Annotated in this window: 64 protein-coding genes and 4 pseudogenes (1 of these 68 running past the window's edge); 33 read left to right on the forward strand and 35 right to left on the reverse strand. The window is 34.0% G+C overall.

Annotated elements, in window-relative coordinates; translation table 11 throughout:
• Positions 1-28: 28 nt before the first annotated feature.
• From FGL31_RS09670 to FGL31_RS09685, 6 genes are all read right to left on the reverse strand, one after another.
• The gene (locus FGL31_RS09670; RefSeq protein WP_138090985.1) at positions 29-868 is read right to left on the reverse strand and encodes a DNA topoisomerase IB; all 840 of its coding nucleotides are present in this window, start codon (positions 866-868) and stop codon (positions 29-31) included.
• Complete coding sequence (locus tag FGL31_RS29820) at positions 810-1,061, reverse strand: DNA topoisomerase IB-related protein (RefSeq protein ID WP_394366139.1); 252 nt, start codon at positions 1,059-1,061, stop codon at positions 810-812. Before FGL31_RS29820 ends, FGL31_RS09670 begins: the two co-directional genes overlap by 59 nt.
• On the reverse strand, positions 1,061-1,177 hold the full coding sequence (locus tag FGL31_RS09675) for a Rho termination factor N-terminal domain-containing protein (RefSeq protein ID WP_232046544.1): 117 nt from the start codon (positions 1,175-1,177) through the stop codon (positions 1,061-1,063). Before FGL31_RS09675 ends, FGL31_RS29820 begins: the two co-directional genes overlap by 1 nt.
• Positions 1,143-1,271 (reverse strand): hypothetical protein, encoded by a 129-nt coding sequence (locus FGL31_RS27760; RefSeq protein WP_262709271.1) that lies wholly within the window; start codon positions 1,269-1,271, stop codon positions 1,143-1,145. Before FGL31_RS27760 ends, FGL31_RS09675 begins: the two co-directional genes overlap by 35 nt.
• A gap of 85 nt (positions 1,272-1,356) precedes the next feature.
• A complete protein-coding gene (locus tag FGL31_RS09680) occupies positions 1,357-2,430 on the reverse strand; it encodes a hypothetical protein (protein ID WP_138090988.1) in 1,074 nt (357 codons plus the stop codon).
• A 17-nt stretch (positions 2,431-2,447) separates the two neighbouring features.
• Positions 2,448-3,650, reverse strand: coding sequence for a glycosyltransferase family 4 protein (locus tag FGL31_RS09685; RefSeq protein ID WP_138090990.1), 1,203 nt, complete (start codon positions 3,648-3,650; stop codon positions 2,448-2,450).
• A gap of 171 nt (positions 3,651-3,821) precedes the next feature.
• Between FGL31_RS09685 and FGL31_RS25245 the strand changes: the two genes are divergently transcribed.
• The 3 genes from FGL31_RS25245 to FGL31_RS27770 are packed head-to-tail and all read left to right on the forward strand — an operon-like array spanning position 3,822 to position 5,299.
• The gene (locus FGL31_RS25245) at positions 3,822-4,205 is read left to right on the forward strand and encodes a hypothetical protein (RefSeq protein ID WP_232046546.1); all 384 of its coding nucleotides are present in this window, start codon (positions 3,822-3,824) and stop codon (positions 4,203-4,205) included.
• A 49-nt stretch (positions 4,206-4,254) separates the two neighbouring features.
• On the forward strand, positions 4,255-5,133 hold the full coding sequence (locus FGL31_RS27765) for a glycoside hydrolase family 130 protein (RefSeq protein ID WP_262709081.1): 879 nt from the start codon (positions 4,255-4,257) through the stop codon (positions 5,131-5,133).
• On the forward strand, positions 5,096-5,299 hold the full coding sequence (locus tag FGL31_RS27770) for a hypothetical protein (protein WP_262709082.1): 204 nt from the start codon (positions 5,096-5,098) through the stop codon (positions 5,297-5,299). The genes FGL31_RS27765 and FGL31_RS27770 overlap by 38 nt, the downstream gene beginning before the upstream one ends.
• Before the next feature lies 1 nt (position 5,300).
• On the opposite strand, the gene FGL31_RS09695 is transcribed toward FGL31_RS27770, so the two are convergent.
• The 8 genes from FGL31_RS09695 to FGL31_RS25275 form a co-directional block, all read right to left on the reverse strand.
• Positions 5,301-5,900: a hypothetical protein gene (locus tag FGL31_RS09695; protein ID WP_138090993.1), complete on the reverse strand. Its 600-nt coding sequence runs from the start codon at positions 5,898-5,900 to the stop codon at positions 5,301-5,303.
• Positions 5,901-5,982: 82 nt separating this feature from the next.
• Positions 5,983-6,552 carry an efflux RND transporter periplasmic adaptor subunit gene (locus FGL31_RS23405; RefSeq protein ID WP_197734175.1) on the reverse strand — a complete coding sequence of 190 codons (570 nt, stop codon included), beginning with the start codon at positions 6,550-6,552 and terminating at the stop codon, positions 5,983-5,985.
• 170 nt (positions 6,553-6,722) lie between these two features.
• A complete protein-coding gene (locus FGL31_RS23415) occupies positions 6,723-7,316 on the reverse strand; it encodes an efflux RND transporter periplasmic adaptor subunit (protein ID WP_197734177.1) in 594 nt (197 codons plus the stop codon).
• 1 nt (position 7,317) lies between these two features.
• On the reverse strand, positions 7,318-8,160 hold the full coding sequence (locus FGL31_RS25255; protein ID WP_232046548.1) for a TolC family protein: 843 nt from the start codon (positions 8,158-8,160) through the stop codon (positions 7,318-7,320).
• A 44-nt stretch (positions 8,161-8,204) separates the two neighbouring features.
• Positions 8,205-8,363 (reverse strand): hypothetical protein, encoded by a 159-nt coding sequence (locus FGL31_RS25260; RefSeq protein WP_232046549.1) that lies wholly within the window; start codon positions 8,361-8,363, stop codon positions 8,205-8,207.
• A gap of 197 nt (positions 8,364-8,560) precedes the next feature.
• On the reverse strand, positions 8,561-9,355 hold the full coding sequence (locus FGL31_RS25265) for an efflux RND transporter permease subunit (RefSeq protein ID WP_232046551.1): 795 nt from the start codon (positions 9,353-9,355) through the stop codon (positions 8,561-8,563).
• Positions 9,307-9,795 carry an efflux RND transporter permease subunit gene (locus FGL31_RS25270; RefSeq protein WP_232046552.1) on the reverse strand — a complete coding sequence of 163 codons (489 nt, stop codon included), beginning with the start codon at positions 9,793-9,795 and terminating at the stop codon, positions 9,307-9,309. The genes FGL31_RS25265 and FGL31_RS25270 overlap by 49 nt, the downstream gene beginning before the upstream one ends.
• A gap of 10 nt (positions 9,796-9,805) precedes the next feature.
• Positions 9,806-11,671 carry an efflux RND transporter permease subunit gene (locus FGL31_RS25275; protein ID WP_232046554.1) on the reverse strand — a complete coding sequence of 622 codons (1,866 nt, stop codon included), beginning with the start codon at positions 11,669-11,671 and terminating at the stop codon, positions 9,806-9,808.
• Between the two features lie 529 nt (positions 11,672-12,200).
• Here FGL31_RS25275 and FGL31_RS09710 point away from each other — a divergent pair.
• Positions 12,201-12,989: a methyltransferase domain-containing protein gene (locus FGL31_RS09710; RefSeq protein ID WP_138090995.1), complete on the forward strand. Its 789-nt coding sequence runs from the start codon at positions 12,201-12,203 to the stop codon at positions 12,987-12,989.
• 35 nt (positions 12,990-13,024) lie between these two features.
• Here FGL31_RS09710 and FGL31_RS09715 read toward each other — a convergent pair whose 3' ends face one another.
• The 3 genes from FGL31_RS09715 to FGL31_RS09725 are packed head-to-tail and all read right to left on the reverse strand — an operon-like array spanning position 13,025 to position 14,943.
• Positions 13,025-13,432 (reverse strand): response regulator, encoded by a 408-nt coding sequence (locus FGL31_RS09715; protein WP_138090998.1) that lies wholly within the window; start codon positions 13,430-13,432, stop codon positions 13,025-13,027.
• Between the two features lie 7 nt (positions 13,433-13,439).
• A complete protein-coding gene (locus FGL31_RS09720; RefSeq protein WP_171017605.1) occupies positions 13,440-14,369 on the reverse strand; it encodes a hypothetical protein in 930 nt (309 codons plus the stop codon).
• Complete coding sequence (locus tag FGL31_RS09725) at positions 14,332-14,943, reverse strand: PAS domain-containing protein (RefSeq protein ID WP_138091004.1); 612 nt, start codon at positions 14,941-14,943, stop codon at positions 14,332-14,334. Before FGL31_RS09725 ends, FGL31_RS09720 begins: the two co-directional genes overlap by 38 nt.
• Positions 14,944-15,694: 751 nt before the next feature.
• Between FGL31_RS09725 and FGL31_RS09730 the strand changes: the two genes are divergently transcribed.
• The 5 genes from FGL31_RS09730 to FGL31_RS09750 all read left to right on the forward strand — a co-directional run bounded on the left by FGL31_RS09730 (position 15,695) and on the right by FGL31_RS09750 (position 20,938).
• The gene (locus FGL31_RS09730) at positions 15,695-16,501 is read left to right on the forward strand and encodes a hypothetical protein (protein ID WP_138091007.1); all 807 of its coding nucleotides are present in this window, start codon (positions 15,695-15,697) and stop codon (positions 16,499-16,501) included.
• An 11-nt stretch (positions 16,502-16,512) separates the two neighbouring features.
• The gene (locus FGL31_RS09735) at positions 16,513-16,725 is read left to right on the forward strand and encodes a hypothetical protein (RefSeq protein ID WP_138091010.1); all 213 of its coding nucleotides are present in this window, start codon (positions 16,513-16,515) and stop codon (positions 16,723-16,725) included.
• Positions 16,726-16,747: 22 nt separating this feature from the next.
• Complete coding sequence (locus FGL31_RS09740; protein WP_138091013.1) at positions 16,748-17,599, forward strand: ThiF family adenylyltransferase; 852 nt, start codon at positions 16,748-16,750, stop codon at positions 17,597-17,599.
• A 143-nt stretch (positions 17,600-17,742) separates the two neighbouring features.
• The gene (locus FGL31_RS09745) at positions 17,743-19,791 is read left to right on the forward strand and encodes a sensor histidine kinase (protein ID WP_232046555.1); all 2,049 of its coding nucleotides are present in this window, start codon (positions 17,743-17,745) and stop codon (positions 19,789-19,791) included.
• 61 nt (positions 19,792-19,852) lie between these two features.
• The gene (locus FGL31_RS09750; RefSeq protein ID WP_138091019.1) at positions 19,853-20,938 is read left to right on the forward strand and encodes a hybrid sensor histidine kinase/response regulator; all 1,086 of its coding nucleotides are present in this window, start codon (positions 19,853-19,855) and stop codon (positions 20,936-20,938) included.
• Between the two features lie 16 nt (positions 20,939-20,954).
• Here FGL31_RS09750 and FGL31_RS09755 read toward each other — a convergent pair whose 3' ends face one another.
• Positions 20,955-21,422 carry a response regulator gene (locus tag FGL31_RS09755; protein WP_138091022.1) on the reverse strand — a complete coding sequence of 156 codons (468 nt, stop codon included), beginning with the start codon at positions 21,420-21,422 and terminating at the stop codon, positions 20,955-20,957.
• Between the two features lie 285 nt (positions 21,423-21,707).
• On the opposite strand from FGL31_RS09755, the gene FGL31_RS09760 reads away from it, so the two are divergent.
• The 3 genes from FGL31_RS09760 (at position 21,708) to FGL31_RS25285 (ending at position 24,261) form a co-directional block, all read left to right on the forward strand.
• Positions 21,708-22,577 (forward strand): helix-turn-helix domain-containing protein, encoded by an 870-nt coding sequence (locus FGL31_RS09760; protein WP_138091025.1) that lies wholly within the window; start codon positions 21,708-21,710, stop codon positions 22,575-22,577.
• A gap of 180 nt (positions 22,578-22,757) precedes the next feature.
• On the forward strand, positions 22,758-23,594 hold the full coding sequence (locus FGL31_RS25280; RefSeq protein ID WP_232046562.1) for an acyl-CoA dehydrogenase family protein: 837 nt from the start codon (positions 22,758-22,760) through the stop codon (positions 23,592-23,594).
• A 43-nt stretch (positions 23,595-23,637) separates the two neighbouring features.
• Entirely contained in the window at positions 23,638-24,261 is a 624-nt protein-coding gene (locus FGL31_RS25285) for an acyl-CoA dehydrogenase family protein (RefSeq protein ID WP_232047148.1), read from the forward strand.
• Between the two features lie 58 nt (positions 24,262-24,319).
• Here FGL31_RS25285 and FGL31_RS09770 read toward each other — a convergent pair whose 3' ends face one another.
• Positions 24,320-24,979, reverse strand: coding sequence for a helix-turn-helix domain-containing protein (locus tag FGL31_RS09770; RefSeq protein ID WP_138091028.1), 660 nt, complete (start codon positions 24,977-24,979; stop codon positions 24,320-24,322).
• 105 nt (positions 24,980-25,084) lie between these two features.
• Between FGL31_RS09770 and FGL31_RS29830 the strand changes: the two are divergent.
• The 19 genes and pseudogenes from FGL31_RS29830 to FGL31_RS27780 all read left to right on the forward strand — a co-directional run bounded on the left by FGL31_RS29830 (position 25,085) and on the right by FGL31_RS27780 (position 46,829).
• Positions 25,085-25,476: pseudogene (locus FGL31_RS29830) on the forward strand (type III secretion system chaperone family protein).
• A 2-nt stretch (positions 25,477-25,478) separates the two neighbouring features.
• A complete protein-coding gene (locus tag FGL31_RS29835; RefSeq protein WP_394366140.1) occupies positions 25,479-25,586 on the forward strand; it encodes a PspA/IM30 family protein in 108 nt (35 codons plus the stop codon).
• On the forward strand, positions 25,583-26,170 hold the full coding sequence (locus FGL31_RS09780) for a PspA/IM30 family protein (RefSeq protein WP_138091031.1): 588 nt from the start codon (positions 25,583-25,585) through the stop codon (positions 26,168-26,170). The genes FGL31_RS29835 and FGL31_RS09780 overlap by 4 nt, the downstream gene beginning before the upstream one ends.
• 34 nt (positions 26,171-26,204) lie before the next feature.
• Positions 26,205-26,891 carry an OB-fold-containig protein gene (locus tag FGL31_RS09785; protein WP_138091034.1) on the forward strand — a complete coding sequence of 229 codons (687 nt, stop codon included), beginning with the start codon at positions 26,205-26,207 and terminating at the stop codon, positions 26,889-26,891.
• A 23-nt stretch (positions 26,892-26,914) separates the two neighbouring features.
• Positions 26,915-29,032 carry a flotillin family protein gene (locus FGL31_RS09790; protein ID WP_099371229.1) on the forward strand — a complete coding sequence of 706 codons (2,118 nt, stop codon included), beginning with the start codon at positions 26,915-26,917 and terminating at the stop codon, positions 29,030-29,032.
• Between the two features lie 16 nt (positions 29,033-29,048).
• Complete coding sequence (locus FGL31_RS09795) at positions 29,049-33,878, forward strand: DNA repair ATPase (protein ID WP_138091037.1); 4,830 nt, start codon at positions 29,049-29,051, stop codon at positions 33,876-33,878.
• Between the two features lie 151 nt (positions 33,879-34,029).
• A complete protein-coding gene (locus tag FGL31_RS09800; RefSeq protein ID WP_138091040.1) occupies positions 34,030-35,166 on the forward strand; it encodes an NAD(P)-binding domain-containing protein in 1,137 nt (378 codons plus the stop codon).
• 140 nt (positions 35,167-35,306) lie between these two features.
• A complete protein-coding gene (locus FGL31_RS09805) occupies positions 35,307-37,085 on the forward strand; it encodes a ThuA domain-containing protein (RefSeq protein ID WP_197734178.1) in 1,779 nt (592 codons plus the stop codon).
• A gap of 275 nt (positions 37,086-37,360) precedes the next feature.
• Complete coding sequence (locus FGL31_RS23420) at positions 37,361-37,765, forward strand: c-type cytochrome (protein ID WP_197734179.1); 405 nt, start codon at positions 37,361-37,363, stop codon at positions 37,763-37,765.
• A 330-nt stretch (positions 37,766-38,095) separates the two neighbouring features.
• The gene (locus FGL31_RS09810; RefSeq protein ID WP_171017606.1) at positions 38,096-39,916 is read left to right on the forward strand and encodes a GAF and PAS domain-containing protein; all 1,821 of its coding nucleotides are present in this window, start codon (positions 38,096-38,098) and stop codon (positions 39,914-39,916) included.
• Positions 39,917-39,928: 12 nt separating this feature from the next.
• On the forward strand, positions 39,929-40,315 hold the full coding sequence (locus tag FGL31_RS09815; protein ID WP_138091046.1) for a histidine kinase dimerization/phospho-acceptor domain-containing protein: 387 nt from the start codon (positions 39,929-39,931) through the stop codon (positions 40,313-40,315).
• Positions 40,316-40,559: 244 nt separating this feature from the next.
• On the forward strand, positions 40,560-40,790 hold the full coding sequence (locus FGL31_RS09820) for an ATP-binding protein (protein WP_138091049.1): 231 nt from the start codon (positions 40,560-40,562) through the stop codon (positions 40,788-40,790).
• A gap of 53 nt (positions 40,791-40,843) precedes the next feature.
• Complete coding sequence (locus FGL31_RS09825) at positions 40,844-41,533, forward strand: response regulator (protein ID WP_138091052.1); 690 nt, start codon at positions 40,844-40,846, stop codon at positions 41,531-41,533.
• A gap of 158 nt (positions 41,534-41,691) precedes the next feature.
• Positions 41,692-41,898, forward strand: a complete 207-nt coding sequence (locus FGL31_RS09830) for an Hpt domain-containing protein (protein WP_138091055.1) — start codon at positions 41,692-41,694, stop codon at positions 41,896-41,898.
• A gap of 207 nt (positions 41,899-42,105) precedes the next feature.
• A complete protein-coding gene (locus tag FGL31_RS09835; protein ID WP_197734180.1) occupies positions 42,106-42,354 on the forward strand; it encodes a response regulator transcription factor in 249 nt (82 codons plus the stop codon).
• 3 nt (positions 42,355-42,357) lie between these two features.
• Positions 42,358-43,425, forward strand: a complete 1,068-nt coding sequence (locus tag FGL31_RS09840; RefSeq protein WP_232046566.1) for a hypothetical protein — start codon at positions 42,358-42,360, stop codon at positions 43,423-43,425.
• Positions 43,422-45,464 (forward strand): glycosyltransferase family 2 protein, encoded by a 2,043-nt coding sequence (locus tag FGL31_RS09845; protein WP_138091061.1) that lies wholly within the window; start codon positions 43,422-43,424, stop codon positions 45,462-45,464. The genes FGL31_RS09840 and FGL31_RS09845 overlap by 4 nt, the downstream gene beginning before the upstream one ends.
• Before the next feature lies 1 nt (position 45,465).
• Positions 45,466-46,236, forward strand: a complete 771-nt coding sequence (locus tag FGL31_RS27775) for an LTA synthase family protein (RefSeq protein ID WP_138091064.1) — start codon at positions 45,466-45,468, stop codon at positions 46,234-46,236.
• 32 nt (positions 46,237-46,268) lie between these two features.
• Complete coding sequence (locus FGL31_RS27780; protein ID WP_138091067.1) at positions 46,269-46,829, forward strand: sulfatase-like hydrolase/transferase; 561 nt, start codon at positions 46,269-46,271, stop codon at positions 46,827-46,829.
• On the opposite strand, the gene FGL31_RS09860 is transcribed toward FGL31_RS27780, so the two are convergent.
• From FGL31_RS09860 to FGL31_RS09890, 14 genes and pseudogenes are all read right to left on the reverse strand, one after another.
• On the reverse strand, positions 46,826-47,755 hold the full coding sequence (locus tag FGL31_RS09860; RefSeq protein WP_394366187.1) for a YaiO family outer membrane beta-barrel protein: 930 nt from the start codon (positions 47,753-47,755) through the stop codon (positions 46,826-46,828). The genes FGL31_RS27780 and FGL31_RS09860 overlap by 4 nt on opposite strands.
• A gap of 27 nt (positions 47,756-47,782) precedes the next feature.
• Positions 47,783-47,944 (reverse strand): annotated as a pseudogene (locus FGL31_RS29840) (tetratricopeptide repeat protein); the annotation flags it as partial.
• Positions 47,945-48,168: 224 nt separating this feature from the next.
• Positions 48,169-48,327, reverse strand: a complete 159-nt coding sequence (locus FGL31_RS23425) for a mechanosensitive ion channel family protein (protein ID WP_197734181.1) — start codon at positions 48,325-48,327, stop codon at positions 48,169-48,171.
• Position 48,328: 1 nt separating this feature from the next.
• Entirely contained in the window at positions 48,329-48,760 is a 432-nt protein-coding gene (locus tag FGL31_RS23430; RefSeq protein ID WP_197734182.1) for a mechanosensitive ion channel family protein, read from the reverse strand.
• 79 nt (positions 48,761-48,839) lie between these two features.
• A pseudogene (locus FGL31_RS29845) lies at positions 48,840-49,013 on the reverse strand (mechanosensitive ion channel family protein); the annotation flags it as partial.
• 10 nt (positions 49,014-49,023) lie between these two features.
• A complete protein-coding gene (ggpS, locus tag FGL31_RS09870) occupies positions 49,024-51,264 on the reverse strand; it encodes a glucosylglycerol-phosphate synthase (protein WP_197734183.1) in 2,241 nt (746 codons plus the stop codon).
• Between the two features lie 369 nt (positions 51,265-51,633).
• Positions 51,634-52,221 (reverse strand): hypothetical protein, encoded by a 588-nt coding sequence (locus FGL31_RS09875; protein ID WP_138091073.1) that lies wholly within the window; start codon positions 52,219-52,221, stop codon positions 51,634-51,636.
• A 177-nt stretch (positions 52,222-52,398) separates the two neighbouring features.
• Positions 52,399-52,965, reverse strand: coding sequence for a pirin-like C-terminal cupin domain-containing protein (locus tag FGL31_RS25300; RefSeq protein ID WP_317131137.1), 567 nt, complete (start codon positions 52,963-52,965; stop codon positions 52,399-52,401).
• A 54-nt stretch (positions 52,966-53,019) separates the two neighbouring features.
• Positions 53,020-53,157: pseudogene (locus FGL31_RS27785) on the reverse strand (pirin family protein); the annotation flags it as partial.
• A gap of 107 nt (positions 53,158-53,264) precedes the next feature.
• Complete coding sequence (locus FGL31_RS23435) at positions 53,265-53,423, reverse strand: hypothetical protein (RefSeq protein ID WP_197734185.1); 159 nt, start codon at positions 53,421-53,423, stop codon at positions 53,265-53,267.
• Between the two features lie 159 nt (positions 53,424-53,582).
• Positions 53,583-53,873 (reverse strand): glucuronyl esterase domain-containing protein, encoded by a 291-nt coding sequence (locus FGL31_RS23440; protein ID WP_197734186.1) that lies wholly within the window; start codon positions 53,871-53,873, stop codon positions 53,583-53,585.
• Between the two features lie 124 nt (positions 53,874-53,997).
• Positions 53,998-54,258, reverse strand: coding sequence for a glucuronyl esterase domain-containing protein (locus FGL31_RS29850; RefSeq protein WP_394366188.1), 261 nt, complete (start codon positions 54,256-54,258; stop codon positions 53,998-54,000).
• A 1-nt stretch (position 54,259) separates the two neighbouring features.
• Complete coding sequence (locus tag FGL31_RS23445; RefSeq protein ID WP_197734187.1) at positions 54,260-54,763, reverse strand: hypothetical protein; 504 nt, start codon at positions 54,761-54,763, stop codon at positions 54,260-54,262.
• A gap of 195 nt (positions 54,764-54,958) precedes the next feature.
• The gene (locus FGL31_RS09890) at positions 54,959-55,720 is read right to left on the reverse strand and encodes an NYN domain-containing protein (RefSeq protein WP_138091076.1); all 762 of its coding nucleotides are present in this window, start codon (positions 55,718-55,720) and stop codon (positions 54,959-54,961) included.
• A 134-nt stretch (positions 55,721-55,854) separates the two neighbouring features.
• On the opposite strand from FGL31_RS09890, the gene FGL31_RS09895 reads away from it, so the two are divergent.
• Together FGL31_RS09895 and FGL31_RS09900 are read left to right on the forward strand one after the other, a co-directional pair.
• Positions 55,855-56,571 carry a hypothetical protein gene (locus FGL31_RS09895; protein ID WP_138091079.1) on the forward strand — a complete coding sequence of 239 codons (717 nt, stop codon included), beginning with the start codon at positions 55,855-55,857 and terminating at the stop codon, positions 56,569-56,571.
• A gap of 95 nt (positions 56,572-56,666) precedes the next feature.
• On the forward strand, positions 56,667-56,849 hold the full coding sequence (locus FGL31_RS09900) for a YciI family protein (protein WP_171017608.1): 183 nt from the start codon (positions 56,667-56,669) through the stop codon (positions 56,847-56,849).
• 105 nt (positions 56,850-56,954) lie between these two features.
• Here FGL31_RS09900 and FGL31_RS09905 read toward each other — a convergent pair whose 3' ends face one another.
• A complete protein-coding gene (locus FGL31_RS09905; RefSeq protein WP_138091085.1) occupies positions 56,955-57,356 on the reverse strand; it encodes a DUF5367 domain-containing protein in 402 nt (133 codons plus the stop codon).
• A gap of 250 nt (positions 57,357-57,606) precedes the next feature.
• On the reverse strand, positions 57,607-57,671 hold the 3' portion of the coding sequence (locus tag FGL31_RS09910) for a S41 family peptidase (RefSeq protein ID WP_138091088.1). It continues 2,113 nt past the right edge of the window; only the last 65 of its 2,178 coding nucleotides appear in the window; its start codon lies beyond the right edge, outside the window — the gene reads right to left on this strand; it ends in the stop codon at positions 57,607-57,609.

Raw genomic sequence — 57,671 nt, forward strand, 5'->3', positions numbered from 1 at the left:
TTATCATAAGAAAACAGTAGAAATACACTTATCCCTCAGTAATAATTTTTAATAATTTTTTATGAATCCTATTCTTGGAGACAGGATTTTTTGCTGTCTTATGGATCCAGGCATTTAAGTTTCCGTTAATATATTCAGATATTATTTTGGGTAAAATATAATTTTTTCTAGCTACAGCAACGGTATTTCCTAAGTCATGTGCAACCTTTTCGACTAATTTTTTGGATATCTTCTCCCTTTCTTTCTCGGATTCAACTGCACCCTGTTTTATTAAGAATTCCAAACTTAAATAACAAGCATTCCAAGTTCTGAAAGTTTTGCAGGAAATATCATTTTTAAAATATTTTTGTAAAAACGCATTGAGTTGAGAGGCATCCAGTTTATGTATTTTATTTTCAGCGTCATAATATTTGAAGAGTCTTTTTCCAGGAATTGATTTCAATTCTTCTAGGTATTTGGAGAGATTTTTCTTCTTGAGTTCTTTTACCTGTTCAACTCCTTTTTTGCCTTTATATTTGAAAGAAATTGAACTTTGATCAAGGATGAGGTGTTTTTTTTCTAGAGTGGTAAGTCCATAAGAACCATTTTGTTTTTGATAAAAACTATTTCCCGGTCGCATGGAGGTTAGATCAATAATCTTAAGCGCCAAAGCGGAGACTTTTTGAAGATCAAATTTATCTCTTTTGATTTCCCTATTAATCTTATTTCTAAGTTTGGGTAGATTTCTTCCGAAAGGTAGCAAAGTGGAAAATTTATCAACATTTCTGACGTTAGTCCAGTTCTCATGATAGATGTATTGCTTTCTTCCCTTAATGTCTACACCTGTAACCTGGATGTGGTCCAGATGGGTAGGGGCAAATCCAAACATTTTTCCAGTTAGGAGGAATAACAAGAGATTTTATGCGCTCAATAATTTTCAGGTCTGATATTTTCTTCTTTTGCTGATCAAAATAGGAAAACCCTTTACCTTTTTTTAATCTCGAAAAACCAGCTTTGCTACTGTCAACATATTTAATGCCTTTAATTTTCCGTGAAGAATCAAGGGTAAAGGGTTTTGCCATTATTTTAAATTATTTCTAATGGATAAGATTAATTGGTCCTTTCTCATTTTATGCCTTCCTTTGATGCCTGCACTGTGAGCTTCAGCAAGTAATTCTGTTTTTGTTTTTATTTGCAAGCATATCTACCGGATGTTCTTTCCTTTTTTTTGAGCTAGACTGAATTTCTTCGTTCTTATCCATTGGGAAATTTGGTTTATCTTCATTTTTCATAGAAATCTCCTTTTGTTTATATTATTAACCACGTTGATAATTAAAAAAGTTCGGTTAATCTCAATATAGATTTTAAAAAAGAATATTATTTACAATATGATTTTGCATGTAAATATGACATCCAAAAAGCAATGTTACTTTCTGCGCCCATATTTTTATTGACACCATAAGGTTCAAGTCCATCAAAGCACGCCATATTTTCTAAATCAAATAAAGATTCGTTATGATCATTGACTCCAAGAAACCATGCGAAAGAAAGTCTTATTTTTTCAGAAGCATTTACATCAATATTAAGTTTTGACAACTCCTTATACCAAAGTATGATACTAGCAACTTCAATAGGCTGTTGTCCCTGAGTATTGTTTTGGTTTTCTTTTGTAAGCCAGCCATTATTTCCAATCAATGATAAATGACCATTTCTGAAAAGAATTTGATCGAGGAAAATTGAGCTTTTTAGGCCGATTTCTTTTACTTCATCATTATTTAGAAAGCTCCCAGCTTTGAGTATACTTAATGGGATAATTGCATTGTCATAAGATAATATTCCTTCATACCACGGCCAATTATCCGAAGATGCAGATTCAAATTCATTGACCAAAAATTCTACTAAAACAGACAACTGCTCCAATTGTGATTTTTGATTCGGATATTTTTCCAGGAAATATAATATTCCAAGTATACTATATGCTACTGCACGAATTGACTTAAAGGTTACGACATGATTAATTATTCTATCGAAGGTTTCTTTAGCAATTGGGTGATATTTCAAGAAAGGTTTGTGTGCTATTAGATAACCTAAAGTCCATATTGTTCGACCCATAGAGTCTTCTGAACCTATGGACTCTAAAAACTTTAAATCATAAGACATAAAATTCCTGAACCACCCGTTTTCTTCCTGAGAATAATAGATATAAGATAGATATGTTTTGATCAATCCATTCTCTATGGGTTTATTTTCCTCTACTGAAAACATTAGCAATAACAATAATGCTCTTGAATTATCGTCGAGACAATATCCATGATGATAGTCTGGGATATTGAATTTTGCGTGTTGGTAAATTCCAGTTTCGCTTGTGAAACCTTTTATGTATCCTAAATTGATCTGTGGTACATCTTCAAAAAAATGCTTTACAATTTTATTATAGTCTGTTAAATCCAATCTTATTTCTTTTTATATTATGATGAAATTAAATTGTTTGATTTTCCAGGGTTCAAGAATTTAATATTCATATTCAAGCTTTTAAATTCCTGAATTTTATTTTTAGGTTGGATAATCTTTGAAATTAGCTTTAAATGAGATTTTCCAACGTTTTGCCAAGACATTGATTTACCAAATTCTTCAGCATTATTCATGTATTTCTTCATGATTACTGGATTTTCCAATAATTCATTAATAATATAGGCTAGTCCATCCGAATCGTTAAAATCAAATAATCTTCCTCTATCATTAGCTAGTAGATCCTTCGCATACCAATATGGAGTTGAAAGTACAGCTGCACCGGCGCCTAATGCAAATGAAAGTGTGCCACTACTCATCTGATTGACATTTGGATATGGGGTTACATAAATATCACAAGCTTTAAGATAAATCTGAAGCAATTCATCGCTTACAAAATGATCTACGAAAAAGACTTTCCCAGATAGCTTAAGTTCAGCAGCTGCATGAATTAAACTATTTTTATAAGTATCGCCTTCTTCTTTTAAAACATTCGGGTGAGTTGCACCAACTATAATGTAAACAAATTCTTCATCCCTAATTTTTGAACAAGCTTTGATAGCCACTTCATAACCTTTGCTTCGTCCCAATAAACCAAATGAAAGCATGACTTTCTTTCCTTCCAACCCTAATCTGGCTTTTGCATTTTCACGGCTGATTTTAAAATTTGGAACTCCATGAGGAATTAATTCTAACTTATCAGAATCTATTTTATATACGTTTTTAAGCATCTCAATTCCACGTTGAGTCATCACAGTAATTCTATCACTCAATGCGGAAAGTTTTTGGATTACATCCAATTCATCTTTGCTTGGTTCTTGTAGGATTGTGTGAAGATTTGTGATCAAAGGAACATTCATTCTCAAAACTAAGTCGAGGATGAAATTTCCAGCTTCGCCACCAAAAATTCCAAATTCATGTTGTAGGATACAACAATCATAATTCTGTTTATTGATCCAATCAGCGGCTTTTAAATAATCTGATTTATCATTCCTGTCGATTGTATTGACAACCTCTGGAGGGTATGTGGATTCTGTACCATCAGAAATGGCGATGATTTCGACCTCATTGGTAATGTCTTCAATAGATTGAAATAAATCGTGTGTGAATGTAGCTATGCCGCATTTTCGAGGCATATAAGTTCCGATGATTAAAATTTTCATAGATATCCTTTTGCAATATGTTAGTACAAAAATCTTGTAGTACCTTATGAACAATGCTTTATTCTAAATTGTTCGACGCTCATCGACAAATAAATTAAATATGACAAAGAATAAACAAGAATGCCTTTTATACGTTTTATAATTTGACATGTCTGTCAAAACATCGTTTTTATGGGAATTACAGTTAATAGAAAGAATATATTATTTAAGCCAAAATTGGATAGAGTTCTGGCTCGGAGATTCAATTTGTCGCCTGAGAGATCGAAAAGGATCATTCAAAGAGTACTGGCTTTGTCGGATGAACAGAAAAATAGTTTAATTACTCAGATATTGAGGAATTATGCCCGCAGGCACCGTAGCGTGTTAAATGTATTAGAAAGAAATTTTAAGTTCAAAGAACAAGAATTAAAGGATCTTAAAATAGACTCAAAAAAACTGAGTGATGTGGAGAAATTGTTAATCGGTTCCTTTTTTACAATGGAATATTCAATTGAAGCCGCAGCTTATTTTAATCCATCAATCGTAATTTCTCCTGACCAATCGCAAACCACATGAGGGTGAAAAAAGAGTAATATTAAGTTTTAGGGCAGTAGGGGAAGGGCACTTGTCATCAATTGTATTCCGATCAGGAATCATTGATAAAAATTTAAACATTGAATTAGATGAGGTAGGAATATTATTAGATAAACCTAAACATGTAAAAAACTATCGATATAAAAAGGATGACTTTATGGAGAAGTTATTGCTGCTCCATAATCCAGAGAAGAAAATCCTAAAAATTGTAGAAGAGAAAATAGCGGATACTTTTATTTATGATGAGCTCGTCCGGTTTATAAAAGAAATTGAAGAGGAGAATGAGTTAAGTCACGACAGTCAGATCCTGATGCAACAAATGCTTTGGTTGGCATCTTCTCATTATGAAATTGCTTATTCCTTAGACACCTCTATTTCGGAACGCGTCATATTTCCTATCAGTGATACAGAGAAGAATGGAATTGAAGATGCTCGATTTGTGGCATATAAAGACAGCAAAGGTAGAATAACATATTATGCAACTTATACAGCCTATGATGGGCACTCAATTTTACCCAAGCTTCTTTCAACTAAAGATTTTTTACACTTTAAAATTCAACCTATAAATGGAAAGATCGCAAACAAAGGCGCGGCATTATTTCCAAGAAAAGTGAATGGTAAGTATGCCATGTTATGTAGAGTGGATGGCGAAAACAGTTATGTTTCATTTTCAGATTCCTTGACGAATTGGCATGAAGAAATTCATTTGGTTGCAGAGCCGGAATTTCCATGGGAATTTATTCAGGTTGGAAACTGTGGGTCACCGTTAGAAACAGAAAAAGGTTGGCTGGTTATTACTCATTCTGTTGGTCCTATGCGAGAATATGTAAATAGGAGCGATGTTGTTGGATTTAAAAGATCCAACCAAAGTATTGGGAAAATTAAAGGAACCCTTGTTGTTTGCAAATGAAGAAGAAAGAAATGGATATGTTCCCAATGTTCTTTATTCATGTGGTCAAATAATTCATAATAACAATTTGATTTTACCATATGCATATTCAGACCATGAATCTACATATGCAACAATCTGTATTGATGAATTATTGGATACCTTATTGGGAAATGGAGACCTTTAAGTTAGGTTTTTAAAATACCTTTAATTAGAGCTTTCCACTGTGGAAAAGATGCCCCCATTTTGGCACCAAGTGCTACGAATAGGTTTCTTAATCTATCCATAAAGGAATCTAGTTGTAGGTTCATCATTTCATTTCGACCATAATAGTTTGCTTCTACAGATTTACCATCTCTTTTGACTTGGAAAGTTGAGCTAGCCATATTTTTGAAGAAATGTTTGGTTTCATGATCGTCTTCGGCATTTGGTTTTGAACTGGGACGTACGGTTATGGTAATGAGGTCATGTCCTGGATCTGACGATTCACTGATTTGTTCTATTTGAACATAGTCATATCCGCCCGTACTTTTTAAACCTGGTCCAGGAATATCAATTTTTATATAATCACCTTCTTGAGGTTCTTCATTACTACGTTTACCAAAGACATCAAGATGCTCAAATGTCGAAGCCGGTAATTCAGCTATTTCATACCAACTGTTGATGTTGATCAAACGACCTTTGGCCTCCAAGAAAAAGTTTTTAGCAAGGATTTCATTTTCAAATTCTACTGAATCCTCAATATCCATTTTTTTGCCGTCATGTTGGGCTGGTATGTTGTGTTCCATAATGTGTTTTTTAATAGAACAATTTATGGACTGAAAAGGTTGAAAAAAATGTCCTCATTATTGAGGACATCTTTTGATTTAATTAATGACTGTGTCCAACCGTCCCGCTCATCTTAGCATTGATAAAGAAAGCATTTTTTATTACTATTCTCGTGTTAGCAGGGATTTCAACAATTGGATTAATTGCTGTATATCCTAAGTGTGAAACACCTTTTATAACTTCAATTTTTTCAAAATTGATATTTTTAGAATCAGCTGTACTATCGTGTTCATGTTCATGTTCTTCACCATCGTTATGCTCATGAACATGAGGTTCTTGCTGTAGTGTTTCATCAGAACCATGATTATGATTTTCTTGTTCCTCAGCAGGTTGTTTATTAGTTTCTATGAAAATATAATTCTTTCCATCAGCCTCTACAATTGCTGTATTTGGTACAGCAGTAGAAGTAACATTGTCAACACTAATTGAGCCTGAAGTATTCATGCCATCGATTAGGCCCGTTTTATCGCCTACAACCAAACAATGGATAGCAATAGTTTTACTTTCATTCTCAAACGAAGCTCCGATTCTGGATATTTTAGCCGTAAATACTTTTGTTGGATTATTTGTAGTGGTAAAATTTATTTCCTGACCGAGTTTTAATTTTGGCAAATCTCTTTCAAAAAACTTGAAGGTCTAAATGGATCATACTATTGTCCACGACTTCCACAATTGGCGACGATACATCCACATAAGATCCTAATTTTGCATACACGTTAGAAACTACTCCATTGATAGGGCTTGTTATTGTAAGTGCAGATCTCAAGGTTGAGCTAGTGATACTATTTGGGTTTATTCCCAACAACTGAAGTTTGTTTCGCTGTAGCTGCTTTTCTCGTTCTTAAAACATTCAAATTGCTTGCTGCGTTTTGCAAGTTTCTCTTTACGCCTGCATTTCCAGCATTTAATTCTTGTTGTCTTTGCAATTCTTGTTCAGCAGCTACAATTTCATTGTTTGCATTTAAGTAATCTTCTTGAATTTGAATGAATTGCGGATTAATGATGGTTGCAATTGCTTGACCTTTTCTTACATGATCTCCCAATTGAACATTTAATTTTTGAATCACACCACCATAAAGAGGAGTAACATTTGACCTATTGTTATTTGGAACATTCAACACGCCATTTGCTGTAATATTTGCAGTCAAATTTTTCTGCTCAATATGGCCAAATTCAATTCCAACTTCTTTAATCTGTTCTTGTGTCAGCGAAGTTATAGTTATCTTCTCGGTAGGACCAGAAGGATGTTCATGTTCATGATTTTCAGTATGTTCTTCAGTTTGCTCATTAGTTTTTTTATCGGAATTGCAAGCCGATAAAGAAAGGATAAGACCAAATCCGAAGAGCAATAATTTATTGTTATATATTGAGCACATATTATTGATTGATAAGAGAATTAATAGAAATGACTGATTCATTTACGCTTTGAATACTGCGTAAGTAATTCAAGTAAATATCTGTTGTCGTTTGAAGTGCAAAGAGGTATTCCACATAGGAGATGTCTCCTGCAGAATAACCTAATTTCGCTGCATTGATGATTTCATTGGCATTTGGCAGCGCATTTTCTTTGAAATAATTAAATTGAGCAATATTTTGCTCATACTGGTTCATTAAGTTTTGATAAACATTCTGCAATTGTTGTTTTTTCCAATCTGCAGCCATCTCTGAGGCTTGTTTTTCAAAATCCAAGGATCTTAATTTAGCTTTTGTGGAACCATAAGTCAAAGGAATTGCAATTCCAACATCAAAAGAGCTAAATCGTTGCCCACGGCCATAATACTTTTCGATACCATTACGTTCATGAATCCCCATTAAGGAAGCATTTGTGTACCCAATGTTGAATTCAGGTAGTCCAGCGGATTTTTCTACTTTTTTGCTAGCTTCAGCAATTCTAGCTTGTTGGTAGAGAGCTTGTATTTGAGGATGATTATTGATTTTACTTGAATCTATAATCTCTGAGATTTTTATTGGTTCAAAAACTTCAGGAGTTTCAATATTAAAATCATGTTGAACCTGCATTAAAGTCTTTAAATTATTGTAGGCGTTTTTCTTGAATATATCATTCTGCTTCAATAATAAATTTATTTCGCCTCTTTTTGCTTGTGCAGTATTGATGTCTACTTTTTTTGTATCCCCAGCATTGTACCGAACCTCAGCAATCCTTAAAAAATCCATGTAAATACTGTCCAAAGACTTTAACTCCTTTTCATTATTTTCCAAATAGACAATTTGATAGAAGAATGTCCTTACTTTGCTGTTTCAATTCAATGATTTCCAACGTCTTTAGCAATGCTTTTTTCTTTGATCTGTTCTTTTATTAATTCTCTTTTTGAATTAAATAAAGTTGGAAAAGGAATGTTTTGAGCAATTGAAATTGCATCATTTTGTTCAAAACCATCATTCTGACCATATTGGAAATTCAATTCTGTTTTTGGGAGTTCGGGAAGCGGTCTTCAATAAACTTTCTGTTGCTAGAATTTCAAGCTCATTTGATTTTATCCCTTTATTATTCTCTAACGTTATTTGTATAGCTTCATCGATTGATATTTTTTGTTGAGCATTTAATGATGAAATGCTCATAAAAATCAAAGTGATGATAGATGCTGTTGTTTTCATGGTTCTACTCTTGAAGTTTAGTTTTGAGTTGAAAATGATATACAATAATGGAAGGACGAACAATGTTAAAACAGTAGCTGTTGTTAATCCTCCAATCACTACAGTTGCCAAAGTTTTTGAACCTCCGCACCAGCACTAGTGCTGATTGCCATAGGAAGAAACCCAATGAAGCCACTGTAGCAGTCATTAAAACCGGCCGCAACCTAACTTCTGTACCTTCTTTAACTCTTTTAATAATGTCCGTTACTCCTTCTTTTTCCAATTGATTGAATTTACCTATCAATACAATTCCATTTAATACCGCTACACCGAATAAGGCGATGAAACCAACTCCTGCACTTATACTGAAAGGCATGTCGCGTATTAAAAGAGCAAATACACCACCAATGGCACTCATTGGAATTGCCGTAAAAATTAATAATGCCTGTTTGAAGGAATGGAATGTGAAGTATAATAACAAGAATATCAGGAACAAAGAAATGGGAACTGCTATCATTAACCTTGCACTTGCCATTTGAAGGTTTTCAAATTGTCCTCCATAAGTAAAGTAATACCCTGAAGGAAGTTTCACCTGTCCATTGAGTTTATTTTGAATCTCTTCCACTACGGACTGTACATCTCGTCCTGAAACATTGAATCCTACAACAATTCTTCTTTTTCCTTCTTCCCGACTTATCTGTGCTGGCCCAACGCTGAAATCTATCTGTGCCACCTGTGACAGAGGAATCTGTTGATGGTCCCTTGTAGGAATTAATAATTCACTAACATCATCAATGTTATTCCTATGCTCATCATGCAACCGTACGACAAGATCGAACCTTCTTTCATTTCATATACCAAACCCGAACTTTTACCAGCAAACGCTGTACTGACCATGTCATTTACATCTTGTATGGTAAGGCCATAATTTGCCATCCTGACGCGGTCATATTTTATATTGATTTGCGGAAGTCCAGTTACCTGTTCTACTTGTGGTGCGGTGGTACCTTCTACAGACTGGATTACAGAGTTTACTTGATCTGCATAAATCATTAAACTGTCCAGATTTTCACCAAATATTTTGACGGCAACATCCTGACGTATTCCTGTCATCAATTCATTAAACCTCATTTGAATAGGTTGATTTTTTTCGAAGAATACCCCCGGAATAACTTGAAGTTTGTCCATTATTGCATTCCCTAATTCTTCATACGACCTACCCGTTGTCCATTCCTCTTGAGGTTTTAATATTACCATCATGTCAGTAGCTTCAGGGGGCATGGGGGTCTGTTGGAACTTCAGCAGAGCCTGTTTTTCCAACTACCATTTTTACTTCTTCAAATTGTTTGATAATTCTGGAAGCTTGCATTGAAGTTTCAATACTTTGGCTCAAAGATGTACCTGGTGGAAGTATACAGTGAAATGCATAATCCCCTTCTTGAAGTTGAGGAATAAATTCTCCGCCCATTCTGCTGAAAATAAAAATGGTAAATAAGAATATTGCTACAGCAATGGAAACAATAATATATTTAATACGAATGGCCTTGTCCAACAATGGTGAATATATATCATGTAATTTTTCGATGAATTTATCACTGAATGTTTTCTTATCATGACCTTCCCTAGGCAAGAAAAGAGCGCACATCATTGGGATATAAGTCAATGAAAGGATAAGTGCTCCAAAGATTGCAAAACCCACTGTTTTAGCCATAGGAGTAAACATTTTTCCTTCAACACCAACCAGAGTTAAGATGGGGATATATACGATTAGAATGATTATTTCACCGAAGGCAGCCTGTGTTCTTATTTTTGAAGCCGAATCAAATACTTCTTGATCCATTTCTTTTTGACTCAATTTGTGTGTGGATTTACGAAGTCCAAGGTGATGTAAGGTCGCTTCCACAACAATTACAGCACCATCTACAATCAATCCAAAATCTATTGCACCCAAACTCATTAGGTTAGCACTCACACCAAATACATTCATCATGCCCAGTGCAAACAGCAAGGATAGGGGAATGGCTGATGCAACAATGAGCCCCGCTCTAAGATTTCCTAAGAAAAGAACCAACACAAAAATAACAATTAAAGCACCTTCAATTAGATTCTTTTCAACAGTACTAATTGCTCTGTCAATAAGGTCTGTCCGATCCAAATAGGGCTCGATGACAACATCTTCAGGCAATGTTTTTTGAATGGTAGGTAGTTTTTCCTTGATGCGGTTTACAACTTCATTGCTGTTTTCTCCCTTTAACATCATAACAACACCTCCTACAGCATCAACTTCACCATTGTATGTCAAAGCGCCATAACGAACAGCACTACCCAACCTGACATCTGCCACGTCTTTGATAAATATTGGAACCAGACCATCGGTTTTAACAGGAATATTGCCAACATCTTCTAAGGAACTAACTAAGCCAATTCCCCGAATGAAATATGCATTTGGTTTTTTATCGATATAGGCTCCACCCGTATTTTGGTTGTTCTTTTCCAGAGCATCGAATATCTCGGGAACACTTACGCCCATTGCTCTTAATTGATCTGGATGAACAGCGACTTCATATTGTTTTAGTTGGCCCCCAAAACTATTCACTTCGGCGACACCAGGAGTGCCATAAAGTTGTCTGGCCACAATCCAATCTTGCATCTCCCGCAAATCCATGGAGCTGTATTTCTTCTCACTGCCTTTTTTTGGATGTATAATATATTGGTATACTTCGCCAAGGCCGGTACTTACTGGCGCCATTTCAGGAGTTCCGATTCCGTTAGGAATGTCCTCGGAAGCTTCACCTAATTTTTCGTTGATTAATTGACGAGCAAAATATATATCAACATTTTCTTTGAAAACTACGGTAATTACAGAAAGTCCAAATCTAGAAATAGAACGGATTTCTTCGATATCAGGTATATTAGCAATACTCTGTTCTATGGGAAAAGTAACCAACCGCTCAACTTCTTGACCCGCTAAAGTTGGTGTACTTGTAAAAATCTGCACCTGATTATTGGTAATATCAGGAACGGCATCTATCGGAAGCTTAGTTGCTGACCAAACTCCCCAAATAATTAGTACCAAGGTCATTATGCCTATAATGATCTTGTTCTTGATACTAAATTTTATAATATTATCTAGCACATGAAAGGAATTAAATTCAACATATAATAATGATTATTGAATAGGGGAAAATCCATATTCAATAAAAGGAATCATGAGCAATATGTTCATGAAATAATAAATAGTTGAATTTACACCTGTGGCGGTTGCCAAATGTTTTCTTGGTATTTGCTTACTAAAGGATAGAATTTTATAGGTAATTCATTAAGTGAATATGCCTCAAACGGTTTTTCTAGCTTGAATAAATGGAAGTCAGCTGCATTCAGTGCTATTCCACAGCATGAACATGTGCAGAATGGAGTGCAGGTGTCCTTACTGCAATCATGGTTTTCGTGTTCATGATCATGTTTTTCTGAAGTGTCGTGAGAGTGACTGGCTGAGGTTTGAAAAGAGTGTTTGTGGGAATGAGAATCAGCAAAATGATCACTGCAAGGTATAAACGTCAATACCAAGACATAAATCATTAATAGTGTGGATGTAAATCTCATTATGACAAATATAGGAATTTTAGTCTATCTTGTAGGGAGTTTCGATCCAAACAAATCTTTATATGCAAAAATACGTAGATCGTTCGCAACAATCATCGGACAAAATCTTTGATAGTAGGACATTGCAGAATGATTTTAAGACAATTGTACCAATTATAAAACCTGGATTAAGAGTTCTCGATGTAGGCTGCGGCACAGGAGCAATCAGCAAAGATATAGCAGAGTTAGTTGGAAATGAGGGAGTGGTCATTGGGATAGATAATACTTTAGATTTTATTGATAGCGGAAAAAAATCTTATTCAAGTTATAAAAATTTAGACCTACAACATGCTGATCTAATGAATTATGAGACTGAATTAAAATTTGATCTGATAGTCTCTGCAAGAACTTTTCAATGGTTATCAAACCCAACATTTGCAATTTCTAAATTGAAAAGTTTCTTAGCTGATGGTGGAACACTTTCTATTCTAGATTATAATCATGAAGAAATAGCGTGGAAGCCCAATATTCCTTCAAGTATGCTGGAGTTTTATAATAAATGGTTGGAATGGCGAAAGGATGCCGGAATGAATAATAGAATGGCAGAGGATCTTTCAACATTGTTTGAAAAAGCAGGTTTGAAAAACATTGAAGTGAGAAATTCTAATGAATTTTATAGTTGTGAAAACTCCAACTTCACTGATAAAATAGGAATTTGGAAAAAAGTTGCTAGTTCAACTCAATTAGTAAAAGATGGATATGTTTCAGAGTCACTAAGAACTAGAGCAATTCAGGACTACCAAAATTGGATTGAGACCGAAGCTGATTCTATGTTGATGGTTTTGAAAGAGGTTAGAGGGCAAAATTTGTGATATTTTTTTTCAAATTTCTTCTCATAATTGGATATTTAAGAAATCCTATGTATTGTTTTGTTCAGGGCACTAAATAGTTGTTGATGGGAAATGGGTTTAGTTAAATATTCAATTGAATTTATTTGTTGTTTGCTGTTATTAAAGTCAGCTTTGCTTATGGAAGAAGAAATAATGTACATTTTAACTTTTTCATTCCCGAAAAGATTTTCTTCATTGATGGCTTTAATCAATTCCCAGCCATTCATTAAAGGCATATTGATGTCTATAAAAAGTACTTCAGGATAACTAATTTTATTGTTTTTATTTTCTCTAAAGAATTCCACAGCATTATATCCGTCTGGAAAATTTTCGAATTCTAAATCAACATCAGGATATTGTTCCAATAACTTCTGAAACAAAAATGTAAAAATAGGATCGTCATCAACCAACATAACTTTCATCATCAATATTTTAGTTGTTTAAGGGTAGGCTAATAGTAACGATATTTCCCATATTCTCTTTACGGTATATTTTATAAGAACCGCCGAAGTAATGAATCTGTTGTTTAGCCATATGTAATTCCATTAGTACGCTATCATCAATTTTTTCACTGTCCTTCAAGATTTGAGAAGCTATTTCAAAACAATGTTGAGAGTTACAGTTGTTTTCAATTGAGATATAAAATGTCGATTCATTTATCCAACTTTTAATTACAATGTAAATCGGAAAACCATTTTTATAAGTTCCGATAGATTCGTTGATCAAATATTTGTAAATGCATAAAATATATTCCAATGGAAATGAGATGGTGTTCACTGAAATTTCACTTTGAATTTCCAAAACATTAGTTTCAATTTCATTTTTGAAATGTATTTTCAACTTATCTATCAGGACTGATATGAATGAAGTTTCTAAGAGAGACTTGCTAGAATTTTGACCTTCTACAGTTTCGATTAATTTATCGAATAAGTTCAAGAACTTTTTATTGCTGGTTTTTAAGATGTTTAAAAGTTGTTCTTTTTGACTTGGTTCAGTTTCGATAGACAATTGGTTGATTATCATTTCAATATTACTAATCGGCGTTCTAAGGTTATGAGCCAATATTTGATTGAATGCTTCTAATTGATTTACCTTTACCTTGAGCTCATAATTGATTTTTTCCAATAACTCGTTTTGCAAGTTGAGTTTATTTTCATTGCTCTTAAAGAGCGAGAGGTCTTGAATTTGACAGATAAAATAAATTACTTTTCCAGAGGTGTCTCTAACTGAGGATATGTTTATTAAACACCATAAGATCTTATTTTCGTTTGCAATACATTGTGCCTCAATTATTGCATTTTCTCTGATTCCATTTTTTACATCATCAAACGGCCGCTTGAACATTATCTGAATGACTTTCATGGATGAATTCAGGGACTTTACGCGCTAACATCTCCTCAACATCAGTATAGCCTAAAATTTTCTGAAGAGCGAGATTATATTCTATTACATTGAGAGATCGATCTAGCAAGAGCATACCAATGGATGAATTTTGGAATGCTCGATTGAATTTTTCTTCCTTTAACTGAATTTTGGACAATAGCTTCTGCTCCCGAGTAATATTGGTCACTACGGCAGTAAGTTTATCGTCTCTATTTCCGATGATTTTAGTTTGTAGCCTATATAACTGTTCCGGGTTTTCATAAAATGGAGATTTATATTTTATGACATAGCCTTTTTTCTTTTTGAATGATTTCTCTAAGATATAGCTGAAAGAAGTTGCTAATTCAGAAGGGAATATTTCATGGATAGTCTTATTTATGAAATGTTCCTTGTCATAAAACAATAGCTTGGGATCAGATGTCCAGCAATTTAAAATTACTCCATCCCGACTGACCTCAAAAATAATATCATCAATTGATTCTACTAAGGAATCAAAATCCTTGATCTTCTGTTTTAGCTGGATGATTTCATCAAGCTTCTGGAGCGTTTCCATAATATAATAAAACTACCGCTTTATCAATCTTCTAGTGTGAAGGTGTTAGCGTGTGATAAATGTTTTTATCTAGGTAATAAGTAAATCAAATATAAGTATAATTACCCAAAATGAGTTAATTACCTCAGTAAACTAATAAAATACCTAATATCGATACTTTATGGTTTAAATACTATTTAATAAAATTAAAAAAAAGTTGTAACTTGCTGCTATTAACCTAATAGCATTTTTGAATGTGAAACATACTATTAATAAAACACAATTAAATAATCTAAATGATGGGTAATAGTTTCTTTATTAACAGTTTATGATTTATAAATCATATATTTTAATTAAGAATTGCCAGTAAATAGATTGTAAAAAACTTCATGTATAAATTAAAAAACACGAAGAAATTGAACTGCTAAAATGTTTCTGTGAAATAAAATATTAAAAGTGGTTTAATTAAGTTAACTGAAATTTTGAAGTTGTTTTTTTTATCACAAAACAATAAATCCTAAAGTTGACTTTGTGTTAAATTATCTGAATTGATTTTATACATGTTAACCAGGCCATACGTGTTAATTGTTGCCGTGCCGGACAATTAATATGAAAAGAATTAAGGTGATTTTTCAATTGATAAAAATTGGTGGAGATGAAACTAAATTATTACGTTTTTAACTAATAAGGTGGTGGTTCTTTTAAGCGAGAATTTGAAATATTAGTTTTAAACTAAATTTTAATTTATTTATTAAAATTAGCGACGAGAAAAGTGACTTTAATTTTAAAAAATGGAAGGCCAACAGTTAGGTTACGAGCATTTAGAGCGATAGATGATCCTGAAACTTGCTTACGATTTATAAAGGGACACGAACATGTTTTGACTTCCATAGGCGTCAAAAAGGTTACCTCTTCTAAAGACGAATGGATGTTCAATCCAGCGGCTTTTGTGTTAATTGTGGAATCAATGGACGGGTCGCATGTTTATGGCGGTGCCAGAATACATGTAGCTGGCGGAACTCAAGCATTGCCCATTGAGGAAGCTACAGGGATGATGGATAGTAAAATATTTGACCTTGTATGGTCTTACGCTCAACAAGGGACAGGAGAAGGTTGTGGACTTTGGAATTCAAGGGAAATTGCAGGCTATGGAATAGGAAGTATTTTTCTCACTAGAGCAGCAATTGCAATTGCTCCTAGAATTGGACTCAAAACATTATTTGCCTTATGCGCTCCATATACTATCAATCTTACTAAGGCCGTTGGTTACAGGCAAGAAACTGGGGTAGGAAACAATGGCACTTTTTATTATCCTAAGTTAGATTTACTTGCAACAACCATGATTTTGGATGATGTAGAGAATTTACCAACAGCTTCTGACGAAGATAAAGAAGCTATATTCTCCCTAAGAAAAATGGCTGAGGGTCCTCGAATTGAGGTGCTTAGGTCTAAAGAAATTGAAATCTTTTATGATTTAACGCTAAATAATCTCAAGGACTTGGGACTTAAATGCGATCATAAAAATGGCCAGTGGTCCGCGGAAAGTGGATTAATAATACCAATCCAAATGATATCCTAATTATATAAGACATGGAAGTACATAACCAAAATTCAACATATACTTTTAAGCCGATATTTTTTAACAAATCCTATGTCCATGATAAAAATAAAATCCAAATCTTGAAGGATAGTGGAGAAATTTTATATGAGATTGATGAATATACAAGACAATTAAAAGACTTGTTTGTCAGCAGGTTTCCTAGTTTATCAACAAATGAAGAACAATTTCTAGATTTTTTCTAGTTTATTAGCTGAAGGCAAATCAATGGAAGAATTAGGGGAGTGGGTCTACTATCCATGGCGCAAAACATTAGTACACATCCTAAGCCGTGAACATTATATCGAAGTTCGAACAAATCGGAATAAGCAGAAAATAACTCAACAGGAACAAGAGTTGCTTTCTACTAAAACTATTGGAGTCATTGGGCTTTCAGTTGGGCAATCTGTCGCGCTATGTATTGCTATGGAAAGAATATGTGGGAAATTAAAACTCGCGGATTTTGATACAGTAGATTTGAGCAATCTCAACAGACTTCGTGCAGGTGTCATTGATTTGGGGATGCCAAAGGTAGTTTTAGCCGCTCGAGAAATTGCCGAGATTGATCCTTATATAGATGTAGAAATTTATCCGGAAGGTATAAAAGCAGAAAATTATAATGATTTCCTTATCGGTTCTGCAAAATTGGATTTGTTGGTTGAGGTTTGTGATAGCTTCGAAGTAAAGGTTGAAAGTAGATTAAAAGCTAGAGAAAATAGGATTCCGGTGATTATGGAAACAAATGATAGAGGTATGTTGGACGTGGAAAGATTTGATCTAGATTCTTCAATGGACATATTTCACGGTTTAGCAGGAGATCTTTCAATGGAAAAGGTTAAAAATTTAGACCCTGTTTCAAAGATGGGAATGTTAATGAAAATTGTTAATGCAGATCATTTATCTGATCGGATGAAATCTTCTTTGCCCGAAATTGGTAAAACATTAAAATCATGGCCTCAATTAGCGTCTGAAGTTGTTTTGGGAGGAGCAGTTGTGGCTTGGGCCTCTAGGAAATTATTGCTCAATAAGGAAATTCCATCCGGTCGGTATTACATTGACCTGGAAAAAATTATTAGTTAACTCATTGACGGTGAATTCAAATGTTTAGATATATACTTTTTCTATTAATTCTATTCCAATGCCTATTCACGAATAGTGGACTCGCATCAGTAGATAGTGTTATTTATTTTAAAGGAAAAGATCTTCAAAATATTGGTAGACATTTGTTTATCCTAAAAGATGGCGCTGTCATAAAAAAATTCCAAGATGTTCAGCAACATCCAGAATGGTTTGTACCTAGTAAATCTGAAGTTCCCAATTTGGGGAGTGTGCGATCGCCACAATGGATAAAATTTATCGTGGTCAATGATTCAGATGAGGATAAGGTAATAGTTAATTTGTCACATCCAAATCTGGATATAGTGAAATTTTATTCTGTTGTAAATTCTGAGATAGACAGTGTAAAGTATGCAGTTGGATCATCTTATGTAGATCGGGAATATAATCATCAGTTTTATTTGTTTGATTTGAACCTTAAGAAAGGTGAGCGGGCGGAATGTTACCTACAGATAAAAAATGAAACCCAAGTTATAGTCCCAATTTCATTACATTCTCAAAAAGGATTATTTAAAACCTTACAGCAAGAGGATATTTTATCGGCTATTTATATTGGCCTAATGCTATCTATGCTGCTGTACAATGCCTTTTTATATTTTTCAACCAAAGAGAAACATTATTTAACCTATGTAAATTATATTTTTTGGGTTTTTGTTGCCCAAATGGCGGTCTTAGGATTATTTGAACGTGTTTTTCATATTAGAAGTGAATGGTTATCAAGTCGAATATTAACATTTTCAGGGGCAATGTCAGGGATTACAGCCATATTATTTGTAAAATCATTTCTGCATACCGCTGTAGATGCTAAAAACTTCAATAGATTGTTGAATGTCTTTTTGTTTTTTTATTTGATTGCTATCATTCTCTTAATCATTGGATATATTCTTCCTGCGTATCGTATAGTCAATTTAGTAGCAGGTGGAGGCGCAGCTATTGTATTGCTTTTGGCATTTGAGCTCTCAAGAAAAAAATATAGTCAGACCAAATTTTTCTTGTTTGCGTGGTGTGTTTTTCTTATCAGTGTCTTGGTTTTTGTGTTGAAAGATTACGGTGTGCTGCCTACAAACGTTTTCACTACACGTTCTGTCCAAATAGGCTCTGTTATTGAAGCATTACTGCTATCTTTTGCTTTAGCTGACAAAATAAATACTTATCGAAAAGAAATGTTAGATCTTCAGGTCAGAGAGCTCGCAATTTCTCAAGAAAACGAAAAATTGATCCGAGAACAGAATGTTGTATTGGAACAAAAAGTAAAGGAAAGAACCGAGGAACTTCAAGAATCTAATAAATCTTTAAGCTTAACTCTTGAGAATTTAAAAGACGCGCAAGCGCAGTTAGTGGAGTCTGAAAAAATGGCTTCCTTAGGACAACTGACTGCAGGTGTCGCTCATGAGATAAATAACCCGATAAATTTCGTTACCTCGAATGTTTCTCCTTTGCGAAGAGACGTGGGTATTCTATGGAATATTATAGATGAAATGGAAGCCATCGCTTTAAATCCAGATATAGATCTTTCTGAAAAAGAACAAAGAATTCTTGCTCTTAAAAAACAACATGACGTAGGATACTTGAATTCAGAAATCAACTTTCTGCTAAAGGGTATTCAAGAAGGAGCGGAGCGTACTGCAGAAATTGTCAAAAGCTTACGAATTTTCTCGAGGATTGATGAAGATATTTTGAAAGAAGCAGACCTAAATGAAGGTTTAGATTCTACACTTGTTATTTTGAACAGCATGACGAAGGAAAGAATTGAAGTTGTGAAAAGGTATGAGGACATTCCTTTAGTAGAGAGTTATGCCGGTAAGGTGAATCAGGTATTTATGAATGTGCTTTCAAATGCAATCTATGCAGTAGAGAAAAAATTTAACGGAAATCCAGGGGGTGAATTGGTGATTGAAACTAAACTGAATGAAGATAAGTCTAAAGTTAAAATTATTATAAATGATAATGGGGTGGGTATACCTGAGGAAATTAAAAATCGTATATTCGAACCTTTTTTTACTACCAAAGAAGTCGGAGAAGGCACTGGTCTAGGGATGTCAATCGCATACAAAACTATTGATAAGCATAATGGTAAGATTTTAGTCGAATCTGAAGTGGGAATAGGGACATCCTTCACCATTATTTTGCCAATCCGACAACACGTTAAAAACTAAGGGATAAGTTTTTAATACACACTAATGAAACTTGGTTCACACTAACTAATAAGGTAATAGTATGGATAATAATATTGAGATTTTATACATCGATGATGAATACAACAATTTAGTTGGTTTTAAAGCTGCTCTTAGGATGCAGTATAATATTCATATTGCTAGCAATACAACAGATGCTGAGAATATATTGATGACAAATCCGAACATCCGGATAATATTTTGTGATCAAAAAATGCCAGGTGAAAATGGGATAGATTTCTTCAGTAGGATAAAGAAAGAGTATCCAAGACCAATAAGAATTCTGATTACTGCTTATGCTGATATGGATACTGTTATTGATTCAATCAATAGAGGACATATATTTAGGTTTATCAGAAAACCATGGGAAGAGGCAGAAGTTATTTCATGTATTGAGGAAGCCAATAAGTTTTTTGTAACCAATTCTCTTCTTGAAACCCGGAATATGGAACTTCAAAAAGCTTACGAAGAATTGGATAAGTTTGCCTATAGTGTAAGCCATGATTTAAGAGACCCATTGTCTGGAGTATTAGGAGCTATTCGAATCGCACTCGACTTTAAAAGTGTTGAACAGGTTCACGAAATCTTATTTTTAATGAAAGCTTCCATTGTTAAATTGGAAGATTATATCAATAGCTTAAGAGATTATTATTTATTAAGAAGAGGAGAGCTGAACTTGTCAAAAATAGATTTCAATCTATTATTTGAGGACATTCTCGATTTTTATAAAGTTTATACTCAAAATAGTGGAATTGACTTCAATATTAAGGTAGATCAAAGCAAAACTTTTATAAATGATAAATCAATCTTAGAATTGATCCTTCACAATTTGGTGTCAAATGCCATAAAGTATCAGAAAATAGATTCTAGCGACAAGAGAATAAACCTGTCTGTAGAAACTCACAATGGAGATGTTAGAATATTAGTTTCTGATAATGGAATTGGTATTCCAAAAGAAGCAATCCAAGATATTTTCAGACTATTTTTCAGGGCTAGTGACCAAGCTGAGGGTATGGGGTTTGGACTTTATAATGTAAAAACCGCGATCCAAAAGTTGAAAGGGAAAATTGAAGTAGAATCAGAAATAGATAATGGTTCAACATTTATAGTCACCATACCATCGAAATAAACAATAATTCAGGAGGTTAAGACAATAGTTTCTGGCGTAAAAGAAACTCCAATTGTTCGTTGGAAATTTCGAGCTGTGAATTCTGGTCAATGATATTTTTCTTCTTTTCGTAAATTTCAAAGGCTCGGCTCACAGTTTCGCTTATTTCTTCCTCCTTCCAAGGCTTGTTAAGGTAATGAAATATCTTGCCTTTATTGATGGCATCTACTACAGCAGCCATATCAGTATATCCTGTTAAAAGAATTCTGATGGGTTCAGGTTTTATTTTTATCACCTCCTCCAAAAATTCGACACCTGTCATTTCAGGCATTCTTTGGTCCGTAATAATGACATGGATTTCATTATCACGAATGATATCTAATGCTTCAGCACCCTTTGATGCTATAAAGACATTATACTTAATCCTAAAGGTGGCTTTAAAAGAAAATAAATTGTTCTCTTCATCATCCAAATACAACACGTTTATTTTATTTTCTGAATTCATTCTTTTTTAACTTGAAAAACTGTTTCAAAATTAGCAATAATTTGTGTTCTATGATAATAGATTTCAATATAATGAGAAATTTGAAAATATCCGTTTAATTAATCCTAAAAACCCGTCAATTCCTTAATATCAAGAGTTGTTTACCTAGGATTATTTCTTTAATAATGGCTTATTATTTACTCTAATAATGTATTACCTTGATAGTCTTCATTTCGTTAATTTTATAGATATAAAGCAAAAAGATTGATATTTCTTAATTTTGTTTTTATAGAGTGACACTAAGCCATGGAAAAGAATAAAATCAATGCGGATGAGTTTGTAGAAAAGTTTATGGACGGAAGTCTGAAACATTTGACTTATATCCAGACTCCGATAAAGATTTTTCCATTGCGGGATATTGCACCTTATCTTAAGACACCGATACCTCCCATTTTCTTCGGATATAATTTATTGATCTATATAAATAAGGGATATTTCAGGCATCAGATAGAATCAACCTCTTTTATGGTTCAAGCACCCGCAGTCCTGATTTCAAATTATGGAAATATTTCTGCCATTGATTCAGTTGACAAATCCGCTCAAGGCTATTGCATACTCATAAAAGAACAGGCAATGACCTCGCTTTTCCGGGAACAAGAAATTTTGAATATTTTCACCATTTCTCCTTTGATTAATCTGAATACAGTTGATAATTCTGAATTGAATACTTTATTTGATTTACTGTACCAAGAGATCTATACGCAAAAGCCGTATAAAGAATACTATGAAAGTATCTTTAAAACAGCTATGCTTAAAATCATTAAGATTTCAGATTCAAATAAATCATTAGCAAGACGTCAAGAAATCGCAATTGCCTTTAAACAGTTGGTTCACCTGCATTATGGAACCGAAAAATCCGTGAATTTCTATGCAGATAAACTAGCAGTCTCTGTCAATTATTTAAATAGGTGTGTGTCTTCTGTTTTTAAAAAGACATCAAAGCAGCTTATATTGGAAGTTGCAATCATTCATAGTCAATTGCTATTGTTGGAAACAAATAAAAGCGTAGCCTCAATTGCATACGAATTGGAGTTTGATGATCCTTCTTATTTCACCAGGCTTTTCAAAAAAATCGTGGGTATTTCTCCAACGGAATATCGAAAAACAGTTAATTAATAATTTTTAACATCCATGCACGATTTGTCCTAACTATTATCGTATTCATCATAGTCAAATTGTCGATATCATCCTAATTTTACAATTGGAGTTTGGAAATAAACCATTTTGTAAGAACTCCACACGGCAATAGTTTAAATGCCATTTATAAATTGTAAAAAATAATAGATTAGAATAGATATGAACGGAGTAGTAGAAAAATTAGATTTTGAAACCTATATCTCATCTTTCAGAAAACATTTATTTCATTTGTTCAGAGAGGAATTTGATTATGGAGCAATCAGCTTGAAGCGTGATTTCCCTGCGGAATTTTTGTCTGAGATCATGAAGAAAAAGCCTTTGGCAGTAGCTATCCCAGAATTGCATGGTGGTAGAGGAGTTTCTGTAAAAGAATGTTTAGGTGTTCTTTCTGCAGCATCCTATGAATCATTGGCTTTATCCTTAATGTTTGGGATAAATATTGCTTTGTTTTTGGAGCCATTAGCGAAATACGGCAATTTCTCAGTACAGGAAAGGGTTTTTAAAGAGTTCATGGAAAACAATGCCATGGGTGGTTTGATGATTACGGAGAAAGCGTATGGAAGTGATGCCCTAAATATGAAGACAGGCTATGAGCAGATTGGAGATAGTTATAAAATAAAGGGAGAAAAACACTGGCAGGGACTTAGTGGAGCAGCCGATTTTTGGCTTGTAACCGCGAGAAAATATACACCGACAGGTGAACTGACCAGAGATATAGATTTCTTTGTAACAGAAAACAAAAAATCTGAACAGCATATCCCTATGGTGGAACGCTATAACAACTTAGGATTGTATGCCATTCCATATGGTATCAATCCAATAGATGTTGTCGTTCCGGGTGATCAAAAATTAAATCCTGAAAGTACCGGGATAAAACTGATGTTGGACATGCTTCACAGAAGTAGGCTACAATTTCCAGGTATGGGTCTAGGTTTTATTAAAAGACTAATGGATGAATCATTGGAACATTGTCAAACCAGAATAGTAGGGGGGTAATCCATTAATCAACATTGATTCTGTAAAATACCAATTAGCAAGAATTCAAGCGGCATTCACCATTTGTTCAGGAATGTGTGCGTACAGTGTTGAAGCAAGTGGTATTGAGCATGATGTTTCTGGATTAAGCATTGAAGCAAATACCCTTAAAGCATTGGTGACGGATTTAATGCAAGAATCTGCACAAATTAGTCTTCAACTTGCTGGAGCAAACGGCTATAGATTAGATCATATCGCCGGAAGATCTGTGGTAGATAGTAGGCCATTCCAAATTTTTGAAGGCTCAAATGAAATGCTTTATTCTCAGATTGCTGAAGGGGTATTAAAGTTAATGCGAAAAGCAAAAGAAACAAATTTATATGAATTCTTAAAAGGCTACAGCAATGCTAATTTAAGTGCTCCATATTTCCAAAATCAATTGAATTTTAGTTTAGAAACTGGACTAAACCAAAGAGATATGGTTACTTTGGGAAGAATGATCGCTCGTGTTATCAGCTTCCAGTTTGTTCTGCAAATTAATGGATTTAACTCAGAGCTAGTGGAAATTACACGTCAACATATTTTAATGGACCTAACGATGTTCCAAGGTCAGTTTGCAAGCCGAAACATTGCGAACCCACTTGTAGAATATAATGACAATTCAGATTGGATGAGTTTCCTATCTTAAAGATTGGTTCTTATATAATATAACAAGAAGGCTATTAAAATTTTAATAGCCTTCTTTGTTAATGTACCTTTTCATATTTGGAATGTAATTTCCAAAAATGCTCGATTTCATTCAATTGGAATTTTTTCTCTTTCCAATCATTCAAAATTAATTTGATCTCTTTTCCATCAACATGGAAACGCCCGAAAAATATTTCATTCAAATTCATGTAAAATCCAATGTTATCTTGAAGGGTATGAAGGATTTCGACTTTTACTTTTTCAAAAAATAAAATTGAAGATTCCTCAAAATTAAAATCAATAGGATTAGGGATCAATGAATTGTTTTCAATAGCTAATAAATTAGCATTATAAATGTTGGGCATATAAAATGTGGGGAAATCATTGATTTCAAAATTCTCGGGATTTTCTTGGATATAGGATTTACTTAAAAATGGAATCTCTAATAAATTTTTGGTGTTAACCTTTTCCGAACCTTCCTTAAAATAATCTTCGAAATTCAATATTTCATTTACTGTAAGTTTTTTTTCTAGTAAACTAGAAATGGGAATGCCAAAATATTTAGCCATTTGAAGTATAACAGAAATCTTTGGCTCAGCACGAAATTCTTCGTATGATGAAATATTTCCTCTAGTAAGGTTAAATAGGTCTGCAAATGCTTGTTGGCTTAAACCTTTGACCGTTCTGAGTTTTTTAATATTTGATCCAATTTGCGTCATTACTAAAAATTTTTTGTCTTAAAATGCAAAAATAATTTGCAAAAATAGTTTGCAATAATTATTTTTATGCAAACATTATTAGCAAATATATAAAATTATTAGCCAATGCCATTTGCAAAAGTTGAAAAATACTTATCCGATGTTGGATATAGGGTTGTAACCAGAAATAGAAAGGAGGGATTTTTCATCGTCGAAAGCGAAGATGAAGGAATCCGAAACCTCATTATTGGTGTTACTCCGCCGATTATAATTTTCGAACAATTTCTATTTTCTCTCCATAAAGACAACATGGAAATTTTCAAAACTCTATTAATAAAAACAGAGATATTATTCATGGAGGATTTGCTTTAACTGAAGATGGTAAGAATGTTCTATTTCGATATACGCTTCAAGTACATAATCTGGATCAGAATGAATTCGGGGCAGCATTAAATTCACTTTCTTTTTTGTTGAGTGAATATTATGAACAAATTATTCAATTTTCAAACCAAAAGTAATCATGAATATTTTTAAAAGATTATTAAAAATTGGACAAGCAGAAATCCATGCATTAGTAGAAAAAATGGAAGATCCAATTTCTTTAACAGAACAGGGATTGAAGATATGAAGGCACAACTTTCAGAAACCAAAGAAGCCTACATAATTGCGAAAGCATTGGTCATTAAAAGGGAAAATGCTATCAAGGATAAACAGCTAGGGGCTCAAGACTATGAAAGAAAAGCCCATTTGATTTTAAATAAGGTTAAAACTAATGAATTGTCGATTGAGAGAGCTGAGAAATTAGCACTTGAAGCATTAGAACTTAAAAGCAATTTGTTACTTGAAGTTAAGTCAATCGAAAATGAAGTGTTAATTCACAAGGAATTGGTTGATGAAATTAACAATAAAATTGAAGTGTTGAAATTTAATATCACTAATTGGGAAAAAGAATTGACATCTTTAAAAGCCAAAAGTAGAATTATTTCTGCCTCTGAGTTTGCTAACCGTCAGATCGCCAATATTGACTCGAACAGTACAATTGATATGCTAAAAAAAATGAAAGCAAAAATTGAAGATGAAAATGCTGTGAATGAAGCTTTGAATCAAATTGTTCAAGATAAAATAGATAAAGATATTGATTTAGCTCTAAAAGAAGATAGTAATTCAAAAACCGAATTATTGGAACTAAAAAAAAGATTGGGGTTAGAATAAGCACCATCAATAAAACTATTAAAACCAATTACTAATGACTGAAATTATTAACCTTTTGTTCAATCCCTTGCCAAATGCAATTATGACAGTGTTAACTGGTCTATCATTGCTTTATTGGTTGTTCACAATGCTGATGGGTGATGGGTTTGATTTTGGACCGGATGCTGATATCCAGATCGAAGGGGCCGATATCCAAGATGTAGAACTAAATGTCGATCAAGAATTGGACTCTGAAATAAGTCATGAACCTTCTTTTTTTTCGAAAGCGATGGATTTTATTTACGTAGGTAAAGCCCCGTTAATGGTAATTGTCACCATGTTCAAATTTATCAGTTGGATTTTAACTATAGTATCCTCGATAATCCTCAATTTAACTGCTTACGGTTGGAAATCAGTTTTAATATTGGTTCCAATATTTATCCTTAGTTTTTTATTGCTTCATTTTGTCGCAAAGCCAGTAGTCAAACTGTATAAAAATGTTGGATATATGGGAGAGGAAGCAAGAGAATTTATTGGCCGCGAAGGAAAGATGAGGTCATCTATTCAAGGGGATCAATTGGGATCGGTAGAAATAATCATACAATCTGATGTATTAAGATTAAATGTAAAAAGCCTAAATGGCGAGCCTTTAAATTACGGAGATGATGTATTGATCATTAACGAAGATGCTGGCAAGAAATTCTATATCGTACAAAAGGATATTAATCTAAATAATATTTAACCTAATTTTTAAAATTATATTTTATGAGCAAGACGTTGTTATTTGTAGATGGCATAACAGGAGTAGTGTTAATTGCTATTGGAGCCATTGTTTTTATAATCTTCGCATTTTTTGTGATACTCAGTATGTTTTACAAGAAAATTCCTCAGGGAAAAGCGATTGTAAGATCTGGTGTAGGAGGTACAAAGGTTGCCTTCAATAAAGGAATGTATGTAATTCCGGTATTCCATAAAATGGAAATTATGGATATATCCGTTAAGAAAATTGAAATCAATAGAATGCAGGGAGATGGGTTGATCTGTAAGGACAATATCCGTGCAGATATAAAAGTAGCATTCTTCGTCAGGGTAAATAAGTCTGTAGATGATGTTATTAATGTTGCACAGAATTTAGGCTGTGACAGAGCTTCTGATCCAGAAACTTTGAAAAGTATCTTCGAAGCTAAATTTTCTGAAGCATTGAAAACCGTAGGCAAGAAATTTGATTTTACCGAATTATATGAGGCACGTCGTGAATTCAGAGATGAAATCTTGAATATCATCGGAACAGATTTAAATGGATATATCTTGGATGACTGTGCTATTGATTATCTCGAACAGACCGAACTGAAGTTCTTAAGTACTGAGAACATTTTAGATTCTGAAGGGATCAAAAAGATTACAGAATTGACAGCTAGGCAAAACATGAATGCTAACTTAATTCGTCGAGAAGAAGAGAAAGTTATCAAAAAGCAAGATGTTGAGGCTAGAGAAGCAATTTTGGAATTAGAAAGACAATTAGCTGAGAAGGAAGAGAAACAGCGTCGTGAAGTCGACAATATCAAAGCTCGCGAAGAGGCTGAAATTGTAAAGGTTCGTGAAGAGGAGCGTTTGAAGTCAGAAACTGTTAGAATTTCAACTGAAGAAGCATTGGCTATTCAAGAAGAGAACAAGTTAAGACAAATCATTATTGCAGAAAAGAGCAAATTACGAACTGATGCGGTAGAAACTGAAAGAGTGGAGAAAGATCGCGCTTTGGAAGCTACTGAAAGGGAGCGTATTGTTGCATTGGCACAAATAGACAAGCAACGTTCTATAGAAACCGAACAGAAGAGCATTCAGGGAGTTATTAAGGAAAGAGTTCAATTGGAGAAGGGGGTTATTGAAGAGCAACAAGCTGTCAAGGATATTGAGGTGTTCCGTGATGTGGAGAGAAAGAAACAGGCAGGTGTTATAGCAGCATCTCAGGAGGCAGAGGAGCGTCTAATTGCTACAGTGAAAGCTGCTGAAGCAGCTAAAATTGCGGCTGAACAAGAAGCTGAGAAAAAAGTTATTGATGCCGAAGCGGCACGTAAAATTGCAGAGAAGAAAGCACAAGAGTTATTGATAGATGCTGAAGCGAAAAAAGAGGCTTCATCAAAAGAAGCTGAAGCAAGAAAAATCATTGCTGAAGCTCAAGCGAAGGAAGAAGCTGCAATTGGATTGTCAGAAGCTGAAGTAATGGTAGCAAAAGCAGAAGCACAAGAAATTCAAGGAACCAAAGAAGCTTCTGTTATCGAGAAAAAAGCTGAAGCATTACGTAAAGAAGGTTTAGCTGAGGCTGAAGTAGTTCGTGAAAAAGCACTAGCTGAAGCAAAAGGAATCGAAGAAAAAGCTGCGGCAATGAAACAACTGGATAGTGTGGGCAAAGAACACGAAGAATTCAAATTGCACTTACAGAAAGAGCGCGATATTGATCTAGCTCAAATTAATATCCAAAAAGATATTGCAAATGCTCAATCAGCAGTATTGGCCGAAGCCTTGAAATCTGCTAAGATTGACATCGTTGGTGGAGAAACTATGTTCTTTGAGAATATCGTGCGTCAAGTTTCTAATGCTAAAGGTTTTGACCATTTGATTAATAATTCAACACATGCAACTGATATTAAGAATTCCCTGATTGGTGAAGATGGGAATGGTGATTTAGGGGAGAAAATAAAATCCTTAGCAGACAAATATGGTGTTTCATCAAATGATATTAAGAATTTAACGATTTCTGCAGCACTAGTAAAACTGCAAAATGCAGCTACAGCAAAGGAAGATGTTGAAGATTCTAATTTTATCAATTCATTATTTGGAATGGCAAAAAATCTAGGGATTTCTAACAAGAAAATCAATTTATAGCTCAGTTTATTGACGGATGGTAGAGAACAATGAAACTTTAGACGCTGGAGCGTACGAAATTATTAAAAAGCGTTTATCAACGCAGAAGGAAACACTTACAAGGAAACTGAATGAACTCAATAATGCCCGTAAAGAAGTTTTCAATTCTACAAATTTCGTGCTTAAAGCGAACCAAAGGATTACAACTGAAAATAACTGCGTTGCCAGAGGTATTCATGCCTTAGACAATATCTGTATTTTTGGGTATAATGTTCACTTTGGATTAAGGACAGAGATCAAATTAGAAGATGTATTCAGTATCTATCAATATGAAGAGGGTCAGTTTATTCCTCAACCTTTAAACCTAATTGAGGATGCGAATTTCTTGAATGACTATCAAAATCTTTATAAGTATTATCGAGATTCTATCTTTTCAAAATTCCGGAGAACAGAGAACTATATTTATTTTATTTTTCAAACCAGCAAAAATCCTGAAGATCTTAAGGCTTTCAAGTGGTTGATAAAAGATGGAAAACTGATTTATGAAAATGATCGCAGTATTCATGAAGTCAAAACACCGATTCAATTTGAGTTTGATTGGGTAAAAACAAACCTGGAGGACAGGAGGCTTGGTAAATTTCCACATATCTCTATTCTAGACAAGGTTTTTATTGAAGCATTGCATGGCGATATTACTTTTAAAATCGAAGATAATACGGATTCAGGCAAAGGAATATATTCAGAGAAAGTTTTTAATACTGATCAGCAATTAGATGATGCAGAATATTATTATGCCGATTTAGGAAATCTAATAGCCATTAGAATAAAACCATATCAAGAGGATTTTAGAGCTTACATATTCAACCTGCGGACCAAAGAAGTTGTAAATATTAAATCCTTAAATAATTCAGTTGTTCTACTTCCGGATAATCAAGGAGTAATTTTTTCAAACGGGTATTACCTTCAAAATGGTTCTTATAAAATATTTGACAGTTTATTGGAAAATGTAACTTTCCTCAAAAAAGTTGCATCTCCTAATGGGGAGGATTATCTATATGTTTATTGTCATGTAGAGTCTAATACCTATATTTTGATGTCTTATAATATCATTCAACAAGTTGTTGAAACTCCGATAATTTGTAATGGATTTACAATATTCAAAAATGGAGATTTAATTTATTTTAGAACTGAGGCTGAAGCTACTAGACATCATCAGGTTCAAATTTGGGATACTCCTTATGCTACTATTTTTGAGGAAAAAGAAGAAAAACAGGATGATCCCGTCTATAAAGTTGGGAATAGACAAATCGTTCAAGCAATGGCCGAATCCCAAGAGGTTATCCAATTAATCAATAAGGAGGATAGTTATGAAGGGTTGTATGAAGACATTCAAAAGAAGACTAGGTCAATAATAGACAGTTATTTCTGGATAAATAATACTGAACTCAATAATTTAGGTGAATCGCTGCAACAAATTGAAGAAATTGCCAATTCAGCTATTGATGAGTTCGTTAAAGTCCAATCTCAAAGGAAGTTTGCGGTAGAACAGGTCGAACATTCAAATAAGAAACTAGTCAACCTCAATTTTCAGATTAACAGTACCCAAATTGAAAATTTAGAACAATTAGTGCATCAACTTGCTGAGGCTAGAAGTTTGCAAGGGGAAGTCATTGATCTGAAAAATGTAAGATATGTTAATGTTGATTCCGTCGATAAACTTTTGGAAGAGTTAAAAAATATTACAGCCAATCTTTCAGACAAAACAATCGAATATCTACTAAAGGATGAAGCTTTAAATATTTATGAACAAAAAGTTCTTGAACAAAAAGAAAGCGTTGAAAAAATTGAAAAAGTTTTCGATTCCAAAGTAATTGAGGAAAGAAATATAGAAATTTCTGCAGAGCTGGAGTTGCTGATTGATATTTTAAATAGTTTAAAAATCAATGACTCTACTCAAACAACGAAGATTGTCGAAAAGATTTCATTGATTTTCTCTTCATTGAATGAAGTTAAAGCTCAATTGACCAGAAAATTAGACTCTTTAAAGAGTACTGAAGCAGTAGCAGAATTTTCCGCACAATTAAGGTTGTTGGAACAGTCTGTGACTAATTTTTTAGAACTTTCAACAACAGAAGATAAAGTAGATGAATATTATACCAAGATTATTGTTCAATTAGAAGAGATTGAAAGTAAATTTTCGGATTTTACAGATTTTGTACTGAAGATTTCTGAAAAGAGAGATGAAATAATCAAAGCATTCAACTCAAGAAGAGAGCAAATATTAGAGCAGGTCAACAAACGTTCAGCTTCTTTAGAGCAAATAGGGTTGAGGGTTTTGAAAAATATCGAGAATAAAGCTGGAACCTTTAAATCTAGAGAAGAAATACTAAGCTTTTATGCTTCAGACCTAATGATTGATAAAATCCGACAGCTGGTTACTCAGCTGAGAGAAATTTCAGATGTGTCTAAAGCAGAGAACTTAGAGAATTTGCTGAAAAAATCTCAAGAAGATGCGCTAAGAGTGCTGAGGGATAAAAGTGAGTTGTTTGTAGATGGTGAAAATGTTATTTCTTTAGGCAAACATAAATTTTCAGTAAATAAACAGGCGTTGAACCTTACTTTGGTAAGAAGGAATAACGAATTATTCTTCCATCTCACTGGAACTAGCTTTTATCAAAAGGTCAAATCTGAAGAGTTATTGAACTACCAAGATATATGGGAACAAGAACTTGTCTCAGAAAACAACGAGGTTTATAGAAGCGAATATTTAGCTTATAAAACTTTATTGGAAGCAGATAATCTTGATTTTAATGCTGAATCTTTCATTAATCAAACAGCAGAAAAAAACTATTCCGAGAATTATGTGAAAGGAGTTCATAATTATGATGCCCTATTGATATTTGAAGATTTAAAGCAGGTTCATGATAAATTGGAACTTTTGAGGTATGATTCCAATTTAAGAGCTACAGCGCAATTATTTTGGCATAGCCTGCAATCCAATGAACAAAAGAGGCTTTCTTCTATGGTTCAGACAATGGCATCCGTGTTGAAATTTTTCCCAACTTCACAAGAATATAAATCAGTTGTCAAAGAAATTGAAAATTCTCTTGTTAAGTGGATACCTACAGTACCTTTAGGCAATTTTAATACGAATGATGCTGCTAATTATCTTTTTCAAACTTTTATAAAATTCAATAAGTTCACCATAAGTGAAAATGCGGATCACCTAAAACAAGAGTTTGTCAGATTTTTGGAAAGTAAAAAGGCAACCCAAGAATTTGAAAAAAATATCAATGAAGAACTATTTAATTGGATCGATAGATTTTATTTAGTCACCAATTGGATTAAAGCCTTCATTGAGGAAACACAGCAAAAAGGTTTATATGAAAGAGTAGTAGAAGAAACAGCAACTTTGTTATTGTTTCCTGAGGATAAATACGAAATTTCGTTTGGAAAAGACCTGCTTGATGTACAGGGCTTAAAAGGAAACCATCCTGTTTTAAAACAAGGTCATTTGCAAATTGGGTATCATGATTTTATGAAAAAAATGAATGACTTTGTTGAAAATAAGGTTCCAAATTTTAATTCATTTAATATGATAAAAGATTCGATTATCAAGAATTATAACAAAGAGTTAAAAGTAAATGAGCTAGAACCTAAGGTCTTAACATCATTTGTTCGAAATAAACTGATTAATGAAGTATACTTTCCTTTGATTGGTCGAAATCTGTCAAAACAAATCGGTGAAGCTGGAGATAATAAGCGAACTGCTAGAATGGGCATGCTATTGTTAATTTCTCCACCAGGATATGGTAAAACTACCTTAATGGAATATCTGGCAAAGATTGTTGGATTTCATTTTGTGAAAGTAAATGGCCCTACAATAGGACATTCGATTACATCGATCGATCCGATAGAAGCAAAAACCTCAGGAGCAAGAGAAGAACTGAAAAAAATAAATTTAGCATTTGAAATGGCAGATAATGTGATGTTATATCTGGATGATATTCAACATCTATCCGCTGAGTTTCTTCAGAAATTTATCTCCTTGGCAGATGGACAAAGAAAGATAGATGGAATCTTCGACGGAGAAAGCAAAACATATGATCTGCGTGGCAAACGTTTTTGTGTCGTAATGGCCGGCAACCCGTATACTGAAAGTGGTTCGAAATTTCAAATTCCAGATATGCTTGCCAATAGAGCAGATGTTTACAATCTAGGTGATGTCATTGGAGACACCGAGGATTTATTCAATTTAAGTCTTATCGAAAATGCAGCTATTGAAAACAAATATCTAGAGGTTATAGCTAGCAAATCCTATGATGATTTTTATGCATTAATAGATTATGTGATTTCTGGTAAAGATCAGTTGCCAGATTTAGAAGGGAATTATCAGAAACAAGATATTGACGCCTTTATTGCTGTGATCAATCATGTTTTGAAAATAAGGGATATTGTGGTCAAGGTAAATCAGAACTATATAATGAGTGCTGCTATGCAAGATAGTTATCGTTCAGAACCACCTTTTAAATTACAAGGATCTTATAGAAATATGAATAAGCTCGTAGCCCAAGTTATTCCAATCATGAATAAAAATGAGATTTCCCAATTGATTCTAACACATTACGAAAGCGAGTCACAAACATTGACCGCTGATACTGAAAGTAATTTGTTGAAATTAAAAGAACTCGCTGGACTTATAAATGAAGAAGAATCAAAAAGGTGGAATGACATAAAAGAAATCTTCAAAAAGAACAATAAGCACAATGGAGTAAGCAAAGATAATGCAATGTATACTCAACTTTTGGACTTCAATGATAATTTAGAAGGTATTATTAAAGCTATTAAAAACCTTAAAATGAATTAAATTTCAAATATTAATAAGACAAATTTAATGGGCAAAATCTATTGAGGTTGCCCATTTCTTTTTGGAATTTGATGCCTGTCCTTAAAAGATTGTTTTAAATTTGGTATAAGATTTATCTAAATAAATCTTTCATAATTTTTATTTCGGTCACATGGATAAAGCTATAAGTAACAAAGGAGAAGGCTCCGACACTCCAAAATCAAAACTTGATATTTTTTATAAGGTCGACATCGTGGTTATTGGAGCTGGTCAAGCTGGTTTGTCAGCTGCCTACTATCTTAAGAAAGAAGGAATTGAACCTGGAAAAGGGTTTGTAGTACTTGATGATGAAATCGGAGCAGGAGGAGCGTGGCAACATCGTTGGAATTCACTAACACTCAGCAATGTTAACGGAATTAATGATCTTCCGGGAATGGGATTTTCTGAAGCGGTAAATAAAGATGATAAAGAACTTCAAGCAAATGTAGCCTTGCCTCAGTACTATGAAAAATATGAGAAGACATTTGAATTGCCTGTTATTCGACCTATTCGCGTTAAGGAAGTGACTGAAAAAAATGGAAGATTTTTGATTAAAACTAATGATGTCCAGTTTTCTGCCCGTGGAATTATTAATGCTACCGGTACATGGAAGACCCCTCATTGTCCAAAATATCCCGGTTGGGAAAAATTTAAAGGGCGACAATTGCATACTGGTCAATATATAAACGCAGAAGAGTTTGTCGGTAAGCATGTAATTATCGTTGGAGGTGGAATTTCAGCAGTACAGTTATTAGGGGAAATTTCAAAAGTTACAAAGACAACGTGGGTAACTAGGCGCCCTCCTGATTTTCGGAATTATGAATTTAATCCTGACTTAGGACGTGAAGCTGTAGCCATGGTCGAGGAAAGAGTAAGAGAAGGTTTGCCCCCAAAATCTGTGGTTTCTGTAACGGGATTGCCCATTACTCCAGCAATTCAAGATATGTTGACCAATGGTGTGTTGGATAGAAAGCCAATGTTTCAAGAAATAACCGAAACAGGCGTCAAATGGGAAGATGGTACTAAAGTAGAAGCAGACGTGATTTTTTGGAATACCGGTTTTAGACATTCATTGGACCATCTTAAATCATTGGATTTAGTGAATGATCTTGAAGGAATAGAGATGTCAGGGAAGTTGGCAACTCAGGTAAAAAAAGATCCCAGAATCCATTTGACCGGGTATGGTCCATCAGCGTCCACAATCGGTGCCAACAGGGCAGGAAGAGTAGCAGCTAGAGAGTTGATCGAAACCTTAAACTTATTGAAATAACCTAATAGTAGTGAAAGTTGTAATTTTTTTAATGCATTATATCAGACTGAAATTTTAAGTTGCATATTTGTTTTTAAGTTTACATTTGCTAAATTGGATTAGCGAAACCTAAAACACTCTAAAATTTAATAAACTCAAATATGATCAAACATTGTTTTTCCAAGATTTATCTTCTGCTTATTTTGGTAGTAGTGATAAGTTCTTGCCAACAAAAACGTCCCGGAAAACCGAGGGTTCTTGTCTTCAGTAAAACCGCCGGTTTTCACCACAATTCCATAAATCAAGGGAATGCGGCAATTCAAAAATTAGGTCTTGAAAATAATTTTGATGTAGATACCACTTCAAATGCCGATAGGTTTGTTGAAGATTCTCTAAAAAATTATTCTGCGGTGATATTCTTAAATACTTCTGGTGATGTTTTAAACAATTATCAAGAAGCCGACTTTGAAAGATATATTCAAGCAGGAGGAGGTTATGTAGGAATTCATTCAGCAGCTGATTCAGAAGTTGATTGGGGTTGGTATAATCGATTGGTAGGTGGATATTTTGGATCAGAACCTGTATTGAAAAAGGCAACTTTATCAATTGCTGATAAATCTCACCCTGCTACTAAAGGTATGGACGATACTTGGGAAATCACCGACGAATGGTACACCTTTAAAAAATTATACGAACCAGTTAAGGTATTAATGACGGTTGACAAATCTGTTTTCAATAGTCCAGAGGTTGAGAAAACTCCTGTTGCTTGGTACCATGATTATGATGGCGGCAGATCTTTTTACACTAGTCTTGGACATGAGGAAGGAATTTATTCAGATCCTAAATTCTTGAAGCATTTGTTGGGCGGTATAGAATATGCCATTGGCAAAAACTATGTTTCAGATTATAAAAAGGCAACTACCAAGCAAGTTCCTGCAGCTGATCAGTTTAAAAAGGTAACTATGGTTGAGGGAGAATTCTTTGAGCCAACAGAAATGGCTATCCTACCTAATTTAGATATCTTGGTTGCTCAACGTCGTGGTGAATTATTGCTTTTTAATAAAGCTACAAATTCAGTATCACAAGTAGGTTTATTGGATGTATACCATAAAACAGAAGTTCCTAATGTAAATGCTGAAGAAGGATTTATGGGATTGACGATTGATCCAGATTTTGAAAAAAACAATTATATCTATGCTTTTTATAGTCCTAAAGATACTTCCGTAAACAGATTGTCAAGGTTTGTGTTCAAAGACAATAAATTGGATATGGCATCTGAAAAAGTAGTATTACAATTTTATTCTCAACGTGATATCTGCTGCCATACTGGTGGTTCTTTAGCCTTTGGAAAAGATAGAACTTTATTTTTATCGACAGGTGATAATTCAACACCATTTGATGAACCCAATCAAAAATACGTAAGCAATGGTTTCTCTCCAAGGGATTCTAGAGAAGGACATGAACAATATGATGTGCAGAGATCTTCTGGAAATACAAATGACTTGAGAGGAAAGATTTTGAGGATTACTGTGAAGGAAGATGGAACATACGATATCCCGGCAGGAAACTTATTTGCGAAAGGTGAACCTAATACAAAACCAGAGATTTATGTAATGGGTAACAGAAATCCTTATAGAATCTCAATCGACAAGAAAAATGGTTTCTTATATTGGGGTGAAGTTGGTCCAGATGCCAGCAATGATTCAACAGGTCGTGGACCTCGTGGATATGATGAAGTCAATCAAGCTCGCAAGGCAGGGTTTTTCGGATGGCCGTATTTTGTAGGAAATAATTATGCTTACAATGCCTACAATTATGAAACTGGTGAAACTGGCGCAGCATATGATCCCAAAAAACCAATTAACGACTCGAGAAATAATACTGGTAAGAAAGAGCTTCCAGAGGCAATGCCTGCATTTATTTGGGTATCCTTATGGTGAATCTGTTGATTTCCCGCAAGTAGGATCCGGAGGTAGAAATGCCATGGCAGGCCCAATTTATTACACAGATTTATTTCCAACGGAAACCCGTTATCCAGATTATTATGATGGAAAATTAATCGTTTATGATTGGATTCGTGGGATGGATTAAAGCTGTAACGATGTTGCCAAAAACGGTGATTTTGATAAGATGGAGCCGTTCATGGCAGGCACTAAGTTTAATAGCCCTATTGATATGGAGGTTGGTCCTGATGGTAAAATATATGTTTTAGAATATGGTAGTGGTTGGTTTAGGCAAAAATCCAGACGCTGCAATTTCTAGAATTGATTATAATCCAAATACTGCTGGTGATTCAAACGCAAAAACTGGAGAACAGTCTACAGGAGCTGCAGGCCCAATTGGTCACCAACAAGGAACTAAACCTAAAGGAGAAAGCTTAATTGAGGCATCTGACTGTAAATCTTGTCATGCCTTGGATAAAAAATCCGTAGGTCCGTCCTATAAACAAGTTGCTGAACATTATAAAGACAATAAAGACGCCCAAAAGATTCTTATGGATAAAATTAAGAATGGTGGTAGTGGCGTATGGGGAGAAGTAGCAATGGCAGCTCACCCGAATATTAAAGATGATGATTTAAGTGAAATGGTCAAATGGATCCTATCACAAAATAAATTTTAAATAAAGGGAATTTTTAGGCGTGACTGTAAAAGGTCACGCCTTTTTTAATTTTATATCTACCTTAAAATTTGTTTTCTAAACTCACAGTTATTTTTATTCTATTTATTAAATCCTATTTCTAAATAGATTCTTCTTTAACACTAAAATAGCTTAAGGAGAAACTTTTTTTAACTACCCAATTTTATTATGATTAATTTTTATTGAAATGAAAAATAATTTTAAAACTTATTAGCAATATTAAGGTATTACTTAATAAAATAAGATGTTATAACATGATATATAATTATCTTGCAGGCTTATTAATCTACCTGATAACATATGACTACCTCAATGGTCCCAGAAAATGAATTAGAACGTTTAAACATACTTTATTCGTTTGGATTGATCGGACTAGGTAAAATGCCTGAGCTTGATGTATTTGCTGAAATAGCCTGCCGTATTACTGAATGCCCTACATCCATAATAGCCATTATGGAGAAAGATAGCCAAAGAATTCAAAGTTGTATAGGGATCGACCTAGATATGGTAGACCGTAAAAATACAGTCTGTCAATACACTTTAATGGGTAGCAATCCATTGATGATAAAAGATACATTTGAGGATCCTAGAACATCTTCAAATCCTTTGATCCAAGCAGGTCATATTAGGTTTTATGCCGGTGTTCCGCTATTAGATGACAGAGGATATGCTTTAGGTACTTTATGTGTTGTCGATTACCATTCCAATATACTAACAGATACTCAGCTGACAGAATTAGAAAAATTAGCACAAGCTGTTGTCACAGTTTTATTGGCAAAAAGAAAACAAAATCAAGCTAGTTATTTTAAGGAAATCCTTTCTGTTACCCAGAATATGATCTGTGTATTAAATGAAGATTTCTCAATAAAAGAAATTAGTCCAGCATTTGCAGATTCCTTTGATAAACCCGTAAAAGATTTATTAGAAGGAGATTTTTTTGAATTACTTAATATAACAGATCAGCAAATCTTAACAAAACTAAAATCTGTTAAAACAAATGCTGATGAAGTGCAGGTGAAAACAGTTTCAATATTAAATGATGACAATAAAATCATTATTGATTGGCACCTAAAACACAATAAAGAAAACAAAGAAATCTTTGCATTCGGTAGAAATATAACCAAAGAAAATGCTGAAAAAATAAAACTAGAAATCTCAGAACGTAAATTCAGAAATTTTTTCGAAAATGGAATTGGCTTAATGAGCATGCATGATCTTGATGGAAATATTCTAGAAGTCAATGAAAAAGGCCGAAAGGCTTTAGGCTATGACCTGGCAGAAGTAACTAGTCTCAATCTGAGGGATCTTGTTCCGGAAGTAAATCAGTACCAAATAAATCCTTACCTAGAAAGAATAGAAACACTAGGAGAAGATAGCGGTATGATGGTCATGAAGCATAAGAACGGAGAGTGGATTTATTGGCTCTACAATAATATGTTAGAGAAAGATCCACAAGGAAGGCAATATGTGGTAAGTACAGCCTTAAATCTTACTGAACGTATTGTGTTAGAAAAAGATTTGTTGACAACGAAGCAAATATTAGAACAAACCAGTGCTGTTGCACAAGTTGGGGGATGGGAAGCAGATTTGGCAAATAATAAAATATTCTGGTCTGGATCAACAAGAAATATTCATGGAGTTAATAAGGATTTTATTCCTACAATGGAAAATGTTTTTTCATTCTTTGATCCAGTGGACAGTGAATTTTTAGCGCAATCCTTCCAAAATGCTGTGAGTACAGGTGAACCATATGATTTTGAACTAAAACTTCATAAACCTAATAACGAAAATATTTGGGTCCGTATAAAAGGAATTCCAGAATTTATAGATGGTAAATGTGACCGAGTATTCGGAATTATTCAAGATATAGATCAAAGTAAAAATCTATACTTAGATTTAGGAATGCAAGAAGCAATGCTTCAAACATTTGTAAACCATGTGCCAGCCTCAGTAGCAATGTTTGGTAACGATATGAATGTCTTGGCACTTAGCCAGCAATGGAAAGATGAATTCAATCAACATAATATTTCAGACAAAAAACATCTGTATGATTTATTTCCAGAGGTTCCTGCTTACAGAAAAGAAATATATAGTAAGGCATTGGAAGGAATCCCTTATAAAAATACAAAATGAGATTATTTCATATTGAAGGAAAAACAAGATCAACACTACCATTGGGAAGTACGGCCTTGGAGGATTTCTGATGAATCTGTAGGCGGTTTTATTATTTTTTTCCAAAATATTACAGATCAAGTTCTTAAAAATGAAGAACTAAAGAACGCTAAGAAACTTGCCGATTTAGCCAGCAAAGCAAAATCTGAGTTCTTGGCAAATATGAGTCATGAAATTCGAACCCCTTTAAACGGCGTGATTGGGTTCTTCAGGACTTACTCCTTAAAACACCACTCAACGAACTTCAAAAAACAATATTTAAAGTATGTTAATGAATCAGGAAATAACCTTTTATCCATCATTAATGATATTTTAGATTTCTCTAAGATTGAATCTGGAAAAATTAGAATTCCATATTGATCGTTACAACCTTTATGAAATTGTCAATCAAGTCATTCACGTAATACTTTATCAAGCCCAAAATAAAGGAATTGAGTTGCTTTTAAATATCGAAAACAGGTATTCCTGCATTTATTTTTATTGATGAAACTAGAATTAAGCAAATCCTTAATCAATCTTCTAGGCAATGCTGTCAAGTTTACTGAGTCTGGAGAAATAGAGCTACGTGTAGCTCAAACCAAAAAAAGATGACGAAAATCTAGGGTTGAAATTTTCAGTCCGAGATACAGGAATTGGAATCCCAGATGAAAAGCAACAAAAAATATTTGATGCCTTTATGCAAGAGGACAGTTCGGTTAGCAAGAAATTCGGAGGAACAGGATTAGGACTTACGATTTCCAATAATATTCTAAAATATATGGGAAGTGAGCTAACTCTCAAAAGTACGGTAAGTGTTGGTTCAGAATTTTCATTTGAGATCGAAGTTGCCATATGAATTACCTTTTCATCCTGAGAACGACCTTGTAATTGACTCTGCATTAATTGTAGATGATAATTCTACCGAATAGACTAATTATTGAGCACATGTTGGGATACAAAGGTGTAGAAACAACGTCTGCAAGCAATGGTTTTGAAGCTATTCAACTGTTGTCAACAGGAAAACGATTTGATGCGATAATTATGGATTATAGAATGCCAATTCTAAATGGCCTGGAAACAATCGCTAAAATCAAAGAATTATTCCAGCAAAATGCTGAGCAATATCCAATTTTTGTATTGAGCACCTCCTCAGAAGATCAACAATACATCAGTTTATTTAGGCAAGAACCCAATTCATATTGTCTGCCAAAACCTATAATATCTGAAGAATTATACCGAATACTCAGCCAGCCAAATCTTGAAATTGCCATTCCAATTGAAGATATAATTGAAGAGAATGAGGATGAACAGCAAATATTTAATGAGGTATACGATGTGTTGATTGCAGATGATAATACAGTCAATATGGCATTAAATATTCGACTAACAGAAGAAATTCTCCCTAATTGTAGAATCGTTAATGTTGAAAATGGTTTTCTTGCAGTTGAAGCTTGTAAGAAAAAGCAATTTGACCTTATTCTAATGGATATCCAAATGCCTGTGATGGATGGATTAGAAGCTACCAAAAAAATTAAATTAATGCCCCCATTTCAGGAAATACCAATTATAGGGATTACGGCAGGTAATGTAAGTGGGTGAAAGAGAAAGGTGTCTTCAAGCAGGCATATCAGAATTCCTAACCAAACCTGTCAAGGCGAAGGACTTTAAGGAAATTGTTCATAAATCTATTATTAAGTCAGTATTTAGTGTGAGTGTTGAAGAATCTGAAAAGCAACATATTGATTTCGATATACTGGATGAAGCAACTGATTATTGATGCAGATTTTAAAAAGGAGTTTGTAGGATTGATTATTCATGAACTTCAATTACAGGAAATGAGCATCAATCAAGTGATTGAAGAGCAAGACACAGATCTTCTAAAACGAACTTTACACAAATTAAAAGGCACATCTAGTACTTTCTGGACTTGTAGAGCTCAATCAAATGGTCCTTCAAATGGATAATGAATATTCAAATGAAATCCCAGTACCGGAAAAATTGAAGGATCTATTAAATGAAATTGAAATTTTACTCAAATTATTAAACGAAATAAAGTAATATATAATGCTGGTTTTAATAGCTGAAGATGATGAATTAATACTCAAAACTATTGAGCATAAACTTAAAAAAGAAGGGTTGAAGTTAGATTAACTCGAAATGGACAAGAGGCAATGGAACTTTTGAAATCAGAAAACTTTGATCTTCTAATTAGTGATATTATGATGCCATTTGCTTCCGGAATTGAAATCCTGGCTGAACTCAAAAATTTGCAGAAAAAAATGCCAGTATTGATGCTATCAAGCATGGGGCAAGAAGAAATAATCCTAGAAGCATTTGATTTAGGTGCCGCTGATTTTATGGTCAAGCCATTCAGTCCAAATGAACTCATTATTAGGATCAATCGCTTGTTGAGAAAATAAAACATGGAAAGAATGTTGACTCTTCATGAATTAACATTAGGAATCCAACTTGTTTTGATTCTCGTATTTTTGTTTATCCTAATATTATTGATTTACAGTTTTAAGAAATACAAAACAGAAGCAAATCGTCAGGTTTGGAAGGATAAAATAGACAAATATCTCATGGAGGTAATTGTTGATGGTAAACCCAATGATATTTCAATCTCTGAAGAATTAATTTCATTATGTAAAAGAGAAAGTTTCAGGAGATTCTTTCTAAGCCAATTAATTGGATCGGAAAGAAAATTTTCTGGAGCTGCAGCAGCTGTCCTTAAATCTGTTTTCTACACTTATAATTTGGATAAAGAAGCATATGTGCTTTTAAGAAGTAATCAATCTTATCTGATCGCAAGAGGTATACAAGCCCTTACCATTATGAATGTTATGGATGCCCTCCCAGAAATCAAAACAAAGTTGAATCATCATAGTAATTTAGTAATTCGAGAAGTTCAATACTCATTGGTTCATTTCTTAGGTTTTGAAGGATTAGCTTTCTTGAATAATACGTCGATTTTGATATCAGATTGGCAGCAGCTTCGATTATTAAATTCAATTAAATCATTGCCAATTGGAGCAAATGTAAATATTAAATCGTGGCTGTATTCAGGGAATGTCAGCACAAAATTGTTTGCTCTAAAACTCCTCCGAAAATTTCAAGTTTTTGAAATTCATGATGAATTGATAGCATTCCTGGAAAATGTTATTATACAGGTTCAAACCGAGACTGTCAAAACTCTATTTACCATTGAATCTGGTGAAACCACAAGTCTATTAGTTAATAATTTCCAAAAATTTGCAGAAAAAACTCAAATAGAAATTATTAAAGGATTAGGAAAAAATAGAGCGCTAGATCAAATAGACTTTTTGAAATCCCAATTAGAATATCATCCAATAAAACAGATAAAGGTCCACGCTGCAGAAGCCCTATCTTTACTCGGAGAAGAAAACTATTTAATCGGACTAAGCCGTAACTTGGATCATGCTGACCCAACTTTATTAGTTCTTAACCACGCATTGCAAACTAGGTTATGAACGAAGTAGTACTCAAAATATATGAAATAATTATCTGGCTATATTTAATTTATTCGGCCGGAATATTTGGCGTATATAGCTGGATAGCCTTATTCTCCTATGGTGCTGTATTGCGGTACAAACATGGTAATATCTATACGGATTATTCCATTATTGCTTCAAATCCAAATGCTCCAAGTTTCAGTTTGATAGCTCCGGCATATAATGAAGGTAAAACAATAGTTGAGAATGTTAGGTCATTACTATCCATATATTATCATAAACTAGAAATAATCATTGTTAATGATGGCTCTAAGGACGATACTATTGATCGTCTTATTGAGGCATATCAGTTAGAAAAAGTTTCCTACATTATTCCAGGAAATCTTCCGACTAAGGAAGTTCGGAATGTTTATAAAAGTAAAAATCCCGCATTTAAAAAGCTTATAATAGTAGACAAGGTCAACGGTGGTAAAGCTGATGCACTCAATGTTGGAATCAACATTTCGAAGAGCGATTATATTGTTTGCATTGATGTAGATTGCATTATTGAACAGGATGCCATTCTGAAATTGGCCAAACCGTTTATGGAACAGACCGATAAACGCCTGATAGCATGTGGCGGAGCTATTCGTTTGGCCAATAACTGTAGAGTTGAAAATGGGAAAATAACAGAGGTCAATCTTCCAAAATCTTGGTTGGGAAGGAGCCAGGCATTGGAATATATCAGAGCATTTGTTTTGGGCCGAATGGCATGGTCAAGGGCGAGCGGTTTGATACTGATTTCTGGAGCTTTTGGAGCCTTTGACAAAGAGATAGTATTAGAAGCAGGAGGATATGATCCCAAAACAGTAGGAGAGGATATGGAACTCGTAGTTAGAATGAGAAGGTATATGGTCGAGCATAAAATTCCACACCGTGTTATAACCATACCTGATCCTTTATGTTGGACCGAGGTACCCGAAGATAACGAAATCTTGAAAAAACAAAGAAATCGATGGATGCGCGGTACAATGGAAACCCTCTGGAAACACAGAAAACTGATGTTTAATCCTAAATATGGAAAATTAGGAATGATCAGTTTGCCCTATTGGTTTTTCTTTGAATTTTTAGGACCTCTAGTTGAATTTTCCGGTTATATAATCTTCTGGATTTTTGTTCTTTTGGGATTGTTAAATTGGCAGTTTTTCTTCGCTTTATTGGCATTGGTGTTATTTTCAAGTGTTCTGTATTCTACCTATGCTATATGCGTCGATTTAGTAAGTCATCAGGTATATACTAAACGCAAAGACTTAACCAAACTTATTATTACAGCTGTAATAGAACCTTTTTATTTCCATCCTATAGTTACTTGGGCAGGCATTAAAGGAATGAAAGATTATTTTGGTAAAAACCATGCTTGGGGGGATATGCAACGCAAAGGGTTTGACCAACAAACAGATGAAACAATTAAAGAAACTCTTATTAGAAGATGCAAATTACTATTAAATGATTTCAGCCCAATTGCATCAATATATCTTATAATCTTATTTGCAATAAGTATAATTGAATGGTTTGTTTATAATCAAAATATTGATCAGTTTCAAGGTATAGGCTCCCTGATTGCTTTGGTATGCAATAACTTCTTATACGGCATAAGCTATCTGCTATTATTCTTCCTTCTGTATTCTTTAGTATCAATAATTAATCAAGTTTTTGCAAAGTTCCTTGTTAGATTTTTAGCTGCTATATTTCTCATTCTTCAAATAGTCTTGGCGTTTTATTTTACAGAATCCCGAAATCTATTGGGAAATGATTTGTTTTATTATTCATGGGAAGAGTTGAATAATATTTTAAAGGCCAGTGGAGTTTTGAATTGGGTGAATATTCTCATGCTATGTTTAGGGTTTTTTAGTATATACTATTTGATAAAAAAGTTTAGCTCAAAATATATAGGAAACATTAAAACTGCCGTATCATTTCTGACACTATCTTTATTAGCTGTAGTGTTTTTGTCGAGTTATGGAGAGCTGAAATTCGGCTCAAAAAAACGATCTTTTAGAAACTGCGGAAAAAAGTAAGTTGGGATTTTTTATCTCTAGTAATCTAGAATCCTTAATAGATGATTATTCAGATAAAATTTTTGAAAATCAGACCAATATTTCCTTTGGTGGTTTGTCTGATGAATATCCATTTCTTTTTGAAAATAAAACCGAGGATATATTAGGTCAATACTTCAATAAAAGCGGCAAAGTACCAAATTTGGTATTAATAATAGTTGAAGGGTTAGTAGATGCATACAGTAATCCTAAAGGATATATTGGAGATTTTACACCTTTCTTAAGTAATCTAAAGGATAGCTCTTTGGTTTGGGAAAATAATTTGAGTTCATCCGGTAGAACATTCGCCGTATTGCCTACTGTATTGGGCTCTTTGCCATTCGGAAATTCAGGATTTTTAGAACTTCCTTCTTATCCAAATCATTTTAATTTAATCAATGTCCTAGCAAAAAATAATTTCAATACGGGATTTGTGTATGGCGGAAATGCTGATTTCGATTTTATGAAAAAATATTTGCAGGAAAGCGGTATTGATGAAATAATTGATCAAAGTTCATTTGACAGTAATTATAGAAAACTGCCAAAAGTGAATGGTGAAAGTTGGGGATTTGAAGACCAAGCCGTAATGGATAAATTAATTGGTTTAGGCGGGTCTGATTCCAAACCTTATTTTAATATCGCCCTGACATTATCCAGTCACAATCCTTTTTTGATTAATGATGAAGCTAAATTTGCGGATATTTTTGATAGAAGAGTCAAAACAATGAAGTTAAATAAGTCGCAGCGGAATTAATATTAAATAATCAAAAGCAACTGATCTCTATTATGAATGTTGATCATGCCATAGAAGAATTTTTTCAAAAATATCGCAAAAGGTCTGACTTTAATGAAACGATTTTTATAATTACCGGTGACCATAGTATGCCAGAAATTCCATTAGAGAGTAAGATAGATCGATATCATGTTCCATTAATTGTCTATTCACCTCTATTAAAAACCAAGAAAAAATTCGATAATATCGTAAGCCACTTTGATATTACTCCAACCATATTGGCTTATTATAAAGAAAACTATAACTTAAAAGTTCCAGCAAAAGTAAATTGGATAGGAAAGGGATTGAATATAGGTGCGAAGAAAAATCCTATTGGAATTCCAATCATGCAAAGTAAATCCCAATTAATAGATTTTGTGTCTGGTAATATCCACATCAATGATGAATCAGCTTTCCAAATTGGTGCAAAATTAGATGAAGAACCGTTAAAAAATCAAGGTGAAGCCAGAAATATATTTGAAAAATTTGATCTATTCAAAAGTATAAATAGACAGTTTAATTCTAAACCAGTCTTAATCCCCGATAGTGTATATCAGAATTTTTTCAATAACTAAAATCTTCTTCTATATCCAATACTTAAATCAAATTGATTATCCTTGATTTCAGGTTTATATTCTACGTTGTAATACGTTCCTGTTATTGAAAATATATTCTTTGATTTGATAGTAAAATTATAATCAAGCCCAGTTTTAAATGTTTTCATCTTATAAGGAGTACCTTCAAAAAGGTTTTCGCGATTTTCTTCAGGACTGATACCTGTACCCAATATAAATCCTAAATAGTCGTCCGATCCTTTTGTATAATACCTAACTGTTCCTGTGTATGAATGTGATATATTATTTTCACCAGGAGTAAGGTACGTTCGAGCATTAAACCAGAAATTCTTATAATATTTTCCGACAGATGCCGTATACATCCAAACATTCTCACTGAACTTCAATTGTCTAAATCCAATTTCAGCTTCAAAGCTTGCAGGTAAATTAGCATATAAGGATGCTCCAGATCTGAATTTTGGAAATATGCCATCGCTATTGGAATACCCCGCACCTAAATACATATAAAACATTCTTGATAGACGTGGATAGGCCTCTAATTCAAATTGAGTTCCGTTTCTGCCAAACTTATTAGCGAAGTTTGTCCTGAAAATAAAAGATCCTACCGAAGTACCTCTCTTATAACTCAAACCGGCAATATGCCAATTGTCTTCAAATTGTTTGTCAAAATACAGCCAATTATAATTAATACCTATCTCATTCATAGAAACCTGGTCCCTTATTCTAATGAGAAGCTTTCGAGCCTCTGTATGCTGAGGGTCAATTTCCAAAATTCTATCGAGTGTAGTCTTAGAACCATTGAAATCTTTATTGACATTTTGAACTTTGGCCTTCAATATCAATAAGTCCAACGAGTTTTGGTCAACGGTCAAACCTTTATTCACTATTCTTGCAGCCTCAGTATTGTTGTCTTCCCAGTATTCCATCGAACCATATGCTAAATAAAAATCAGCGTCTCTAACATCTTTCAATTCAAGTTGCTTAAATACTATTCTAGCAGAATCTGGCTTGTCCATCCATGTATACAATCTTCCTAAAAAGACACTGAGATCAGTATAATCAGGACTTTTTTTCAAAGCTGATTTCACTAAATCTACTGCCACTGGGTAGTTCTTGTTTTCAAAAGCTTCCTTGCGGGCATTTTGAAAAAGCTCATCTGATGTTTAAGGTCGATTCCTTTGAGAATAGAACAAGACTGTGAAGGGTAAACAAAAATGTTAAACCAAATAGTAGTGTAGATTTTAAATTCATAAGTAGATAGATGCTACAGGCCTCAAAGGTAAGCTGTTTTCATCAATTTAAAACAATACTTAGGAATTTTATCTGTTAAAACACGTTTTTATTTTCTGATATGGATATCCTGTTGCGGAAAAGGAATTTCGATTCCAGCCTTGTCCAAATCTTCTTTACATTGAATGATCAGTTGTTCCTGCATTGCCCAGAAATTTTCATTGGAAGTTGTAACTCGAACAGATAAGTTGATAGCACTATCTCCCAAACTAGTTTACTACCACGTCAGGTGCAGGATCCTTGAATGCAAATTCATTTTTTGAAACCGTATCTAACAGTAAGGATTTCGCCTTCTTTAGATCGGTATCATATCCAACGCCAATATCAAACCAAGTTCTGCGTGTGCCTAATTCTGTGTAGTTTGTGATGTTACTGTTGGAAAGCTCCCCATTAGGAATAATAACTAATTGATTCTGGGGAGTTACCAATTTGGTGTTGAATATATCAATAACTTTTACCGTACCGTCCACTCCCGAAGATGATGATATATAATCGCCAACCCGAAATGGTTTAAATAATAGAATCAATACTCCTCCAGCAAAATTCGAAAGTGAACCTTGCAACGACATACCAATCGCTAAACCAGCAGCACCAATGATTGCGATAAAAGTAGACGTTTTGTACCCCGAGTTGACTGACAACTACAATAAACAAAATGACCTTTAAAATCACATTCACTAAATTCCCAACAAAAGTTCTGATACTTGGATCAACGTCCCTTTTCATGAAAATCTTGTCCAGTAGCTTTCTCAATAGTTTAATCAACCATAAACCAATGAATAAGACTAACATTGCTGAAATCAATGAACTTATAAAAATCGGAGCATAGGCAATTGCACTATCTATGAATTTCTCTAATTTACTCTCTATCCCGTTTAAATCTGGTCCTTGCATAATGATTCAATTATTTATTATTAATAGTTACTTTTTCTTGTGATTTTTCTAGTTCTTTAACAAAGTCTGTACCCCAATAGTGGATGTCGTAATGTTTTATTTGTTCTAATGATCTTTTTAAACGAATACTGGCTTCATCCGGATCAATGACCAATGCTTTCAATAAGGACGAAACCATGTTCACACGGTCATAAGGATTCGTAAAAATCGAGTAGGGGAGTTCTACTGATGCACCAGCAAATTCTGACAGAACCAAAACACCATTCCCATTCAAAAGACCTTGGGTGGCAACATATTCTTTGGCTACTAGGTTCAAACCATCCCTTAAAGGCGTAATCCATGCAATATCACTAACTGCATATTGAATTATGACATCCTCAAATGGCAACGCTTGGAAGAAATATTGAATTGGTGTCCAATCCATCGTAGCATATTTGCCATTGATTTCGCCAATTGCCTGATTTACTTTATCCTGGATCTGATCGTAAATTTTCATGCCCTGAGAAGGGGGAGTACAAACATTGACCAACTCCACCTTTCCTCTATATTCTGGATATTCCTTCAAAAAAGCACCAAAGGCCTTAATCTTTTCCAGCGGTCCTTTGACATAATCAAGCCTTTCAATAGAAACGATTCTCTTTACACCACGCCTTTCTTTATCTTCCTTGAAATGTGAAATCTTCTCCTGAATTTCTTTCTTTTGAAGGATTTTCTCGATCAGATGAAAATTTATGCCTACTGGTTGTGCACCTAGACGGATTTTTCTGCCATCAACCTCAATTAATTTGGTCATTTGTTCCACTCCCAAGGCACTGCTATAAGTCAAAAACTGCTTGGCAACAGATACTTTTTTCAAAACTTTGAATGGAGTATGACTTCGCAATACATCAATAAAGTTCTCAACGTATCTCGGAATATGAAAACTTATAAAATCGCATAATAACAGACTGCCAATAATTTCTCTACGCCAGGGCAGAATGTTAAAGATATCTGCAGCAGGGAAGGCTGTATGATGAAAGAACCCAATTTTAAGATCTGGTCTTAAGGGCTTTAGAAAAGCTGGAACCATCCATAGATTATATTCATGAATCCACACTAAAGCGCCCTCATCAGCTTCCTGAGCAATGCGCTCCGCGAAAATTCGATTGATTTTTAAATAATGTTCCCAATCATCATAATTGAACTTCGCCTTTTCAACAAATGAAAAAATAGTAGGCCAAAATGCTTCCTTGGAAAATACCCTGTAAAATTGATCAATATCTTTTTTGCTCAAGGAAATGGTCGCTGCCATCAAATTTGGATATCTTTCCACATCAACCATTTCATTTTTATAGGGTTCCTTTCCTTCCTGATATACCTCCTCGCCAATCCAAATGCCCGATCTCCCTTTTTCAAATAATCCCAATAATGAAGGTATAATCCCATTCGGACTTTTAGGCTTGCTCCTAATAATCTCACCATTGACCTCAGTCCGCTCGAAGGGTAGTCTATGATAGACCATAACCAATTGATTCTTTGATGTACTAGATTTAGGAATAATTCTTTCCTTTTCTTGATCGATGAATTTCTTGAACAAAGGGTTTTGCATGATACATTCCAAGATTCCACCAGCACCTTTCGACTCTGCTAAGTAAGCCTTTGGATTATCTTTCAGTTCATTCACTAAACCAATCTCAGAACCTCCAACTGCTACCCCATGAAAACCAACTCCATATAAGCTAAGATCATTCAAGGTATCACCAGCAACTAAAACCTCTTCAGGTGATATATGGAGATAATCCGTAAGTTTTAATAATGTACTCCCTTTATTTACATCTTTAGGAAGTAGATCCAAATACTTATCGACAGATGTAATCACATCGCAACCGAATCTTTCTGCAATATCTTTTACTTGGTTCAAGTCAGTATCGCCATTATAGTAATATGAACACCGTCTCTGCTGCGGTACATCTTGATATTGTAATGTGGTAATATCAGCCAAGGCATGTTGAATTATATAAACTGAAGGCCATTTGGCTTCAATTTCACCCTGAATCGGTTCAATAGATTCCAAGGTTCTTCCATTCACCAAAGTAGAACCTACATCCGCAATTATATAATCTGGAGTAGGTATTATTGGATCGTTCAGTAAAGGAATGACTGATTCTAAACCTCTACCAGTTACAAATACCAACTTAATGTCTTTATTCTTTTTTATCGTTTTATATAAGTTTAGACGATCTTCCATTTTTCCACCTAAAAAATGTTCCATCTAAATCTGTTGCCAATAGCATTCTTTTAAGCTCCTTTCTAATAGTATAAATTCTGTCTCCACAGATATGATTAACAAAAAACGATATGCTGTATTTAAGATGGGTAAATGGAGGTTAATAATTACGATAACAGTAGCCCAACTTCCACCGCCTACAACACTTTTATCTTTCAAATTATGTGGATTTCCTAGCAAAAAAACAGGTTATTCTTTTGCTAATTCGTTATTTTCTGAGTTGCAAAGATACGAAAAATTAAACTAATAAGCAAGTTTTAGTATGTTATTTGGAAAATTTAGCCTGTTCCAAACATAAAAAAGGAGACTGAATCATTCAATCTCCTTTTCTAATATATAGTCTATTTTTAGTAATTATCTCGTCTTTATATTAGGTAAACCAATTCTTTTCGCACTAATCTGTCCAGTTATGTCTTCAAATTTTCCACCATAGCTTCCTTGGATTTTTTCATTTTTGTCAGTGACTAAATCGAATTCAAACTTGAAGTTTTCACCATCCCTTGACAATTTTACTGTGCCACCAGCAATTGTTGCAACTTCATCACCTTTATCTTCTTGCCAATAATAGTTTCTCACCAAATAACTGTCGCTAAATGTATTGCCATCCACATCGGTTTCGCCATCAGAAAACCGGTAAGTTCCGCTTTCAATATCTTGATTGGTCGAGTATAAATCTAAATATAAAAAAACAGGAATAATAGGGTCACTTTCAGAGACCAAGTGGAAAATACTGAATTCAATATTGCTATAGCCATCTTCAAAACCATAATCATTGAAGGCACCAATATTAAGGTCATAGGTTTGCCCCTTATAGGTTAATTCATTATTCACCTCCACCTTAGGATCATCATTATCATTATCTTTTGAACATGAGGTCGATCCAATGACTAATAGTGAAAGGATCAGAGTTTGCCAAACTAAATTAAACGGATTTCTTTTCATAAAATGATTTTTTGATTTGATAAGATTTATTGTTAGTGTTAGATATTATCTAAAACGTGGAAAAATATATTTTATGATTATTCTGATTTAAAATACCTAATAATAGGAGGTTTAAAAATAAAAATGGGGCAAATTGAATAATTTACCCCATTTTTATTTTAGAATTTCGAGAGACTATTAAGGTCTATCTATTTCTTTATCGAAATTATAACTTGCAAATCTGCCCGAATCTTTAGGATTGACCAAATCTGATTCTTTTTCACCCCATGGCCATCCTCCAAATTGGGTTCTTCTGTAATCATTAAATGCCTCTTGCAATTCTTTTTCTGAACTCATTACAAATGGTCCGTATGCAAAAACAGGCTCATTTATAGGTTCCCCTTCCAAAATTAAGATCTTAGCTTTTTTATCACCATTTGTAATCACGATTTCTTCATCTCCTGCCAAATCTGCAATGAATCTTTCTTGCATTTTATAATCTTCTACAGATATCGTCGATGTTCCATCATAGAAAAATACAAACCTATTCAATGTTTTTGATACTGCATTCAATTTAAATATCGCTCCTGGTTCCATTTCAACTAAAGCAATCCCAACATGATGTTTTGGATCAATAGCCCAAGAATTTTTTAACGGTTCTTGTGCCTTTACGCCATAGTACTCTCCCAAAATAACTTTCAAATTGATATTCTTTCCATTTTCATCTTGGAATGATCCTCTAGGAATCTTTTCATTCCATAACATTTTATAGTCTGGCTCAGTGAATTTATTTGCCGCAGGCAAGTTCAACCAGATCTGAAACAAACGGAATGGATTGTCATTCTCATCATCAAGCATTGGAAACATCTCTCCATGCAATACTCCTGATCCTGCACTCATCAATTGTACATCACCATTTCCGTAACGTCCTTTAGAACCTTTGGAGTCAAAATGATCCGCAAATCCTTCCTTCTACAATAGTAACAATCTCGAATCCGCGGTGGGGGTGGTGTGGGAAACCTGGAATGGTCTCTCCATGATACATACGCCATTTTGCTTCACGGTCAAAAATCATTACCTAAATTTTTCCCCGCCAACAATGCTGGGTCAGGACCCATTTTACCATTGCCTTTTGGATATTGATCATAATGGTAAGCACCTAAGATATATGGATCTCTAATAGGCATCGGACCTACAACTTTAGTTATATTTTTTATTTTCATAGCTTTGTTTTTAATTTATTCTATATGAACAAATGGCACACCAAAAGTGTTTATTTGTCAGTGAGTTACCTATTGGTAACCTAGTTACCTTGGAGTAACGTTTCGTTTAAATGAAATGAATAGCTATCTAGAAAATTCTCCTCTTGCTCCAATAAAAAATTATTTGAAGTGTTTGTCAGTAAAATTGAGGTAACAGTACCAATCGTATGCATTTACGTCATGTATCCCGGCACGAATATGATAACCAATGTCATGATAAATTGGCTTATGAACCTCCGGTGCTGTATCACTATTAAAGCCTTTTTTCTTATATAAAGCATAAACTGGGCTAGCATGATAAGCCGCTAGATATTCCCCTTTTGGATCTGCCCAGCGATCTTCCTCTGCACTAGCAACATATAAAGGTCTAGGTGCAATCAATGCCAATAGCATATGTTGATCAAATGGCATTCCTTTTCCTTATGATGATAGGCATTATAGTTTTTGGCAAACCCAAGCAGGTTTGATACTGCTGACAATTGCGATTGTTTCGCCAAATTCTCTTTTAGAGAGCGCAGCACCCCCTTCACCAGAATTATTGGAAATGACCAAGCTGAAACCTTGGATCTAGTGCCCCAGCCCATAATGCAGCCTTCCCTTGACGGGAATGTCCCAATAGAGCAATCTTTTTTATATCAATTTCAGGCAATGTTTGCAGATAATCAACGATCCGTGATGATCCCCATGCCCATGCGCCAATCGCCTCCCAATTGTCACCGAGATCTTGACTATCTTCATAATCCGAAAATAAAGCTGCGATGCTCTGATCTTTGAACCCTTCTTTATCAGGAAAAATATCATTGGTAACACATAGTTGCTACGCCATAACCCCGCTTGATAATCTGTTCATAATCCCAACGGCCAGATTGGACACCTCTAATCCAATCTTGATGGGTAGAATCCCGAACCAATTTGAAGTTATCGCTATATATTATGCTGGAGTCATTCAAAGTACTGTGATTTCCTTTAAAATTATAGCCGACAAATATTGGAACTTTTCCTTTGACATGATTAGGTAACATTAATAATAAAAGCGCATTGACAGCTTTTCCATTTTTGGAGAAAGTCATTTTTACCTGGCGTAAAGTTGCTTTTCCATCCAGTGCACCTTTGTTCTCAGTCAGTAATTCATAAGTTACTGGAATTTCCTCTGTGGGAGTTCTGCCATACATTTGAGAACTGAATATTTCAAGTATTTCAGGTCGTCGAATTGTCTCCCATTTTCGTCTATTATTGATAGTTTCTCCTGAATTGGAAACCAAAACATTAGGTAGTGAATATTTAGGAAACCAAGGACTCATCGTAGTTCACGTTCTGCTGACCATAACAAATTTGAAATGAAAGAAAAAATATAATTGAAAAGATTAAGTTTGATTTCATCTTCTCCATAATTTAAGGTGTAGGAATAGGTTATCTGTTAAATGTTAATATACAGATTTTTCTTGGATTTTGGAGACTCCAAGATAAATAGAAATCAATTGATTAGAATGTATCGATTATTCCAAACTACGGATATAGATATGCTTGACGTGTTTATAGCCACCCGAATCTCTTTCGTCGATTTCAAATTTGTCCATATACTTGATAAGATCATACAGTTTGGTAAAGCCGTAATTACGAGGGTCAAAATCAGGCCTTTTCTTGTTGATATAACTGCCAAGAGAACCTAAGAACGTCCAACCAGATTCATCAGAAAGTTCGTCTACGCTTTGAAGGATAAGTTTAGTCGTTTTTCTATCCACTTTATCCAACGCTTTGGTGGCAGGCTGGGGTTTACTTTTTGCTTCAGGTTTTTCCTGGGACTTTGCAGCAGTTGCTTTTTCTTCAGTTTTTAGAATCTCTATATAAATGAATTTGTTGCAGGAAGCGATAAATGGTTGAGGTGTTTTCTTTTCACCAATTCCAATGACCAACATTCCTGCCTCCCGTAAACGAGTAGATAAACGAGTGAAATCACTATCACTGGAAACTATACAGAACCCATTGACCTTCTCCGAATATAAAATGTCCATAGCATCGATGATCAAAGCACTGTCCGAAGAATTCTTGCCAGTGGTATAACTGTATTGCTGAATCGGAGTAATCGCATTTTCCAACAAAACATTTTTCCAACCTGTTAGATTTGGTTTGGTCCAGTCGCCATAAATCCGTTTAATAGTAGGAGTTCCATTCTTGGAAATCTCTTCCAACATTTCCTGAATATGCGAGGAGGGAATATTGTCCGCATCAATTAGTACCGCTAATTTGAGGTCTTGCATTTGATTAATTCTTGTTATCGGCTTAACAGTAAAAATAAGATATTGTTTTATTAAAATACCTAAACCTAGGTATTTTATCAGCTTTAATATTTTCAGAGATTTAGTAGAATAAACAACCTAATTATTAATATATTATGAAAATTTTATTAACTAACCTGTTAATAGCCACACTGTTATTAATGGGCTGCAGAAATGCAACTGAATCAACAACCGTAGACAGCACCGCCAACTCTGATGAAGATGTAGTGTTGGATTCTGCAGCTTCATTTCCCATGGATGAATCGACAGCTGCTGAAGAGGATTTATCTCAAACATTGTTAAACTTTAATGAATTTCCAGCCGTGTCATTGGACAGCGTGAAGTTGGTCGGGGAATTAAAAGTCAACAATCCTGAAAATGCAATTATGGAAGTCGTCGAAGAAAATATTGACAACTGTAATCTCCCTTCCAGAATCCGTCAATTAAGGCAAGGTTCAAACATAAAAGTCTTCAAATTCAACAGCACAATGAATGCTCAAGCTCAAGCCTTTGGATTTACCGGCACAATTGGAAGAAATGAAATGCTATTAATCCAAGAATTTGCAAGATACAGTACCTTTCCTTGCGAAGGACAGCGTTCAAAATTTGGAATAGGATTAAGATGTATGATTCATATCAAATCATTAAGATCTAGACTAGACGTGGATAAACTCTCCGTAATAGCTGCAAATGTGGAACTGGGAAATATCTCAGCTACCTATGAATTAATGTCCGTTGGATTTCCGCTCCAAGGTGATATGTTGGCAGACAATCTACCATCAGTCGGAGACTATAATGTCGAAAATTTCTCCAAAATTGGCAGTATCTTTTAATAATATCTTAAAAACTCTAAATGATAATAATAACATGGAAATTGAACCAGTGTCGATGAATTATTATTAGAAAAAATAGGAAAGAACAACATAGAGTGTGGAGACCAAATAATGTGGTAGAGGAGAAGCCTTATTCAGTAAATAATGAATCAATCAATGGTTATATAGTAGTGAGTGCAGAAAATATTGATGATGCGGTAAAACTTGCTGAAGGCTGTCCATTACTTAATGAAAAAGGAACTAGTGTTGAAGTAAGAGAAGCATTGAAACTTAGGTAGAATGATAAAATAGTTTCCTTTTCTTGTGGGAAAGGAAACTATTTTTTCGTAAAAGTTTTTAAATAAAGAAGTCAATATTTTTAAATCAGGTTATAATATGATTCGTTAGTTTGGCTTTCTCAAAAGCCCTGTCATCAAAACAATTGAATAAGCAAACATTAACCAGGATCCAAAGTACCTACCATCTTTTTCATCCATATTCGGAAAGAAAAATTCAAAGAAATGAATACATACAGTGTCTAAGATCATTCCTGTAATCACCATTAATACAGCGGATTTTATACTTTCAAGCTTATTTAAAGAGAATCGTTTGAAAACCCAATTAGCGATTATCGCCATAGCAGGAATCAACAAAATATACAAGCCAAGCATTACATAAGGATTGTCAGTTATAAAAAAGTACTGACCAAAAAACCTAAATATAATGCTGGCAAACAGCCAGACTAAGAAGCCTACTGCTAAGCTGAATTTGATGTAGTTGTCGTCTGATATCTTTGAATTTTCCATGTAAGTTTTATGAATTTGAACAAACCCTAAATTATCACTGATATTTCTTGTTTTTCTCTAGTAAAAACGAAAGGTAAAGACATTTGTTCTATGAGAAGTTTTCCTCTTTTATAAATTACTGGATTTGTGTCATTGAACGAGCTAACTTAAAGCTTCTTGTTTATTGATTTTGGACTTTCCATATATTTTTAATAGGTACGAATAGTTCTGACAGCAACTCAAGAAAACATAACTAGTAACCCAATATCTACTAGTACATTCCTTTCGAAATCATTTCTAAGGCTTTTTCAATAAATGGATCATTACCGGTCTTAA

Source organism: Sphingobacterium daejeonense, from assembly GCF_901472535.1.
GTDB classification, from domain to species: Bacteria; Bacteroidota; Bacteroidia; order Sphingobacteriales; family Sphingobacteriaceae; genus Sphingobacterium; species Sphingobacterium daejeonense.

Excerpts from the sequence above, each read along its gene's own strand:
- FGL31_RS09670 (WP_138090985.1), bottom strand. The coding sequence starts at position 868 with ATGTTTGGATTTGCCCCTACCCATCTGGACCACATCCAGGTTACAGGT.
- FGL31_RS23435 (WP_197734185.1), bottom strand. The coding sequence starts at position 53,423 with ATGAAAATAAAAAATATAACTAAAGTTGTAGGTCCGATGCCTATTAGA.
- FGL31_RS09735 (WP_138091010.1), top strand. The coding sequence starts at position 16,513 with ATGGAAGTACATAACCAAAATTCAACATATACTTTTAAGCCGATATTT.
- FGL31_RS25280 (WP_232046562.1), top strand. The coding sequence starts at position 22,758 with ATGAACGGAGTAGTAGAAAAATTAGATTTTGAAACCTATATCTCATCT.
- FGL31_RS25270 (WP_232046552.1), bottom strand. The coding sequence starts at position 9,795 with ATGATGGTAATATTAAAACCTCAAGAGGAATGGACAACGGGTAGGTCG.
- FGL31_RS09710 (WP_138090995.1), top strand. The coding sequence starts at position 12,201 with ATGCAAAAATACGTAGATCGTTCGCAACAATCATCGGACAAAATCTTT.
- FGL31_RS09860 (WP_394366187.1), bottom strand. The coding sequence starts at position 47,755 with ATGGAATACTGGGAAGACAACAATACTGAGGCTGCAAGAATAGTGAAT.
- FGL31_RS09750 (WP_138091019.1), top strand. The coding sequence starts at position 19,853 with ATGGATAATAATATTGAGATTTTATACATCGATGATGAATACAACAAT.
- FGL31_RS25245 (WP_232046546.1), top strand. The coding sequence starts at position 3,822 with ATGGGAATTACAGTTAATAGAAAGAATATATTATTTAAGCCAAAATTG.
- FGL31_RS09840 (WP_232046566.1), top strand. The coding sequence starts at position 42,358 with ATGGAAAGAATGTTGACTCTTCATGAATTAACATTAGGAATCCAACTT.
- FGL31_RS09685 (WP_138090990.1), bottom strand. The coding sequence starts at position 3,650 with ATGAAAATTTTAATCATCGGAACTTATATGCCTCGAAAATGCGGCATA.
- FGL31_RS23415 (WP_197734177.1), bottom strand. The coding sequence starts at position 7,316 with ATGTGCTCAATATATAACAATAAATTATTGCTCTTCGGATTTGGTCTT.
- FGL31_RS09825 (WP_138091052.1), top strand. The coding sequence starts at position 40,844 with ATGATAATTCTACCGAATAGACTAATTATTGAGCACATGTTGGGATAC.
- FGL31_RS09875 (WP_138091073.1), bottom strand. The coding sequence starts at position 52,221 with ATGAAAAGAAATCCGTTTAATTTAGTTTGGCAAACTCTGATCCTTTCA.
- FGL31_RS09755 (WP_138091022.1), bottom strand. The coding sequence starts at position 21,422 with ATGAATTCAGAAAATAAAATAAACGTGTTGTATTTGGATGATGAAGAG.
- FGL31_RS23420 (WP_197734179.1), top strand. The coding sequence starts at position 37,361 with ATGGTAGTGGTTGGTTTAGGCAAAAATCCAGACGCTGCAATTTCTAGA.
- FGL31_RS09725 (WP_138091004.1), bottom strand. The coding sequence starts at position 14,943 with ATGGAAACGCTCCAGAAGCTTGATGAAATCATCCAGCTAAAACAGAAG.
- FGL31_RS09720 (WP_171017605.1), bottom strand. The coding sequence starts at position 14,369 with ATGAAAGTCATTCAGATAATGTTCAAGCGGCCGTTTGATGATGTAAAA.
- FGL31_RS09810 (WP_171017606.1), top strand. The coding sequence starts at position 38,096 with ATGGTCCCAGAAAATGAATTAGAACGTTTAAACATACTTTATTCGTTT.
- FGL31_RS09740 (WP_138091013.1), top strand. The coding sequence starts at position 16,748 with ATGGAAGAATTAGGGGAGTGGGTCTACTATCCATGGCGCAAAACATTA.
- FGL31_RS25300 (WP_317131137.1), bottom strand. The coding sequence starts at position 52,965 with ATGTTATGGAATGAAAAGATTCCTAGAGGATCATTCCAAGATGAAAAT.
- FGL31_RS09890 (WP_138091076.1), bottom strand. The coding sequence starts at position 55,720 with ATGCAAGACCTCAAATTAGCGGTACTAATTGATGCGGACAATATTCCC.
- FGL31_RS09715 (WP_138090998.1), bottom strand. The coding sequence starts at position 13,432 with ATGATGAAAGTTATGTTGGTTGATGACGATCCTATTTTTACATTTTTG.
- ggpS (WP_197734183.1), bottom strand. The coding sequence starts at position 51,264 with ATGGAACATTTTTTAGGTGGAAAAATGGAAGATCGTCTAAACTTATAT.
- FGL31_RS09695 (WP_138090993.1), bottom strand. The coding sequence starts at position 5,900 with ATGGAACACAACATACCAGCCCAACATGACGGCAAAAAAATGGATATT.
- FGL31_RS23445 (WP_197734187.1), bottom strand. The coding sequence starts at position 54,763 with ATGAGTCCTTGGTTTCCTAAATATTCACTACCTAATGTTTTGGTTTCC.
- FGL31_RS09780 (WP_138091031.1), top strand. The coding sequence starts at position 25,583 with ATGAAGGCACAACTTTCAGAAACCAAAGAAGCCTACATAATTGCGAAA.
- FGL31_RS09835 (WP_197734180.1), top strand. The coding sequence starts at position 42,106 with ATGGAACTTTTGAAATCAGAAAACTTTGATCTTCTAATTAGTGATATT.
- FGL31_RS09895 (WP_138091079.1), top strand. The coding sequence starts at position 55,855 with ATGAAAATTTTATTAACTAACCTGTTAATAGCCACACTGTTATTAATG.
- FGL31_RS09830 (WP_138091055.1), top strand. The coding sequence starts at position 41,692 with ATGAAGCAACTGATTATTGATGCAGATTTTAAAAAGGAGTTTGTAGGA.
- FGL31_RS09805 (WP_197734178.1), top strand. The coding sequence starts at position 35,307 with ATGATCAAACATTGTTTTTCCAAGATTTATCTTCTGCTTATTTTGGTA.
- FGL31_RS27780 (WP_138091067.1), top strand. The coding sequence starts at position 46,269 with ATGAATGTTGATCATGCCATAGAAGAATTTTTTCAAAAATATCGCAAA.
- FGL31_RS09760 (WP_138091025.1), top strand. The coding sequence starts at position 21,708 with ATGGAAAAGAATAAAATCAATGCGGATGAGTTTGTAGAAAAGTTTATG.
- FGL31_RS27760 (WP_262709271.1), bottom strand. The coding sequence starts at position 1,271 with ATGAAAAATGAAGATAAACCAAATTTCCCAATGGATAAGAACGAAGAA.
- FGL31_RS29835 (WP_394366140.1), top strand. The coding sequence starts at position 25,479 with ATGAATATTTTTAAAAGATTATTAAAAATTGGACAAGCAGAAATCCAT.
- FGL31_RS29820 (WP_394366139.1), bottom strand. The coding sequence starts at position 1,061 with ATGGCAAAACCCTTTACCCTTGATTCTTCACGGAAAATTAAAGGCATT.
- FGL31_RS23440 (WP_197734186.1), bottom strand. The coding sequence starts at position 53,873 with ATGCCATTTGATCAACATATGCTATTGGCATTGATTGCACCTAGACCT.
- FGL31_RS09785 (WP_138091034.1), top strand. The coding sequence starts at position 26,205 with ATGACTGAAATTATTAACCTTTTGTTCAATCCCTTGCCAAATGCAATT.
- FGL31_RS09795 (WP_138091037.1), top strand. The coding sequence starts at position 29,049 with ATGGTAGAGAACAATGAAACTTTAGACGCTGGAGCGTACGAAATTATT.
- FGL31_RS09905 (WP_138091085.1), bottom strand. The coding sequence starts at position 57,356 with ATGGAAAATTCAAAGATATCAGACGACAACTACATCAAATTCAGCTTA.
- FGL31_RS09800 (WP_138091040.1), top strand. The coding sequence starts at position 34,030 with ATGGATAAAGCTATAAGTAACAAAGGAGAAGGCTCCGACACTCCAAAA.
- FGL31_RS09845 (WP_138091061.1), top strand. The coding sequence starts at position 43,422 with ATGAACGAAGTAGTACTCAAAATATATGAAATAATTATCTGGCTATAT.
- FGL31_RS09790 (WP_099371229.1), top strand. The coding sequence starts at position 26,915 with ATGAGCAAGACGTTGTTATTTGTAGATGGCATAACAGGAGTAGTGTTA.
- FGL31_RS09770 (WP_138091028.1), bottom strand. The coding sequence starts at position 24,979 with ATGACGCAAATTGGATCAAATATTAAAAAACTCAGAACGGTCAAAGGT.